This is a genomic window from Futiania mangrovi (assembly GCF_024158125.1).
Classification (GTDB): domain Bacteria; phylum Pseudomonadota; class Alphaproteobacteria; order Futianiales; family Futianiaceae; genus Futiania; species Futiania mangrovi.
In genome coordinates this window covers 218435-273187 of record NZ_JAMZFT010000003.1, presented here as the reverse complement: position 1 = coordinate 273187, position 54753 = coordinate 218435, and the positions used below count along the sequence as shown (strand labels likewise).

53 protein-coding genes and 1 riboswitch (2 of these 54 only partly in view) are annotated in these 54753 nt (G+C 70.1%); of the genes, 25 read left to right on the top strand and 28 right to left on the bottom strand.

Annotated elements, in window-relative coordinates; all coding sequences use genetic code 11:
• The 3 genes in view from NJQ99_RS14020 to acsA are tightly spaced (each overlapping or abutting the next) and all read right to left on the bottom strand, a layout consistent with a single transcriptional unit that may run on beyond the window.
• Positions 1-257, bottom strand: partial view of an alpha-ketoacid dehydrogenase subunit beta gene (locus NJQ99_RS14020; protein WP_269333496.1) — the 5' portion only. The gene continues 721 nt to the left of window position 1, outside the view; the window shows 257 of its 978 coding nt (coding positions 1-257); the start codon lies at positions 255-257; the stop codon falls past the left edge of the window.
• Positions 254-1246, bottom strand: coding sequence for a pyruvate dehydrogenase (acetyl-transferring) E1 component subunit alpha (gene pdhA, locus NJQ99_RS14015; protein WP_269333495.1), 993 nt, complete (start codon positions 1244-1246; stop codon positions 254-256). Before pdhA ends, NJQ99_RS14020 begins: the two co-directional genes overlap by 4 nt.
• On the bottom strand, positions 1243-3003 hold the full coding sequence (gene acsA / locus NJQ99_RS14010) for an acetate--CoA ligase (RefSeq protein WP_269333494.1): 1761 nt from the start codon (positions 3001-3003) through the stop codon (positions 1243-1245). The genes pdhA and acsA overlap by 4 nt, the downstream gene beginning before the upstream one ends.
• A gap of 210 nt (positions 3004-3213) precedes the next feature.
• On the opposite strand from acsA, the gene NJQ99_RS14005 reads away from it, so the two are divergent.
• Positions 3214-3783 (top strand): HPF/RaiA family ribosome-associated protein, encoded by a 570-nt coding sequence (locus tag NJQ99_RS14005; RefSeq protein WP_269333493.1) that lies wholly within the window; start codon positions 3214-3216, stop codon positions 3781-3783.
• Positions 3784-3936: 153 nt separating this feature from the next.
• On the top strand, positions 3937-4320 hold the full coding sequence (locus NJQ99_RS14000) for a c-type cytochrome (protein ID WP_269333492.1): 384 nt from the start codon (positions 3937-3939) through the stop codon (positions 4318-4320).
• Between the two features lie 47 nt (positions 4321-4367).
• Here the strand turns inward: NJQ99_RS14000 and thpD are convergent, their stop codons facing one another.
• Positions 4368-5294 carry an ectoine hydroxylase gene (gene thpD, locus NJQ99_RS13995; RefSeq protein WP_269333491.1) on the bottom strand — a complete coding sequence of 309 codons (927 nt, stop codon included), beginning with the start codon at positions 5292-5294 and terminating at the stop codon, positions 4368-4370.
• 307 nt (positions 5295-5601) lie between these two features.
• On the opposite strand from thpD, the gene NJQ99_RS13990 reads away from it, so the two are divergent.
• Positions 5602-6789 carry an iron-containing alcohol dehydrogenase gene (locus NJQ99_RS13990; RefSeq protein ID WP_269333490.1) on the top strand — a complete coding sequence of 396 codons (1188 nt, stop codon included), beginning with the start codon at positions 5602-5604 and terminating at the stop codon, positions 6787-6789.
• Here NJQ99_RS13990 and NJQ99_RS13985 read toward each other — a convergent pair.
• From NJQ99_RS13985 to NJQ99_RS13975, 3 genes are all read right to left on the bottom strand, one after another.
• Positions 6786-7553 (bottom strand): PEP-CTERM sorting domain-containing protein, encoded by a 768-nt coding sequence (locus tag NJQ99_RS13985; RefSeq protein WP_269333489.1) that lies wholly within the window; start codon positions 7551-7553, stop codon positions 6786-6788. The two genes, NJQ99_RS13990 and NJQ99_RS13985, sit on opposite strands and share 4 nt — an antisense overlap.
• A gap of 249 nt (positions 7554-7802) precedes the next feature.
• On the bottom strand, positions 7803-9611 hold the full coding sequence (locus NJQ99_RS13980) for a cation:proton antiporter (RefSeq protein ID WP_269333488.1): 1809 nt from the start codon (positions 9609-9611) through the stop codon (positions 7803-7805).
• Positions 9612-9616: 5 nt separating this feature from the next.
• Positions 9617-10489, bottom strand: coding sequence for an alpha/beta hydrolase (locus NJQ99_RS13975; RefSeq protein WP_269333487.1), 873 nt, complete (start codon positions 10487-10489; stop codon positions 9617-9619).
• Between the two features lie 119 nt (positions 10490-10608).
• Here NJQ99_RS13975 and NJQ99_RS13970 point away from each other — a divergent pair, with 119 nt between their 5' ends.
• Together NJQ99_RS13970 and hrpB are read left to right on the top strand one after the other, a co-directional pair.
• Positions 10609-12969, top strand: a complete 2361-nt coding sequence (locus NJQ99_RS13970) for an ATP-binding protein (protein ID WP_269333486.1) — start codon at positions 10609-10611, stop codon at positions 12967-12969.
• Positions 12970-13021: 52 nt separating this feature from the next.
• Positions 13022-15487: an ATP-dependent helicase HrpB gene (hrpB, locus tag NJQ99_RS13965; RefSeq protein WP_269333485.1), complete on the top strand. Its 2466-nt coding sequence runs from the start codon at positions 13022-13024 to the stop codon at positions 15485-15487.
• A 3-nt stretch (positions 15488-15490) separates the two neighbouring features.
• On the opposite strand, the gene NJQ99_RS13960 is transcribed toward hrpB, so the two are convergent.
• Positions 15491-17530 carry a S9 family peptidase gene (locus NJQ99_RS13960; RefSeq protein ID WP_269333484.1) on the bottom strand — a complete coding sequence of 680 codons (2040 nt, stop codon included), beginning with the start codon at positions 17528-17530 and terminating at the stop codon, positions 15491-15493.
• A 362-nt stretch (positions 17531-17892) separates the two neighbouring features.
• Between NJQ99_RS13960 and selD the strand changes: the two genes are divergently transcribed.
• Positions 17893-20136, top strand: coding sequence for a selenide, water dikinase SelD (selD, locus tag NJQ99_RS13955; RefSeq protein ID WP_269333483.1), 2244 nt, complete (start codon positions 17893-17895; stop codon positions 20134-20136).
• Positions 20137-20142: 6 nt separating this feature from the next.
• On the opposite strand, the gene mnmH is transcribed toward selD, so the two are convergent.
• The 3 genes from mnmH to NJQ99_RS13940 all read right to left on the bottom strand — a co-directional run bounded on the left by mnmH (position 20143) and on the right by NJQ99_RS13940 (position 22140).
• Positions 20143-21201, bottom strand: a complete 1059-nt coding sequence (gene mnmH, locus NJQ99_RS13950; RefSeq protein ID WP_269333482.1) for a tRNA 2-selenouridine(34) synthase MnmH — start codon at positions 21199-21201, stop codon at positions 20143-20145.
• Positions 21198-21611 (bottom strand): peptide-methionine (R)-S-oxide reductase MsrB, encoded by a 414-nt coding sequence (msrB, locus tag NJQ99_RS13945; protein ID WP_269333481.1) that lies wholly within the window; start codon positions 21609-21611, stop codon positions 21198-21200. Before msrB ends, mnmH begins: the two co-directional genes overlap by 4 nt.
• A 73-nt stretch (positions 21612-21684) precedes the next feature.
• Positions 21685-22140: a MaoC family dehydratase gene (locus tag NJQ99_RS13940; protein WP_269333480.1), complete on the bottom strand. Its 456-nt coding sequence runs from the start codon at positions 22138-22140 to the stop codon at positions 21685-21687.
• A gap of 216 nt (positions 22141-22356) precedes the next feature.
• On the opposite strand from NJQ99_RS13940, the gene NJQ99_RS13935 reads away from it, so the two are divergent.
• Entirely contained in the window at positions 22357-22761 is a 405-nt protein-coding gene (locus NJQ99_RS13935) for a response regulator (protein WP_269333479.1), read from the top strand.
• 99 nt (positions 22762-22860) lie between these two features.
• Here NJQ99_RS13935 and NJQ99_RS13930 read toward each other — a convergent pair whose 3' ends face one another.
• Positions 22861-23493, bottom strand: coding sequence for a flavin reductase family protein (locus tag NJQ99_RS13930; protein WP_269333478.1), 633 nt, complete (start codon positions 23491-23493; stop codon positions 22861-22863).
• 299 nt (positions 23494-23792) lie between these two features.
• Between NJQ99_RS13930 and NJQ99_RS13925 the strand changes: the two genes are divergently transcribed.
• Positions 23793-24335, top strand: coding sequence for a GNAT family N-acetyltransferase (locus NJQ99_RS13925; protein ID WP_269333477.1), 543 nt, complete (start codon positions 23793-23795; stop codon positions 24333-24335).
• A 394-nt stretch (positions 24336-24729) separates the two neighbouring features.
• Positions 24730-25392 carry a Crp/Fnr family transcriptional regulator gene (locus NJQ99_RS13920; RefSeq protein WP_269333476.1) on the top strand — a complete coding sequence of 221 codons (663 nt, stop codon included), beginning with the start codon at positions 24730-24732 and terminating at the stop codon, positions 25390-25392.
• On the opposite strand, the gene NJQ99_RS13915 is transcribed toward NJQ99_RS13920, so the two are convergent.
• The 4 genes from NJQ99_RS13915 to NJQ99_RS13900 are packed head-to-tail and all read right to left on the bottom strand — an operon-like array spanning position 25389 to position 32338.
• Complete coding sequence (locus tag NJQ99_RS13915; protein WP_269333475.1) at positions 25389-27464, bottom strand: hypothetical protein; 2076 nt, start codon at positions 27462-27464, stop codon at positions 25389-25391. The genes NJQ99_RS13920 and NJQ99_RS13915 overlap by 4 nt on opposite strands.
• Positions 27465-30359 (bottom strand): DUF4159 domain-containing protein, encoded by a 2895-nt coding sequence (locus NJQ99_RS13910; protein ID WP_269333474.1) that lies wholly within the window; start codon positions 30357-30359, stop codon positions 27465-27467.
• A gap of 7 nt (positions 30360-30366) precedes the next feature.
• Positions 30367-31305 carry a DUF58 domain-containing protein gene (locus tag NJQ99_RS13905; protein WP_269333473.1) on the bottom strand — a complete coding sequence of 313 codons (939 nt, stop codon included), beginning with the start codon at positions 31303-31305 and terminating at the stop codon, positions 30367-30369.
• Positions 31306-31327: 22 nt separating this feature from the next.
• Positions 31328-32338 carry an AAA family ATPase gene (locus NJQ99_RS13900; RefSeq protein ID WP_269333472.1) on the bottom strand — a complete coding sequence of 337 codons (1011 nt, stop codon included), beginning with the start codon at positions 32336-32338 and terminating at the stop codon, positions 31328-31330.
• Between the two features lie 145 nt (positions 32339-32483).
• Between NJQ99_RS13900 and NJQ99_RS13895 the strand changes: the two genes are divergently transcribed.
• From NJQ99_RS13895 to NJQ99_RS13880, 4 genes are read left to right on the top strand one after another with little or no spacing between them, the layout of a single operon-like run.
• Positions 32484-33086, top strand: a complete 603-nt coding sequence (locus NJQ99_RS13895; RefSeq protein ID WP_331283342.1) for a DUF1285 domain-containing protein — start codon at positions 32484-32486, stop codon at positions 33084-33086.
• Entirely contained in the window at positions 33083-33733 is a 651-nt protein-coding gene (locus tag NJQ99_RS13890) for a CoA pyrophosphatase (protein WP_269333471.1), read from the top strand. Before NJQ99_RS13895 ends, NJQ99_RS13890 begins: the two co-directional genes overlap by 4 nt.
• Positions 33730-34008, top strand: coding sequence for a DUF6111 family protein (locus tag NJQ99_RS13885; protein WP_269333470.1), 279 nt, complete (start codon positions 33730-33732; stop codon positions 34006-34008). The genes NJQ99_RS13890 and NJQ99_RS13885 overlap by 4 nt, the downstream gene beginning before the upstream one ends.
• Positions 34005-35258: a CCA tRNA nucleotidyltransferase gene (locus NJQ99_RS13880; protein ID WP_269333469.1), complete on the top strand. Its 1254-nt coding sequence runs from the start codon at positions 34005-34007 to the stop codon at positions 35256-35258. Before NJQ99_RS13885 ends, NJQ99_RS13880 begins: the two co-directional genes overlap by 4 nt.
• Here NJQ99_RS13880 and hemF read toward each other — a convergent pair.
• Positions 35224-36126 (bottom strand): oxygen-dependent coproporphyrinogen oxidase, encoded by a 903-nt coding sequence (gene hemF / locus NJQ99_RS13875; RefSeq protein WP_269333468.1) that lies wholly within the window; start codon positions 36124-36126, stop codon positions 35224-35226. The genes NJQ99_RS13880 and hemF overlap by 35 nt on opposite strands.
• A gap of 257 nt (positions 36127-36383) precedes the next feature.
• Here hemF and petA point away from each other — a divergent pair, with 257 nt between their 5' ends.
• The 9 genes from petA (at position 36384) to NJQ99_RS13830 (ending at position 43374) form a co-directional block, all read left to right on the top strand.
• The gene (gene petA, locus NJQ99_RS13870; RefSeq protein ID WP_269333467.1) at positions 36384-36953 is read left to right on the top strand and encodes a ubiquinol-cytochrome c reductase iron-sulfur subunit; all 570 of its coding nucleotides are present in this window, start codon (positions 36384-36386) and stop codon (positions 36951-36953) included.
• 11 nt (positions 36954-36964) lie between these two features.
• The gene (locus NJQ99_RS13865) at positions 36965-38236 is read left to right on the top strand and encodes a cytochrome b (protein WP_269333466.1); all 1272 of its coding nucleotides are present in this window, start codon (positions 36965-36967) and stop codon (positions 38234-38236) included.
• 25 nt (positions 38237-38261) lie between these two features.
• Positions 38262-39083 carry a cytochrome c1 gene (locus tag NJQ99_RS13860; RefSeq protein WP_269333465.1) on the top strand — a complete coding sequence of 274 codons (822 nt, stop codon included), beginning with the start codon at positions 38262-38264 and terminating at the stop codon, positions 39081-39083.
• Between the two features lie 147 nt (positions 39084-39230).
• Positions 39231-40103: an S-methyl-5'-thioadenosine phosphorylase gene (locus NJQ99_RS13855; RefSeq protein ID WP_269333464.1), complete on the top strand. Its 873-nt coding sequence runs from the start codon at positions 39231-39233 to the stop codon at positions 40101-40103.
• A gap of 5 nt (positions 40104-40108) precedes the next feature.
• The gene (locus tag NJQ99_RS13850; RefSeq protein ID WP_269333463.1) at positions 40109-40636 is read left to right on the top strand and encodes an adenine phosphoribosyltransferase; all 528 of its coding nucleotides are present in this window, start codon (positions 40109-40111) and stop codon (positions 40634-40636) included.
• A gap of 101 nt (positions 40637-40737) precedes the next feature.
• The gene (gene mtnA, locus NJQ99_RS13845; RefSeq protein WP_269333462.1) at positions 40738-41835 is read left to right on the top strand and encodes an S-methyl-5-thioribose-1-phosphate isomerase; all 1098 of its coding nucleotides are present in this window, start codon (positions 40738-40740) and stop codon (positions 41833-41835) included.
• Complete coding sequence (locus NJQ99_RS13840) at positions 41832-42494, top strand: class II aldolase/adducin family protein (protein ID WP_269333461.1); 663 nt, start codon at positions 41832-41834, stop codon at positions 42492-42494. Before mtnA ends, NJQ99_RS13840 begins: the two co-directional genes overlap by 4 nt.
• Before the next feature lie 78 nt (positions 42495-42572).
• On the top strand, positions 42573-42704 hold the full coding sequence (locus tag NJQ99_RS13835) for a hypothetical protein (protein WP_269333460.1): 132 nt from the start codon (positions 42573-42575) through the stop codon (positions 42702-42704).
• A gap of 22 nt (positions 42705-42726) precedes the next feature.
• Entirely contained in the window at positions 42727-43374 is a 648-nt protein-coding gene (locus tag NJQ99_RS13830; protein ID WP_269333459.1) for a glutathione S-transferase family protein, read from the top strand.
• A 15-nt stretch (positions 43375-43389) separates the two neighbouring features.
• On the opposite strand, the gene NJQ99_RS13825 is transcribed toward NJQ99_RS13830, so the two are convergent.
• From NJQ99_RS13825 to NJQ99_RS13810, 4 genes are read right to left on the bottom strand one after another with little or no spacing between them, the layout of a single operon-like run.
• Positions 43390-44949 (bottom strand): AMP-binding protein, encoded by a 1560-nt coding sequence (locus NJQ99_RS13825; protein ID WP_269333458.1) that lies wholly within the window; start codon positions 44947-44949, stop codon positions 43390-43392.
• Positions 44950-45003: 54 nt separating this feature from the next.
• The gene (locus tag NJQ99_RS13820) at positions 45004-45507 is read right to left on the bottom strand and encodes a PaaI family thioesterase (protein WP_269333457.1); all 504 of its coding nucleotides are present in this window, start codon (positions 45505-45507) and stop codon (positions 45004-45006) included.
• Positions 45504-45986 (bottom strand): MaoC/PaaZ C-terminal domain-containing protein, encoded by a 483-nt coding sequence (locus tag NJQ99_RS13815; RefSeq protein WP_269333456.1) that lies wholly within the window; start codon positions 45984-45986, stop codon positions 45504-45506. The genes NJQ99_RS13820 and NJQ99_RS13815 overlap by 4 nt, the downstream gene beginning before the upstream one ends.
• Entirely contained in the window at positions 45983-46459 is a 477-nt protein-coding gene (locus tag NJQ99_RS13810; RefSeq protein WP_269333455.1) for a MaoC family dehydratase, read from the bottom strand. Before NJQ99_RS13810 ends, NJQ99_RS13815 begins: the two co-directional genes overlap by 4 nt.
• Before the next feature lie 190 nt (positions 46460-46649).
• On the opposite strand from NJQ99_RS13810, the gene NJQ99_RS13805 reads away from it, so the two are divergent.
• Positions 46650-46850 carry a YgaP family membrane protein gene (locus tag NJQ99_RS13805; protein ID WP_269333454.1) on the top strand — a complete coding sequence of 67 codons (201 nt, stop codon included), beginning with the start codon at positions 46650-46652 and terminating at the stop codon, positions 46848-46850.
• A gap of 27 nt (positions 46851-46877) precedes the next feature.
• On the opposite strand, the gene ychF is transcribed toward NJQ99_RS13805, so the two are convergent.
• From ychF to NJQ99_RS13790, 3 genes are all read right to left on the bottom strand, one after another.
• On the bottom strand, positions 46878-47975 hold the full coding sequence (ychF, locus tag NJQ99_RS13800) for a redox-regulated ATPase YchF (protein ID WP_269333453.1): 1098 nt from the start codon (positions 47973-47975) through the stop codon (positions 46878-46880).
• Positions 47976-47981: 6 nt separating this feature from the next.
• Positions 47982-48680, bottom strand: a complete 699-nt coding sequence (pth, locus tag NJQ99_RS13795) for an aminoacyl-tRNA hydrolase (RefSeq protein WP_269333452.1) — start codon at positions 48678-48680, stop codon at positions 47982-47984.
• 86 nt (positions 48681-48766) lie between these two features.
• Entirely contained in the window at positions 48767-49384 is a 618-nt protein-coding gene (locus tag NJQ99_RS13790; protein WP_269333451.1) for a 50S ribosomal protein L25/general stress protein Ctc, read from the bottom strand.
• A 153-nt stretch (positions 49385-49537) separates the two neighbouring features.
• A riboswitch (TPP riboswitch) is annotated at positions 49538-49650 on the top strand.
• Between the two features lie 95 nt (positions 49651-49745).
• On the opposite strand from NJQ99_RS13790, the gene NJQ99_RS13785 reads away from it, so the two are divergent.
• The gene (locus NJQ99_RS13785) at positions 49746-50693 is read left to right on the top strand and encodes an ABC transporter substrate-binding protein (RefSeq protein ID WP_269333450.1); all 948 of its coding nucleotides are present in this window, start codon (positions 49746-49748) and stop codon (positions 50691-50693) included.
• Complete coding sequence (locus NJQ99_RS13780; protein ID WP_269333449.1) at positions 50668-51360, top strand: TenA family protein; 693 nt, start codon at positions 50668-50670, stop codon at positions 51358-51360. Before NJQ99_RS13785 ends, NJQ99_RS13780 begins: the two co-directional genes overlap by 26 nt.
• Before the next feature lie 21 nt (positions 51361-51381).
• Here the strand turns inward: NJQ99_RS13780 and NJQ99_RS13775 are convergent, their stop codons facing one another.
• The 4 genes from NJQ99_RS13775 to pgeF form a co-directional block, all read right to left on the bottom strand.
• A complete protein-coding gene (locus tag NJQ99_RS13775; protein ID WP_269333448.1) occupies positions 51382-52314 on the bottom strand; it encodes a ribose-phosphate pyrophosphokinase in 933 nt (310 codons plus the stop codon).
• 122 nt (positions 52315-52436) lie between these two features.
• Positions 52437-53435: a hypothetical protein gene (locus NJQ99_RS13770; RefSeq protein ID WP_269333447.1), complete on the bottom strand. Its 999-nt coding sequence runs from the start codon at positions 53433-53435 to the stop codon at positions 52437-52439.
• 80 nt (positions 53436-53515) lie between these two features.
• Positions 53516-54667: a M24 family metallopeptidase gene (locus NJQ99_RS13765; RefSeq protein WP_269333446.1), complete on the bottom strand. Its 1152-nt coding sequence runs from the start codon at positions 54665-54667 to the stop codon at positions 53516-53518.
• A gap of 52 nt (positions 54668-54719) precedes the next feature.
• On the bottom strand, positions 54720-54753 hold the end of the coding sequence (gene pgeF / locus NJQ99_RS13760) for a peptidoglycan editing factor PgeF (RefSeq protein WP_269333445.1). The gene runs 761 nt beyond the window's last position; 34 of the gene's 795 nt are visible here — the last part of the coding sequence; its start codon lies off the right edge, out of view; it ends in the stop codon at positions 54720-54722.

Below are 54753 nucleotides of genomic sequence, written 5' to 3'. Positions count from 1 at the left end.
AAGTTGACCGTCATCACCTCGACGATGGGCCGCATCCCCGCCATCGCGGCGGCGATGCCGGCACCGGTAAAGGCCGATTCCGACAGCGGCGTGTCGCGGATGCGCTCGGGCCCGAACTCCTCCAGCAGGCCCTTGCTGACGGCGTAGCAGCCGCCATAGTGGCCCACGTCCTCGCCCATGAGGAAGACGCGCTCGTCCTTCTGCATGGCCTCCCGGATGGCGGCGCGCACGGCCTCGCGGTAGGTGGTGACGCTCATGTGCGTGCCTCCGCGCCGACGTCGGTCATCAGGTCCTCGACGGGTTCCCACTCGGCGGCCTCGGCAAAAGCGACGGCGGCCTCCACCTCGTCCGCGGTCTCCGCCTCGATCCGGTCGAGGTCGCCCGCGTGCAGGTAGCGGACCTCCTCCAGCCAGGCGCGCAGGCGCGCGATGGGATCGCGTTCGGTCCAGGCCTCGACCTCCTCCTTCGTGCGGTAAAGCTGCGGGTCGAACATGGAGTGCGCGCGGAACCGGTAGGTGCGGCATTCGAGGAAGCGCGGGCCGCCGCCCTCGCGTATTTCCGTGCCGAGACGGCGCGCGGCCGCTTCCACCGCGACCACGTCCATGCCGTCGACGGCCTCCGCCGGCATGGCGTAGCCGCGCGCCTTGGCGGCGATGTCGGTCTCCGCCTCGCTGAGGTCGAGGCGCGTGCCCATGGCGTAGAGATTGTTCTCGCAGACGAAGAGGACCGGCAATTTCCAGAGCGCGGCGAGGTTCATGCTCTCGTGGAACTCGCCTTCCGCCGCCGCGCCCTCCCCGAAGAAGCAGCAGGTGAGCGCCGCGCGGTCCTGCATCCGGTCGGCGAGCGCGAGGCCCACGGCCATCGGCAGACCGCCGCCGACGATGGCGTTGCCGCCGTAGAAGTTCGTCTCCCGGTCGAACAGGTGCATGGAGCCGCCGCGCCCCCGGCTGCAGCCCGCGGCCTTGCCGTACATCTCCGCCATGACGGCGTTCATGGAGATGCCGCGCGCCAGCGCGTGCCCGTGCTCCCGATAGGTGGCGACGATGCGGTCCTCGGGCGTGAGCGTCTCCATCACGCCGGTCGCGACCGCTTCCTCACCGATGTAGAGGTGCAGGAAGCCGCGGATCTTCTCCTGCGTGTAAAGCTCCGCGCAGCGTTCCTCGAACCGGCGGATGCGCAGCATTTGTGCGAGGAGGGCGAGCCCGTGCTCGCGCGTGAGATGGACCTTCGTGCCTGCGCCGGTCATCGGCCGTTCTCCTCAAGCGTGGACGTGTCGCCCTCGGGCAGGCCCAGTTCGCGGGCCTTGAGAAGGCGGCGCATGATCTTGCCGCTGCGGGTCTTGGGCAGGCCGGGGCGCACCGCGATCTCGCGCGGGGCGACCGCGGGGCCGAGACGCTTGCGCGCATGTGCCAGCAGGTCGCGGCGCAGCGTTTCGGTGTCCTCGAACCCGGGCTTCAGCGCCACGAACGCCTTCACCGCCTCGCCCATGCGTTCGTCGGGCACGCCGATGACGCCTGCTTCCGCGACCGCCTCGTGCTCCATGAGGGCGCTTTCGACCTCGAACGGCCCGATCAGGTGGCCGGCGGACTTGATCATGTCGTCGGCGCGTCCGACGAACCAGAAATAGCCGTCCCCGTCGCGCTGGACGAGATCCTCGGTCAGGTACCAAATGCCCGCGAAGGCCTTCTCGTAGCGCGCCTGCTGGTTCAGATAGCCGCGGAACATGGAGGGCCAGCCGCGCTTCAGGGCCAGTTCGCCGACCGCCATCGGCGTGTCGAGCAGGGCAACCGTCCCGTCGTCGCGGCGCTCCACGACGGCGGCCTCGATGCCCGGAAGCGGACGGCCCATCGAGCCCGGCTTCACGGTCGCGGAGGCGTAGTTGGCGATCATGATGCCGCCCGTCTCCGTCTGCCACCAATTGTCGTGGAAGGGCCGGCCGAAGACACGATTGCTCCAGACCACGGCTTCCGGGTTCAAGGGTTCTCCCACGCTGGCAAGGAACCGCAGGCGGGAAAGGTCGAAGCGCGCAGGCAACTCGCCACCGATCTTCATCAGCATGCGGATCGCGGTCGGTGCGGTGTACCAGACGGTGACCTTCTGGTCCTGCAGCGTGGCGTACCAGCGTTCGGCATCGAACTCCGCCTGGTCGACGATCATGGTGCAGCCCACGGTCAGCGGCGAGACGATGCCGTAGGAGGTGCCGGTGACCCATCCGGGATCGGCGGTGCACCAGAAGATGTCGCCCTCGTGCAGGTCGAGCGCGAACCGCCCCGTCGCATGGTGCGCGACGACCGCCTCGTGCACGTGCATGGCGCCCTTGGGCTTGCCGGTCGTGCCGCTGGTGAAGTGCAGCAGTGCAAGATCTTCCGCCCCCGTCTCCGCGGTCTCGACGTCGGCAGGCGTGTCGGCGAGCAGGGCGTGCAGGTCGCGCGTGCCGGGCGGCGGGTCGCCCTCCGCGTCGGTCAGCAGGACGTGTTCCAGGCCCGGCAGCGCATCGCGCCAGGGGGCCACCTTGCGCTCGTAGAAGGTGCGGGTGGTGACGAGGACGCGCGCGCCCCCGATCTCCATGCGGGAGCGGACGGGCTCCGGCCCGAAGGCGGAGAAGAGGGGGGAGTAGACCGCGCCCATCTTCAGCGTGCCGAGCACCGCGAGATAAAGCTCCGGCACCCGGCCCAGCAGTGAAAAGACGACGTCGCCGCGGCGTACGCCCAGGTCCGTCAGGAGCCGCGCGAAGCGGGCGGATTCGCGGGCAAGATCGGCATAGGTGAAGTCGCGGACCTCGCCGGCGCGGCCGAGCCAGCGGAGCGCGAGACGGTCGCCCCGTCCCGCGTTCACATGCCGGTCGACGGCAGCATGTGCGATGTTGACCGGCCCGCCAGGGGCGAGACCCAGCGCGGCGCGCGCATCCTCCCACTCGAACGACGCGCGCACGCGGTCGTAGTCGTCCAGATTGGGCGCGACGGCATCGGCATCCGGCCGCTTGTCAATCGGCTCCCACGGCATCGGCGGCATCCCTCCCTCCGCTTCCGCACGCGGCTGTTGTCCGTTTCGTGTGCCGTTCGTGCGGGCAGGCACATCATGCTGGCGCGGCCGGCCAGCGCGGGCGTTGACGCATGTCAATCGCGCGATGCGTTCTTGATCTGCCGCAACGAAGGCGGCGGCGGCTTCGTGCTCTGGTGCGGCAAAACCGAGCAGGCAAAGGGAGCGAGAAGCATGGAAACGCCGCTTCAGATCACCTTCAAGAACACCGATCCCTCACCGGCGGTCGAGGCTCGCATCCGGGAGAAGGCCGCGCGGCTGGAGCGTTTCTACGACCGCATCACGAGTTGCCGCGTGACCGTGGAAGCGCCCGACAAGCATCACCGAAAGGGTGGCCTGTTCCGCGTCATGGTCGACCTGGGCGTGCCCGGCAACGAGATCGTCGTCGGGGGAACGGGGCCGCAGAACCACGCGCACGAGGACGTCTATGTCGCCCTCCGCGACAGTTTCGAGGCGGCCGAGCGCGCGTTGAAGGCCCACGCCCGCAAGATGCGCGGCGACGTGAAGGCGCACGACGTCCCCGATCATGGCCGCGTCGCAAGCCTGTTCGACGATCACGGATTCGTCGCGATGGCCGGCGGGCCGGAGGTCTATTTCCATCGCAACGCGGTCACGGACGGCAGCTTCGACAAGCTGTCGGTCGGCGACGAGGTGCGCATCGTCGTCGCCGAGAAGGAGGGCGTCGCCGGGCCCCAGGCGAGCGCGATCACGCCCGTCGGGAAGCATCACATCGTCGACCGCTAGGATGCCTCGGCCCCGGGGCGGGGTGGCAAGATGTCCCAGCCAGTGTTGATTGCTAGGCCTTGCGAACCGGGGCCTGGAGGAGTGTGTTACCCCAAGCGCGGCAAGCCGGCCTGGCCGGCGTCGGGCCGCGCACGTGAGGAAAGGAGTACACCCATGACCGTCAGCAGGACGATACTTGCCGCCGCGCTCGCCGCGCTCGTTGCCGGGCCGGCGCTTGCCGACGGCGATGCCGCCAAGGGCGAGAAGGTGTTCAACAAGTGCAAGGCCTGCCACATGGTCGGCGAAAATGCGAAGAACCGGGTGGGGCCGGAGCTTAACGGAATCGTCGGGGCCGAGATCGCGTCGGTCGACGGCTTCAAGTATTCGGATGCCTTCCAGTCGAAGAAGGCGGAAGGCCTCGTGTGGACGGAAGATAACCTCGACGCCTACCTCGCCGATCCGCGGGGGTTCATTCCGAAGAACAAGATGGGCTTTGCAGGCCTCAAGAAGGAAGACGACCGCGAGGACGTCATCGCCTATCTGAAGCAGTTCCAGTGAGATCGCCCGCGCCCCCGCCCGCAGGCGGCGGGGGCGTGGCGTGCGGGTCAGGCCTGCGCCAGCGGTCCCTCTGCGGGCACGAGCGGCGCGTCCGGACGTTCGCTGAGGAACGCGGGCCGCGGCTTGCGCGCCGAGAAGGGCTTGCCCACGGGCCGGTTGGACCAGGCATTGTAGACGAACATCAGGTTGCGCCGGTCCCAGGGCGACATGTTGTCGGGTGAGCCGTGCAACGTGTTGCATTCGTGAAAGACCACGGTGCCGGGCTTGCCGTAAGCGCCCGCGATGCCTCCCTTGCGAGCCATTTCCCTGAGCGTGTCGGCATGCGGCACGCCCAGCTTCTGGCGGCGCAGCGAGGTCTTGTAGTGGTCGTCCGGCGTCTCGCCCGGGCAGCCGACGAAGATCTTGTGACTGCCGGGAATGAGCATCAGCGGACCGTTCGACGGCGTGTTCTCCGTCAGCATGATCCAGCCGGTGACCGCGCGCATCCGGGGCAAGCCGTCCTCGGCGTGCCAGGTCTCGAAATCCGAATGCCAGGCGAAGCTGCGCCCGTCGAAGGCGGGCTTCACGTTCACCCGCGCGTGGTGGAGGTACAGATCGTCCGCCAGCATCTGCCGGATCGGGTCGGTGAGCCGCCGGTCCCGCGCCACGCGGTCGAAGAGTGGGCTGAACCGGTGCGGGGCGAAGAGCGAGCGCACGATCTCGCTGTCGGGCTCGAGCACCGCTTCCTCGCGGGCGCGTACGTCCCGGTCGGCGGCGAGGCGGTCAAGCTCGGCCTGCATCAGCGCCACCTCGTCTTGTGAAAAGACGTCCGGCACCACGAGGTAGCCGTCGCGCGCGAATTGCTTCAGCCGGTCCTCCGGCAGCCCACTGGGCAGGTCCGCTTCGGGTTCGCCCCAGATGACGGGGTCGCGGCGGTCGATGATGTGTTCCCGGCCGTCCTTGCGGGTCGGGTACAGATCCTCGACATGTTGCATGGGTCTTCCTCCCAGTCTCTCGCATGAATGGCTCTTCCTGGCCCGCGGGAAGCGGTCCGGGTGTCCGGAGCGATCCGAAACCGGCGAGGCAGGCACGCACGCAATGGATGAGAGGGCGCGGTCGGTGCCCGCCTTTGGCTGGGACGCGGCTTGCGCGGGCGCAAGAAGCTTGCCCACCCGACCTAGCCACGCGGCACGGGTTTGTCCACCCTGCAGCCCGGCAGAGCGGGGTGCGCTTGACAGGCCGGGACGGCCGCCGGACGCTTTCCCGCAAACGGACGCAAACCGGATGGGGAGGGTGCAGGCGATGGCGGGGAACGGCGAGGTGCGGGCCGGGCACTACACCTATTTGCCGCAGGACCGGGTGATCTTCGGCAGGCCCGCCGCCGAGGCCGTGGCGGAGGAGGCGGAGAGGCTGGGTGCGCGGCGCGTAATGATAGCCGCGTCCCGCTCGCTTGCGGAAAACGCCGCCGTGGTGCGGGAGACGGCGGCGGCGCTGGGCGCGCGCCACGCGGGCACCTTCACAGGCTGCCGGGAGCATACGCCGCGCGAGACGGTGATCGACGCCGCCAACGCGGTGCGGGAGGCGGGCGCGGACCTGATCGTCTCCATGGGCGGGGGCACGGTGATCGACACGGTGAAGGTGCTGCAATTGGTGCTCGCCGCCGACATCCGGGATGCAGGCGGCATGGATGCCGTGCGCCTCGCGGTCAAGGACGGGAAGGCGGTGCTGCCGGACCTCGCAAGTCCGGTGCGGCAGATCGCCGTGCCGACGACGCTGTCGGGGGCGGAGTTCTCCAACCTCGGCGCGGCGACGGACACGGCCCGCGGCGCGAAGGAGCCCTTCATGGGGCGCGACGTGAACCCGCGCACGGTGATCCTCGACCCGGAGGCGACGCTGGCGACGCCGGAGTGGCTGTGGCTCTCAACCGGCATCCGGGCGGTCGACCACGCGGTCGAGACGATCTGCGGCATCGACGCCAATGCCTATTGCGACGGGCTGTCCCTGCACGCGCTGCGGCTTCTGGCGGCGGGGCTGAGGCGGACGAAGGAGGCGCCGGAGGACATGGAGGCCCGGCTCGCCTGCCAGCAGGCGGCGTGGATGGCCGCGTCCTCGATCATGCGGGTGCAATACGGCGCGAGCCACGGCATCGGTCACGCGCTGGGCGGGGTCACGGGCATGGCGCATGGCATCACGAGCTGCGTGATGCTGCCCCATGTAATGCGGCACAATCTGCCGGTGACCGGGCCGCAGCAGGCGCTGATCGCCGAGGCGATGGGCGCGCCCGGAGGCGGCGGGGCGGCGGCGGACACGGTCGGCGCGCTGATCGCGGACCTCGGCCTGCCGACGACTCTGAGGGCCGCGGGCGTTGAGCGTGCACAGCTTCCGAAGGTCGCGGAGATCGCGCTCTCGAACCTCTGGGTGCGGACGAACCCGCGCCCCTTCGGGGACGCGGGCGAGATCCTGGCGCTGCTGGAGGCGGCCTACGGCTAGGCGCTGCGCCGCCGCATGGCGATCAGGCCCGCGCCGAGCAGGCCGAGGCCGAGGAGGGCGAGCGTCTGCGGCTCCGGCACGGTGCTGCGCACCCTGATCCGGACCTCGCCCACGAAGTCGGGCCTGCCGCTGTACTGGCCGAAGTAGTCGCCGGCATACTGCTCCCAGACCTGGTCGACCCGGGTGTCGATGGCCCAGGTGAAATGTTCCAGGGTGATCTCCAGACCGCCCGCGAGGACCATCAGCGTGCCGGCCTCCTGCGCGTTGGCGTTCCCGCCGAGACCCGAGGTGCCGAAGAGGTCGAGGCCGTTCCAGCTCGATGCCGCGCAGACCGTGGGGCAGGTCGGCCCGTAGAGGCCGGAGATGTCGGGCGCGCCCTGGTTGCCCTGGAAATAAAGGTTGAGAACGAAGTGCTGGCGCGGATCCACCGGCGCGGTAAATCCCTCGCCGAAGATCACGAAGGAATGGGTGCCGGGCGTCATGTCGATGGAGATGCCCGGGTCCGTTCCGCCGCCGTTTAGGAACACGGGGTTCAGCGGGTCGGACGAGCTGGAGTAGTACATGTTCCAGATGTTGCGGAAATCCGCCGGCGGGCTCTGCGTGTCCCAGATCATCCCGTTCCAGTTCTCGCCCGTCTCGTTGGACGAGAATACGGTGGAATCGGTGAGCATCACCGCCGCCTGCGCCGCGCCTGCCGCCAGAAGCACGGATGCGGCCGCAATCGCAATCGTGCCGCGCCGCAGGAAAGTGCCGAATGTCGTCATCGCCTGCCTGTCCCTCGCAAGGGCGCCGGTCTGGCCTTGCCGCACCTGACGCCCGTTCCCCCGGACCCTCTTGCCGCTCTGCCCGGCAAAAAACTTGACGATGACGTCAGTGTTCTTTTCAGGGTCCGCCCTTCGCCCGCGTGCGCCCATTCTCAGGATTTCCGGGCCGTGAGGCGGGAATCCCGGGCAGGCGCGCGCCGGCAGGCGTTAACCAATGCAAGCGCCGCGCCATAAGGGCGGATCAAGGGGTCAGCTTTCCGGCTGTTCCGCCGGCTTCGGGCCGAAGCTGAGGAGGATGTCGCCGGCCTCGGCCTGAGCGGTGGCGGCCTTCGCGCCGATCACCACCTTGCCCGAAACCTTCAGCAGCAGGAGGATCGCCGCATCCTCGCCGCGGGCGGCGAGGAAATCCTCGATGCCATATTCCCCGGTCAGCTTCGTGCGCGAGAAGTCCCAGCCCTCGCCCATGCGCAGGCGCAGGTCGCTGAAGCCTGCGCCACCCTCGAACAGGGGCTGGCCGCCGATGGTCGCAGGCAGGGCGTTGCGATCGTCCTCGCCGCGGCGGGCGCGGCCGATCTGGAAGACGTTGCCACGCCCGATCTCCGGTCCGAAGTCGGTGCAGACGAGGCTGTTGTAGGCGTCGTTGTCGGTCGCCGCGATCAGCGCGCCATAGCGGCCGAAGTCGATCTTGTGCTCGGCCGCCTCCGCAAGGATCTCGCCGTAATAGGTGGGGATGCCAGCCTCGCGCGCCTCGCGCAGACGGTTCCAGTTGGCGTCCGCGATCATCACGGGGATCTCCATCTCCTTGATGCGCCGGGCGAGCGCGGTCGCCCAGGCCGAATTGCCGACGATCATCACGCCGTCGGGCTCCTTCTTGGCGAGGCCGAGCAGGCGGGCAAGCGGCTGGATGGTGAAGCCGTGCAGGATCACGGTCGCAAAGACGACGAGGAAGGCGAGGGGGACGAGCCGCGCCGCGTCATCGACCCCCAGGTCCGTCATCGTCGCGGCGAACAGGCCGGAGACGGCGACGGCGACCACGCCGCGCGGCGCGATCCAGCCGCACAGAAGCCGTTCGCGGAAGGTCAGCGTCGTGCCGACCGTGCTGAGCAGCACCGCCAGCGGGCGCACGACGAACAGCAGCAGCGCGAGGAAGGCGAGGTCGGGCAGGCCGATCCGCGCCATGTCGTCGAGCGTCACGGTCGCGGTCAGGATCACGAAGATGCCCGAGACGAGCAGGACCGTCATGATCTCCTTGAAGCGGCGGATCTCGTTGAAGGAGGCGATGTTGCTGTTGCCGATCACCACGCCCATGACGGTGACGGTCAGCAGACCCGCTTCCTCCAGCACATGGTTCGTCGCCTCGAACGCCACGAGCACGGCGATCAAGAGGACGGCGGCCTTCAGATATTCCGGCACGTGGCCGCGGATGAACGCCCAGATCAGCAGGCGGCCGAGCCCGATGCCGACCGCGAACGCCACCGCCAGCGCCAGCGCGCCGCGGGCGAGCAGCGCCTCCGCGCTGCCATGCCCGGCGTTGAGCAGCAGCACGGTCTCGTAGGCGAAGACGGCGAACAGCGCGCCCACGGGATCGACGAGAATCGCCTCCCACCTTAGGAAGGACGCCGGGCGCGCAGGCAACTTCGCCTGCCGTAGAAGCGGCATGATGACGGTCGGGCCAGTCACCACCATGATGCCGGAGAAGACCGCCGCTGCCGGCGCGGACAGACCCGCGACGTAATGGGCGGCGAGGAACAGCAGGCCCCAGCTCAGCGGCGCACCGAGGATGACGATGCGGCGCACCGCCCGCGTGGTCTCGCGGATCTCGGCGAAATTGAGCGTGAGGCCGCCCTCGAACAGGATGATCGCGACCGCGAGACCGATCAGCGGACGCAGCAGATCGCCGAACACGGCCTCCGGGCTCACGAGGCCGGTGACCGGGCCAGCCACCAGGCCTGCCGCCATCAGCAGGACGATGGCGGGTATCTGCCAGCGCCAGGCGATCCACTGCGCCCCGATGCCCAGGATGCCGATAAGGCCGATCTGAAGCGCGATGGCGTCCATTCCGGTCAGCCGCCGAGGCCCATCAGCGCATGGGCCGTGCGGGCGAGCCTGCCCTCGGGCGTCGAAAGCTCCAGCACGATGGAGAAATGGTCGTGGCCGTCCAGCACTTCGCTGCGGATGTCTGGGCCGCGTCCCTGCCACGCCTTCGCAAGGTCGGCGGACTGGCGCAGCATCTCGGCCCCTTCCTCCGCGCCGACGGAGATGTGGAAGGGGCAGGCGACACAGGGCGCGAGACCGGGCGCGCTCAACGCCTCCGCATCGCCCGCCGTCAGGCGCAGGTCGTCGTTGACGAAGGCGTGGCGGATCGGCTCCAGGTCATAGACGCCGCTGATGCCCATGGCCGAGCGGACGAGGTCCGCCGGCAGGCCGCGCGCCGCCCAGTCGGTCGCGAGCAGCATGGAAACGAGGTGCGCGCCCGCCGAATGGCCGCTCAGATGGATGCGGCCGGGGTCGCCGCCGATCTCCCGCGCGTTCCGCCAGACCCACTCGAGCGCCCAGCGGCACTCCTCCGCCTGCTCGGCGATCGTTGCGTGGGGCACGAGCGTGTAGTCGACCACGACGGTCAGGACGCCCTTCGGCGCGAACGCGCCCGCGACAAAGGAGAAGTCCTTGGCGTCGAGCGATTTCCAGTAGCCGCCGTGGATGAACACGTGGATGGGCGCGGGGCCCGTTCCGTCAGGCGGAAAGACGTCGAGCGTGTTCGCCCCGCCCGGCCCGTAGGACAGATTGAGGCGGTGCGGACGGCCGGCGCGCACGAGGATGGAGCGGGTCGCGTAGTCCCCGAAGTATCCGGGCAGCCTGTCGCCAGCCTTCGCGCGCAGATTGTATTCCCTGTCCAGCACCTCCCGGTCGTAGCCGCGATAAACCGCCTGTCCCATGCCTCGCCCCTTCCGAAAATTCATCTTGTGGTTGTCGTGCGCGCATCAAAAGCGCAATCGAACCTTAACCTTGGCAACCTAGGGTCGTTACCCCGGACCCAGATTGAACGAGGGATGAGGTGGCGCGCAAGCTGTCCCAGTGGATCGAGACCAGGCTCTGCGGCAATGCGCTGGCGGATATTGCACCGGCAGGTTCGCCGGAGCGGGATGCGGTCGAGCACGCGCAGATTCGGGCATTCCGGGAGAATTCGCCCTATCTGACGCTCGCCGGAATCATCAACATGATCGCGGTGATCGGCGTCTTCTCGAGCGCGGCCCCCGCCTGGATGGTCTTCGTGCTGCCGGGCCTGATCGGGGGGTTGTCGTTCTCCCGCCTGGTGACGCTGTTCCAGCGGCGGCCGAAGCCTGCGCAACGTCCGACGCCGGAGGCGCGCGTGCGCAACGCGCGCTCCCGCCTGAAGGCGCAGGTCTACATGACGGTGACCGGCGTCCTCTGGGGCGTCTGGATGTTCATGCTGGCCGGCTACGGAAACGAGATCGAGCTGCTGTTCCTGTGCGTCGTGGCGTGCGGGATCGCTGCGGGCGGCATGTACGGTCTGTTCACCCTGCCGCTGGCTGCCCTCGGTTTCACGGTGCCGGCGGTCGCGCCGGTGCTGTTGCGGATGATGACGAGCGGTTCCCCGCTGCTCATGGTCACGAGCCTGATGGGCGCGATGTTCCTGATCGTGCTGGTCTTCGCGATGCGCGGGATCTTCTCCAACTTCGTGAGCGCGTCGGCGGGGCGCGAGATGGTCGCGCGCAAGAACCGCGAGATCGAGGATCTGCACGCCGACTACCTGGCGACCGCGTCCGACTGGATCTGGGCGAGCGACCCCCAGCACCGGCTGACCTACATGACGCACAAGATCACGGAGCTGACGGGGATCGAGCCCAGCTCGCTGATCGGACGTTCCCGCATCGACTTCCTGCTGAAGGACACGGACTGCCCGGAGTTCAAGGCGCATCTCGACGACCTGGACAACCGGCGGCCGTTCAAGAACTTCGTCTATTGCTACAAGCGCCCGGACGGGCAGCGGCTCTGGTTCTCGGTCTCGGGCAAGCCCGTGTACGACGAGGCAGGCACGTTCCAGGGCTACCGGGGCACGGGCACCGAGGTTTCCGCCCGCATGGAGGCGGAGGCAGCCCGCGACGCGGCGGAGGCCGAACTGCGCAAGGCCAACGAGGAGCTGGAGCAGCGCGTGGAAGAGCGCACCGCCGCCCTGGCCCAGCGCGAGGCGGAACTCGAGGCAGCCAATCTGGAGCTGACGGAGGCGCGCGACGCGGCGCTCGAGGCGGCGAAGGTCAAGGCGCAGTTCCTCGCCACCATGAGCCACGAGATCCGCACGCCGATGAACGGTGTCCTGGGCATGGCGGAGCTGCTGCGCGAATCCCGGCTGAACGCACGCCAGAAGCGGTTCGTGGACATCATCCTGCGGTCCGGGCGCGGCCTGCTGGAGATCATCAACGACATCCTCGACCTGTCGAAGATCGAGGCCGGCAAGATGGAGCTGGAGGCTACCGACTTCGACCTGCACGAGGCGGTGACCGACGTCATCGACCTGTTCGGGGAAACCGCACGCAGCAAGGGGCTGGAACTCACGCTCGACATGACCGACGAGGTGCCGCAGCACGTGAGCGGCGACACCGTCCGCCTGCGCCAGGTGCTGACGAACCTCATCTCCAACGCCCTCAAGTTCACGGGCGAGGGGGGCGTGCACGTGGCGGTTTCGCAGGATGCCGACGATCCGTTCGGGGTCGTCTTCAGCGTGCGTGACACCGGCATCGGCATGAGCGAGGACGCGCTGGGCCGTATCTTCGAGGCCTTCACCCAGGCCGAGCAATCCACGACGCGGAAGTTCGGGGGAACGGGCCTCGGGCTCACCATCTCGCGCCAGCTGGTCGAGATGATGGGGGGCGACATCGGGGTGGAAAGCCGCGAGGGTGAGGGGTCGCGCTTCTGGTTCACCGCGCGATTTGCCGAGGCAGGGGCGCTGGCCGCGGCACTGGAGACTGCAGACGGGCGCGACGGCACGTCGGCGGGAGCCGCCGCTGGCCTCGGCGGGATGCGCGTTCTGGTGGCCGAGGACAACCCCGTCAACCAGGTCGTGGCGCTGGAAAGCCTTGCCATCCTGGGCATCGACGCGGACATCGTCGAGAACGGCCGCGAGGCGGTTCAGGCGGTGGCGCGCGAGCGCTATGACGTGATCCTGATGGACATGGAGATGCCCGAAATGGACGGGCTGACGGCGGCCCGCGAGATCCGCGCCGCGCTGAACGGCGCGAAGGGTGCGAAGATCATCGCCATGACCGCGCACGACGGCGAGGAAGAGCGCCAGAAGTGCCGCGATGCCGGCATGGACGACTATATCTCCAAGCCCTTCAGCCTGGCGCGCCTGCGCGAGACGCTGGAGCGCTGGATCCCGCAGGACAAGGCCGCCTGACGCGGGGGTATGGCTTGCGCCCGGCGCGGCGCTTCGCCACATTCGGCGCCCCATGAGCCGCCATCTTCCCGTAGACGACGTCCTTCCCGAACTGCTGGCCGCGCTCGACGCGCGCACCGCGGCGGTGCTGGTCGCGCCTCCGGGGGCCGGCAAGACGACGCGGGTACCGCCGGCGCTGCTGGGCGCGAGGTGGGCGGGGGAGAGCCGCATCCTGATGCTCGAACCGCGGCGCGTGGCCGCGCGCGCCGCCGCCCGGCGCATGGCCGCCGAGCGGGGCGAGGAGGTGGGCCAGACCGTCGGCTACCGCGTGCGCATGGACGCGAAGGTCGGTCCGCGCACGCGCATCGAGGTGGTGACGGAGGGTGTCTATCTCCGGATGGTCCAGGACGACCCCGCGCTCGACGGCGTGGCGGCGGTGATCTTCGACGAGATCCATGAGCGCACGCTGGACGGCGACCTCGCGCTCGCGCTGACGCTCGACGCGCGCGCGGGACTCTGCCCGGAGGTGCGCGTGATCGCCATGTCGGCGACGGTCGACGGTGCAGCGGTGGCGGATCTGCTGGAGGACGCGGCCCTGATTGAGGCGGAGGGGCGGGCCTATCCGGTCGAGACGCGCTATCTGGGGCGCGATCCCGCAGCGCGTATCGAGATGCAGGTCGCGGACGCGGTGTGCAAGGCGCTCTCGACGGAACGGGGCAGCGTGCTCGCCTTCCTGCCCGGACAGGCGGAGATCGCGCGCACCGCGCGGGCGCTGGCGGAGCGGGGCCTGCCCGGGGACGTGGACCTTGCGACGCTCATGGGCACGCAGGATGCGCGCGCGCAGGACGCCGCGATCCGGCCCGCGCCAGAGGGCCGGCGCAAGGTGGTGCTGGCGACCGCGGTCGCCGAGACGAGCCTGACCATAGAGGGGGTGCGCGTGGTCGTGGACAGCGGGCTTTCGCGCGTGCCGCGCTACGAGCCCGCGACGGGCCTCACGCGCCTCGAAACCGTGCGGGTGAGCCGGGCGTCGGCGGATCAGCGCCGGGGGCGGGCGGGCCGGACGGAGCCGGGCGTGTGCTACCGCCTGTGGGACGCTGCGCAGACGCGCGCGTTGGTCGCGGAGACACGGCCGGAAATCCTCGAAGCGGATCTGGCTCCACTGATGCTCGACCTTGCGCGCTGGGGGGTGAGCGATCCGGAGGCCTTGCGCTGGCGGGACGCACCGCCCGAGGCCGCGGTTGCGGAAGCGCGGGCGCTGCTGGAACGCCTGGGCGCAGTCAACGCGGATGGGCGGCTGACGGCGGAGGGGCGCGCGCTCGCCAGCCTGCCGCTGCATCCGAGGCTTGCGCACATGGTCCATGCGGCGGCGGGCGAGGGGGAGGCGGGGCTTGCCGCGCTGATCGCCGCGATCCTGAGCGAGCCGGGCCTCGGCGGGCGCGACACCGACCTGCGGCACCGGATAGAAGCGGTGCTGCGGGACCGCGGAACCCACGCGCAAGGCGCAAGAACGCAAGCGGATCGTTGGGCGAAGGCAGCGGGCGGACGCTCCGAAGGGCGCATGGATGTGACCCGCGCGGGCTGGCACCTGGCGCGCGCCTATTCCGACCGGGTGGCGCTAGCGCGACCCGGGCGGGCGGGGGAATTCCTGCTCGCCAACGGGCGGGGCGCGCGGGTCGAGGAAACGGACGCGCTGGCGCGGGAGGGCGCGCTGGCGGTCGCGGACGTGACGGGGAGGGCGGAAGCGGCGCGGATCCGGCTCGCGGCCCCGCTTGGCGCCCAGGACATCGCGCGGCTCTTCCCCGACCGGATCGAGACGGTGGACGAGGTCGCGTGGGGCGCGCGCGAGGGGCGGCTGAGAACCGCGCGGGTCACGCGCTACGGTGCGCTGCGGCTGGGCGAGGCGCCGCTCGCCAAGCCAGCCCCGGAGGCGGTGGCGCATGCGCTGGCCGAGGCAATCAGGGACGCGGGCGCCGATGCGCTGCCCTGGACCGCGGAGACGCGAAGCTGGCGCGACCGGGTGATGTTCCTGCGCGCAGGCACGGCCGGGGACTGGCCGGATCTGTCGGACGACGGGCTGCTCGCCACGCTCGAGGACTGGCTGGGGGCGGAGCTTGCGCGGCTGCGGCGGCCGGGAGATCTGACGGCGGGCGCGTTTGCGCAGGCGCTGAAGGCCTGCCTCGACTGGACGCAGGGGCAGCGGCTGGAGGCGGAAGCGCCGGCGTTCCTGGAGACGCCCGCGGGCGGGCGGGCGCGCATCGACTACGCGGCGGAGGCGGGACCGACGGCGGAGGTGCGCGTGCAGGAGCTTTACGGCCTCGACCGCCATCCGGCGGTGGGGCGGGCGCGCATCCCGCTGGTGCTGGCGCTGACCTCGCCCGCCGGACGGCCGATCCAGGTCACGCGCGACCTGCCGGCGTTCTGGGCAGGCTCATGGGCGGATGTGCGCAAGGACATGCGCGGACGCTACCCCAAGCACGACTGGCCGGAAGACCCGGCGAACGCCGCCGCGCACCGGGGCGCGAAGCGGCGCAAGCCCTGAGCCTTACGCCTTGCCGGCAACCTTCAGGACGAAGGCGTATTTCAGCGCGACCTCGCGGAGATATTCGAAGCGGCCCGACTTGCCGGCGTGGCCCGCCTCCATGTTGGTCCTGAGCAGAAGGAGACGGTCGCCGGTCCTCCGCTCCCTCAGGCGGGCGACCCATTTCGCGGGCTCCCAATAGGTCACGCGCGGGTCGGTGAGACCGGCGGTCGCGAGGATGTGCGGATAGTCCTGCGCGGTCACGTTCTCATAGGGGCTGTAGGAGGCGATGTAGGCGCGCGCGGCCGCATCCTCGATGGGGTTGCCCCACTCCGGCCACTCCGGCGGGGTGAGCGGCAGGGACGGGTCCGACATGGTGTTGAGCACGTCGACGAAGGGCACGTCCGCCACGATGCCGAGGAAGAGGTCCGGCGCCATGTTGGCGACCGCGCCCATCAGCATCCCGCCCGCCGAGCCGCCGTGCGCCACGATGCGCCCGCGCGCGGTGATGCCCTGTTCGGCCAGCGCCTCGCCCGCCGCGATGAAGTCGGTGAAGGTGTTCTTCTTGTTGAGAAGTTTCCCCTCGCGGTACCAGCGGTAGCCCTTTTCCTTGCCGCCGCGGATGTGCGCGATGGCGTAGACGAAACCGCGGTCGACGAGGGAGAGGCGGTTGGCGTTGAACGCCGCCTCCATCGAATTGCCGTAGGAGCCGTAGCCATAGAGCAGGCAGGGCGCGGTGCCGTCGAGCGGCGTGTCCTTGCGGTAGAGAAGGGAGACGGGCACTTCCTCCCCGTCGGGTGCGCGGGCGTGGATGCGCCGCGTGACATAGGCCGCCGAGTCGTGGCCCGACGGGATCTCCTGCACCTTGCGTCGCACGCGGGTGCGCGCGTCCATGTCGTAGTCGAAGACCGACAGGGGCGTCGTCATGGAGGAATAGGCGAAGCGCAGCTCGTCCGTGCCGAACTCGAGCGAGGGGACGAGCATGAGGTCGTAGGCGTCCTCGTCGAACGCGATAACGTGCTCGCGCCCGTCGCGCAGGTCGCGCACCACGGCGCGCGGCAGGGCGTCCACCATCTCCAGCCGGACGAGGTGGTTCGCAAAGACCATGTGGCGCTGGATCAGGCGGCCTTCCTCGTGCGGGACGAGATCGCCCCAATGCGCCTGCTGCGGCCGGTCGACGGGCGCCTCGGCGATCTTGAAATCCTCAGCCCCGTCCGCGTTCGTGAGGATCAGCAGGCGGTCGCCGTGATGCTCGACCGCGTAGCGGTGGCCCGCGACGCGCGGCGCGACGAGGACGGGGCTCGCGTCCGGCCGGTCGGCGGGGATGAGGCGGACCTCGCTCGTCTCGTGGTCGTGGGCGTCGATCACGACGAAGCGGCCCGAATCCGTGCGGCCCACGCCCAGGAAGAAGCCGGGATCGGTCTCCTCGTAGACGAGGCGGTTCTCCTCCATGCCGAGCCGGTGCGCCCAGACGCGGCAAGGGCGATGGTTGTCGTCAAGCTCGGTCCAGAACAGCACCTCGCCCGCCGCGTCCCAGGCGAAGGAGCCCGACGCATGCTCGATCACGTCGGTCAGCAGCTTGCCGGTCGCCGTCTCGATCACGTGAAGCTCGTAGAACTCCCCGCCCGTGAAATCGACCGCATAGGCGAAGAGGCGATGGTCGGGCGAATGCTCCACGGCGATGACGCGGCAGAAGGCGCGCCCCTCGGCCAGCGCGTTCTCGTCGAGCAGGATCTCCTCCGGCCCGTCGAGCCCGCGTGTGCGGCAGTGGAGGGCGTAGTCGCGGCCCGCCTCGAACCGCCGGTAGTAGTAGAAGGCGCCGTCGCGGGCGGGGACGGAGCTGTCGTCTTCCTTTATCCGGGCCTTCAGTTCCTCGAAGAGCGCCTCCTGAAGGTCCGCAGTGTCGGCCAGGGCGGCGTCGACGCGGGCGTTCTCGGCGTCGAGAAAGGCGCGGATGTCGGCTTGCAGGACGGCGGGGTCGCGCATCACCGCCTGCCAGTTCGGGTCGCGCAGCCAGGCGTATGCGTCGGCGGCGGTCGCGTCGGGACGGGGGGCGGTGGACATGGGGGAAACCTCTGCTGCCGGGACGGCTCGTTGTGCGGGTCTCCAGATATGACCGGGCGGGGCGCGCGTCAAATCGCGGGGGGATGGCGATCCTTCCGATGTGTCGTCCCCGGGCTTGTGCCGGGGATCCATGCGCGGGGCGTTGGCGGGTCGAGAGAGACGGTTGCCTGCGGTGTCGCGTCAGATGCGGGCGTGGTTGTTCATGGATGCCCGGGACAAGCCCGGGGATGACGGGAGAAAGGGGGATGACGGGAGAGAGGCGCGGGACATGGGGGCTGGCAAATCGGCGCGCGGGGACTAGAGTGCGGGCCGCCGGGGGGCGTTCGTTGAAACCCGTTGCAGACCTGTTGGCCGGAGCCGCCATGCAAAGCCAAGCGCCGATCGTGAGGGACCTCGTGCTCGTGGGCGGGGGGCATGCGCATGTCGGTGTGCTGCGCCGCCTCGCCATGAAGCCGATGCCGGGCGTGCGCATCACGCTGATCAACCGCGACGCCATGACGCCCTATTCGGGGATGCTGCCGGGCTATGTCGCCGGGCACTACACCCACGACGAGTGCCACATCGACCTCGTTCCGCTGTCGGCCTTCGCGGGCGCGCGCTTCGTGGAGGCGGAGGCGACGGGCCTCGACCCCGAACGGCGGCTGGTGCACCTGAAGGACCGGCCCTCCATCGCCTACGACCTCGTGTCGCTGAACCTGGGCTCGGCACCCTCCTTCCAGGGCGTGCCGGGGGCGGCGGAACACACGACGCCGGTCAAACCCATCGCGGGCTTCGTGCAGCGCTGGCAACGCATCCTCAAGCGCGCGGGAACCACGGGGGAGCCGCTGAAGATCGGCGTCGTGGGCGGAGGCGCGGGCGGGGTCGAGCTGATCCTCGCCATGGCCTACCGGCTGCGGAGGGAGCGGGCAAAGCGCGGGCTCGACGCCGATGCGTTGAGCTTTCAGCTGATCCAGGGGGCCAAGACGCTGCTGCCGACACACCCGGACGGCGTGCGCGAGAGGCTGAAGGCGAAGCTGAAGGAACGCCGCATCGAGGTCTTTCGCGGCTGCCGCGTCGTGCGGGCCGAGGACGGCGCGCTGATCGCCGAGAACGGCGCGCAGTTCGACCTCGACGAGGTGCTGTGGACGACGCAGGCCGGCCCCGCGCCCTGGCTGGAGGATACGGGCCTCGACGTCGACAAGCGCGGCTTCGTGACCGTGCAGGCAACCTTGCAGTCCACAAACTATCCCAATGTGTTCGCGGCGGGCGACGTGGCGCACGTGCTGGAACATCCGCGCGAGAAGGCAGGCGTCTTCGCCGTGCGGCAGGGACCGCCGCTCGCCGACAACCTGGCACGCGTGCTGCGCGGAGAGACGCCGAAGCCCTTCAAGCCGCAGACGTCCTTCCTGACGCTGATCTCCACCGGCGACACATACGCGGTGGGCGCCAAGGGGCCGCTGGTCTTCGCAGGAAGCTGGGCGTGGACGCTCAAGGATTACATCGACCGGAAATTCATGCGCCGCTTCAACGAGTTGCCGGAGATGGAGGCGGAAGCGCCGGACCTGAAAGGCGCGGCTGCCGGCGTTGCGGAGGCGCTGGGCGAGGGGATGCGCTGCGGCGGCTGCGGGGCGAAGGTCGGCGCGCGGGTGCTGAGCCGGACGCTGGGGGCCTTGAGGCCCGTGCCGCGCACCGACGTGCTGGCCGGCATCGGGGACGACGCCGCGGTGCTGACCGTGCCCGAGGGCTGCGTCCAGGTGCAGACGGTCGACCATTTCCGCGCCTTCCTCGACGATCCCTATTTGTTGGGCGAGATCGGCGCGCTGCACGCCATGAGCGACGTTTGGGCGATGGGCGCCGCGCCGCAGGCAATCTTTCCCATGGTCACGCTGCCGCCGATGACGCCGGAGAAGCAGGAGACGACGCTGGCCGAGATCATGGCGGGAGTGGCGGCGGCGGCGAAGCGCGCGGGCGCGGCCATCGCGGGCGGGCACACGGCGGAAGGGGCCGAAATGGCCATCGGCTTCGCGGTCACGGGCCTTGCCCCGCGCGACCGGGTGATGGGCAAGGCAGGGGCACGGCCCGGCGACGCGCTGATCGTGACGAAGCCTATCGGGACGGGCGTGATCCTGGCCGCCAACATGGCCGGAAAGGCGAAGGGGCGCTGGCTGTCGGCCGCCATCGCGGCGATGCGGCAGAGCAATGCAGAGGCCGCGCGCGCGCTTCTGAAGAACGGGGTGCACGCGCTGACCGACGTGACGGGCTTCGGGTTGGCCGGGCATTTGAGCGAGATGCTGCACGCGGGCGGCGTGGCGGCCGACGTGGAGGTGGAGGCGGTGCCCCTGCTGCCCGGTGCCGAAACGCTGGCCGGGGCGGGCGTGCGCAGCACCCTGTTGCCGGAGAACAAGCGGATCGCGCGCGGCATCGGCGCGGACGAGGCGCTGCAGGCATCCGCACGCTACGACCTGCTGTTCGATCCGCAGACCGCGGGCGGCTTGCTGGCGGCGGTGCCCGAGGACCGGGCGGGCGAGGCGATGGCGGCGCTGGAGGCGGCGGGCGCCGCCGGTGCGGCGATCATCGGGCGGGTCGTGGCAGCGCGCGTCGGCAGCCCGCGCATCGTGCTGGGCTGAGGGCGGTCAGGCGGGCTCCCGCACGCTGTCCCTCAGCCGGGCGGCAAGCGCCGCAAGGGTCGCGGGAGAAAGGTCGGGAACGTCGATGCGGCCCGCGAAGGTCCGCCCCTCGCGCCGCAGCGAGCGGCGGTAGGCGGGGTCGTAGTGCTCGACCAGCAGCGCCTCGACCAGGGTGGGCCATTGCCGCGTGGCAATGAGCGCGCGCCAGCGGTCGAGCGTCTCGTGACCGTGCATCGCGGCGAGGGGCGCCAGCGTCTCCGCCACGCGCTCGGGCATCTCCAGGAAATAGGCATAGTCGTCGAGGATATGGGCGACGCGGGCGGGGAGGGGGGCGGCGATCTCCACTACCGGGGCGGCCTGCATAGCGGCCCAGACGGCAGGCGGCACGGTCAGGTTGCCGACCTTGCTCGATTCCGATTCCACCCAGATCGTGCGGCCGGGTTCGACCGCGTCGAGGGCGGCGAGGATGCCGCTCTCGAACATCTTCTGCGCGGGCTGCGGTGCGGTCGGGTGACGGCCGAGCAGCGAACCCTTGTGGTTGGCCAGGCCTTCGAGATCGAGCACGGGCTCTCCCGCCTCGGCAAGCGCGTGCAGCAGGCGCGTCTTGGCGGTGCCGGTCAGCCCGCCGATCACCCGGAAGCGCCAGCCGGGGCGGTCCTCGTAGAGCCGTTCGGTCACATGGCGGCGGTAGCGGCGGTAGCCGCCGTCGAGCACGCACACGCGCCAGCCGATGGCGGCGAGGATCGTGGCCATGGAACCCGACCGCTGCCCGCCGCGCCAGCAATAGACGAGGGGGCGGTAGCCGCCGTCCTTCTCCGCGAAATGGGCGTCGATATGCGCCGCGATGTTGCGGGAGATGAGGGCGGCACCCAGCTTGCGCGCGGCAAAGGGGCTTTCCTGCTTGTAGATCGTGCCGACGCGCGCCCGCTCCGCATCGTCGAGCACGGGCAGGGAAATCGCGCCGGGAATATGGTCCTCGGCGTATTCGGAGGGGCTGCGGACGTCGATCACCTCGTCATGGGGCGAGGTGTCGAGATCGTCCGTGAGCGTCGGCGTGCGTGTCACTCCCCCGCGGGCTCCAGCTTGAGCGCGTGCCCGTTGATGCAATAGCGCAGGCCCGTCGGCGCGGGTCCGTCGGGAAAGACATGGCCCAGGTGCGCGTCGCAGCGCGCGCACAGCACCTCCGTCCGGCGCATGAAGAGCTTGCGGTCTTCCTTTTCGGCGATCGCGCCGGGGGAAACCTTGTCATAGAAGCTCGGCCAGCCGGTGCCGGAGTCGAACTTCGTCTCGGACGAGAAGAGCGGCGCGCCGCAGCAGACGCAGGCGTAGGTGCCCTTCTCCTTGCTGTCCCAGTAGGGACCGGTAAAGGCGCGCTCGGTGCCCGCCTCGCGGGTGATGCGGTACTGATCGGGCGTCAGCAGCTGGCGCCACTCCGCATCCGTGCGGGAGACCTTGGCGTCGGTCGTGTCGGTCATGTGGTCATGCTCCTCGAAGCGCGTGCGTTCCGATACCAGGGGACATAGGGTGCCGGTCCCGTCCTGTCAGGGGTCAGGGATAGACGAGCGTCAGAACCTCCGCCACCAGCGCGGGGCGGTCGCCGCCCTCGATCTCGACCGTCACCTCCTGGGTAAGCTGGCGGGCGGGACCGCGCGCCTCGATCCCCTTCAGCGTGACGCGGGCGCGCACGCGGCTGTCGACCGGCACCATGGAGGTGAAGCGCACCTTGTTGGAGCCGTAGTTGATGCCCATGCGCGCATAGCCGTGCTTGACTACCTGACCCATCAGCAGCGGCAACAGCGAGAGCGTGAGATAGCCGTGCGCGATGGTCGCCCCGGTCGGCAACTCCTCGCGCGCACGCACCGGATCCACGTGGATCCACTGGTGGTCGCCCGTCGCGTCGGCGAAGGCGTTGATCCTGTCCTGGTCGATGGTCACCCAGTCGGACACGCCCAGTTCCCTGCCCACGAGGCTGTCCAGCTCCTCCATGCTCTCGATCACGCGCATCCCGTTCCGTCTCCCTTTGCTTGCCGGGCGCTTCGGCCCTTGTCCGGTGCCTTCGAGATAAGCCCGCCCGAGGTGCCCCGTCCAGCAATCTCGCGCGCGCCGGGGCCGTTTAACCCGGCGTTAAACGTCCAATTCTAATTTCATTGCCGAGGTTGGCGAAACGGGGCGCGCCAGCGGGCGGCCTGAACTGGCGGGGAACTCTTGGTGGCGATCGCAATGGAAAGTCAGCAAAACGGCGAACTCTCTGGCGTGCGTGTCCTTCTGGTAGAGGACAATCCGGTCAACCAGATCGTGGCGCAGGAAAATCTCCTGGCGCTCGGCTGCAACGTCGACCTGGCCGACGACGGCCTGATGGCACTCGACCGCTGGCAGTCGAACACCTACGACATCATCTACATGGATTGCGCGATGCCCAACATGGACGGGCTGCAGGCGACGCGCGAAATCCGCAGGCGCGAGCGCGAGCAGGGCCCGGAGCGGCACACGACGATCGTGGCGCTGACCGCCCATTTCCAGAAAGAGAACCGCGACGAGTGCTTCGAGGCGGGCATGGACGACTTCATGACCAAGCCGTTCACCCGCGACGAGCTGAAGCAGATGCTGACGCGCTGGACGAGCTGACCCGAGCCCGGGCTTCTCTGCCGGCGCGCACGGCCGGCAGACCGAAAGCGCCCGCCACGGATACGTTCCGCGGCGGGCGTTTCGTTTTCGCGGTGGGAATCAGGCGCCGTTGCCGCCGCCCTTCGGACGCTGGATCGAGAACACCTCGTCGATCACGGCATAGTCCATGTAGCCGAGGCGCGCGATCGGACGGATGCTGGGCACGTCGACGAGCCCGTCCTTGATGACCGCGTCGTCGATGTGGATGCCGATCACCTCGCCGATGACCATGAGGTTCTCATGCCCTTCCGAGGTACAGGGCAGTTCGACCGTCTTCCAGGTCCGGCATTCGAAATGCACGGGCGAGGCGGCGATGCGCGGCGGCTTCACCAGGCGGGATGGAGCGAGCGCAAGACCGGTTTCCGACGGCTCGCTCACGCCGTAGTCGTAGGGGGCGGAGGACTGGTTCATCTCCATCCGCAGATCCCAGGTGGCGATGTTGAAGACGAACTCTCCCGTCTCGACCGCGTTGCGCGCGGTGTCCTTGGACGGGCCGTGGACCTCCTTCTTGCTGTTGGAGGTGAACATCACCATCGGCGGCTGGTCGGCGACCGCGTTGAAGAAGCTGTAGGGCGCGAGGTTGACGCGGCCGGCGCCGTCGACCGTCGAAATCCAGCCGATCGGGCGCGGCACGACGCACGCCTTGAACGGATTGCGCGCCAGGCCGTGCGGTTGAGACGTCTCGTAGAACATGGAGCTTGCTTCCCCCGGTGTTGGTTTTTGTCCGACGAGTACCATGGCGCGAATGGACGCGCTGGCAAGAGCGTGATATGCAGCAAAGTCCAAGGGGCAGGGTTGCCCTGTCGAGGAAGTGTCATGTCCGTGTGCCCGGTGACATCGCGACGACGACCCACAGGCCGGAGCGCACGCTCCGCCGCCTGACGCCGTCACCTGCGCGCGTCCGCGCCCGTGCCGGTCCTTCGCGACGATCCCCTGATGCGGCCGCCTGTTGCGGCAGTGTGACCGCCGATGCCGACACGGACACGAACCCCATGTCTCACATGAGTCCCGAACTGCCGGAACACGCCGGCGCTGTCGAAGATCTGCTCGACCTGTGCTTCGGGCCGGGCCGCTATGCCAAGACCGCCTACCGCCTGCGCGAGGGGGTGGAGCCGGTCGAGGGGCTGTCCTGGCTATGGATCGACAATGGCGAGGTGCAGGGCACGATTCGCTACTGGCCGGTGCTGATCGGTGGCAAATGGCCGGCGCTGATGCTCGGCCCGCTCGCCGTGCTGCCGCGGCTTCAGGGCACGGGCATCGGGCGGGCGCTGATGCGTCACACGCTCGACCTCGCGCGCGAGATGGGGCATGAGCGGGTCATGCTGGTCGGCGACGAGCCCTATTATGCGCGCGTCGGCTTCAGCCGGGCGGCGGGAAAGGGGCTCGACATGCCGGGGCCCGTGGATCATTCGCGGCTGCTTGCGCTGGCACTGGCCGAGGGCGCGATGGACGGCGTCGCCGGCATGATCGGCAAGCCGCTTTCCACCTCGAAGCCCGCCGGTGCGTCCGCGAAGGGTGTGTCCGACGCGGCGTGAGACCGGGCTTGAGAAACGGGCTCCGGGGATGACGGTCTTGCAATTGTGCTGTCCCCGGCCTCCGTGCCGGGGACCCATGCCCGGGGCGGCGATGAGCAGATGAAAGGCCGTGCAACACCCCCTCACCCTCGCTCACTGACGTTCGCTCTTCCCTCTCCCCCTCCGCGAGGGGGAGAGGATGGCAAGGGCGCGAGCCCGGACCGGGTGAGGGGGAGGTGGCGAGGCGGTGGCGAGGTTCGAGATGTCTCGAAATCGTCGATGCTCATGGATCCCCGGGACAAGCCCGGGGATGACAGGCATGGGGTGCGCGCCGCGGTTGGCCGCTGGCGGCGGAGCGGATAGCATACAGTCGAACGTGCCCGCCCGGGTGCGTGAACGGGACGAGGCGCGCGGCATGACGGAGCAGATGCCCTGGCCCGAGTTCGTGGGCTATGTTGCGTCCGGTCTGGTGTTTCTGACCTTCTGCATGAAGACCATGATCCCGCTGCGCCTGATCGCCATCGGGAGCAATGTGGCGTTCATCGTCTATGGCTTCGCAGCCGGTCTCATGCCGATCCTGGTGCTGCATGGTGTGCTGCTGCCGCTCAACGCGATGCGGCTGGCGCAGATCTACCGCATGACGCGCGCGGTGAAGCGGGCGGCGACGGAGGAGATTTCCTTCGAGTGGCTGCTGCCCTTCGCCAAGGAGGAACGGCGCGCGGCGGGCGAGGTGCTGATGCGCAAGGGCGAGATCGCCGACCGGATGTACTTCATCCTGGACGGCGAGGCGGAGGTCGTGGAGGTCGGCCAGACCGTGGGGCCGGGCACGCTGATCGGCGAGGTCAGCCTGTTCGCGCAGGACAGGCGCCGCACGGCGACGATCCGGTGCCGGACGAACGTGCGCCTCGCTTATGTCACCGAGGCGCAGGTGCAAGCGCTCTATTACCAGAATCCGAAGTTCGCCTATTACCTGATCCGACTGGTGACGCAGCGGCTGGTCGAGCAGGTCCGCCACCTCGAAAACGGTGCGGCACGGGCCGAAACCGCGCCTGTCCGTTTGGAAGAGGCGGCCGACTAACGCCCTTCGACCCGCCAGCAGACCATGGCGAGCGCGATGGCCAGCGCCATGGCGAGCGACGGCGGCAGAAGCGGCGTCTCGCGCACGTCGGTGACGCGGTAGCGGCCGCGCTCCACGAGGCCGAACCAGCCCGCCGGACCGGCCGAGCCGGACGGCGCGCGTCCCTCGGCCACGCGGCGCAGCGCGGGCACGCCTTCGTTCGCGCGTTGCAGCCCGCCGCCGGTCGCCTGCGCGACGGGGGCGAGCGTTTCCAGCGTGGAGATGGGGGAGGCGAACTCCTTCGGGTTGAGCGTGGCCACGGCGAGCACGGTGCGCGCCTCGCCGCTGGCGAAGCGGTAGAGGCCGAACGCCTCGATGGGAAGGCTGCCGCGCCAGGTGCCGGGGGCGGTCGGGTCCTGCGTCAGCGGAACCTCCGCGACCTCGCCCGAGGGCAGCGTGACCTCGGCGGGCGGCGCGGTGTCGGCCATGGTGTGCCGCTCGATGGCGATGGTGTCGCCCGCGCGGGCGGCGGAGATACGCTCCTCCTCGAGGTCAGGCTCCTGCATCAGCCAGTGCGAGAGACGGCGCAGAAGCTCGGCCTGCGGGCCGCCGCCCTCGTAGCCGCGCGCCCAGAGCCACGCCTGGTCGGAGAGAAGCTGCGCGACGCGCCCCTCGCCCACGCGGTCGAGGATGAGGAGCGGCCGTTCGCCCGCACCCTCGGGCGCGGCCGACATGAGCACCTCGCCCGCGAGCGCGTCGGCCTCGATCAGGCGGAACCAGCGGCCCCATGCAGGCTCGGCCCCCACGGGCGGGCTCAGCGGCTGGGTCACGGGATGGCGGCGGCCGGTCTCCGTCACCTGCGGGCGGAAGCCGCCCTGCATCTCGCGCCCAGTCGGCGCGCTGGGCAGGATCGCGGCCACCGGCGTGCGGTGCAGGCTGCTCGGCCCCGCATAGGCGGGCCCCGTGGCGATCAGCAGCGCCCCGCCGCGCTCGACGTACCCGGCAATGTTGTCGAGGTAGAGCATGGGCAGCACGCCGCGCCGCCGGTAGCGGTCGAAGATGATCAGGTCGAACTCGTGCAGCTTGGTCGAGAACAGCTCGCGCGTCGGGAAGGCGATCAGCGACAGCTCCCGGATCGGCGTGCCGTCCTGCTTCTCCGGCGGGCGGAGAATGGTGAAATGCACGAGGTCGACCGAGGGGTCGGCCTTCAGGAGGTTGCGCCACACGCGCTCGCCCAGATAGGGCTCACCCGACACCAGCAGGACCCGCAGCCGGTCGCGCACGCCGTTCACGACGAGGGCGGCGCGGTTGTTGACGGCGGTGATCTCGCCCTCGATCTCCGGCACCGAAAGCTCGACCGCGGTCGGCCCCGCGTGGTCGATGGGGGCGAAGACGGTCGTCTCGGTGCCGATGCGGACCGGCTGCTCGGCGCGGATCTCGCCGTCGACGCGGATCGTCACGCGCGTGATCCCGCGCGAGGCGGTTCCGTGGTCCTCCACGCGGACGGTGAGGGCGAGCGGCTCCCCCACGATGCCGAAGCCGGGCGCGGTGACGAGGGTGAGGGCGCGGTCGCGCTCCCCCTCCTCGCCGGTGACGAGGGCGTGCACGGGGAAGCCGAGAGCGCCGGGTACGTCCGGCACGTCGTGGACCGCGCCGTCGGTCACGAGGATCGCGCCCGCGACGCGCGCGCGGTCGGTGTCGGCAAGGGCGGTATCGAGCGCGGAGAAGAGGTGCGTGCCGTCCTCGCGCGCGCCCGTCACCTCGACCGTGCGCACCTCCAGCGCGCCCAGCGCGGAGAGACGGTCGGCAAGGCCCGCCGCGGCGGCATCGGTCTGGGCCGTGCGGTCGCCCAGCCCCTGGCTCGCCGTGCGGTCGACGAGAAGGACCGCGATGTCGTCGAGGCTCTCGCGCGTTTCGCGCACCAGCAGCGGCCCGGACAGAAGCGCGATCAGCACCGCGAGCAGGCCCGCCCGCGCCCATCCGCCGCGCGCGCGCCGCGCGATCAGCCAGCCCGCCAGCAGCAGCGCCGCGGCGCACGCGGCCCACAGCACGGGCCACGGCAGGAGGGGATCGAAGGCAAGGCCCGTCGTCATCTATTGCCCCAGCCGTTCCAGAAGCGCCGGTACATGGACCTGGTCGGCCTTGTAGTTGCCGGTGAGCGCGTACATCACGAGGTTGACGCCGAAGCGGTAGGCAAGCTCCCGCTGGCGCTCGCCGCCCGGCACGACGCCCGCGAGCGGCCGCCCGCTGCGGTCGGTCGCCCAGGCCGCCGCCCAGTCGTGGCTGCCGATCACGATGGGCGAGACGCCGTCGTTGGTGGCGCCGGTGCTTCCCGCGTCCTCAAGTTCCGTTCGGTTCTCCTGCGCGGCGACCCAGACCTGGCTGCCGGTGTAGCGTCCCGGAAACTCCTGCAGCAGGTAGAAGGCCTTGGTCAGCACGTGGTCGTCGGGTACCGGCTCCAGCGGCGGCAGGTCGAGCCCGCCCAGAAGCTGGCGCAGCGCCTGCGTCGCCGGGGTCGCGCCCTGCCCGAGGCTGTAGATCGGTGCGATCTGCGCGTCGCGCGTGTCGAACAGAACCATGCCGCCCGTGCGCATGTAGTCGTCGAGGCGCTTCAGCGCCGCGTCGCTCAAGGGGCCCTGGGTCGGCAGCACGGGCCAGTAGATGAGCGGATAGAAGACGAGGGGGTCGCTTTCCGGGTCGACGGCGACGGGGTCTTCGCCCTCGACCGAGGTGCGGGCCGCCAGCACGCGGGTGAGCGCGGCGAGGCCGGCCTCGGTCAGTTCGTCGACCTCAGGATCGCCGGTGCGGACATAGGCGAGGCGCACGTCGAGGGCGGCGGCGAGCGCCGTGGCGTCGTCCGCCTGCTGTGCCGATGCGGGGGGTACGGGCGCGAATGTCACGCCCGCGCCAAGCGCCGCCGCGAGCGCGAGGACCGCCGCGCCACGCGGCACGGGGCGGCGCGCGCCGGGGTGCAGGCCGCGCAGGATCATGCCGAGGAGCGTGTCGACGAGCGCGAGCGCGAGCGCGGCGGCCAGCAGCCACGGCCCCAGCGCACGCTCGGCGCCCGTGGCATAGGGTATGCGCTGGTAGATCTCGATGACGGAGGGCAGGGGCGTGAGGGCCGCACCGGGCGCGAGCGCGTTCATGGCGCGGGTGGCGCCGCCGCCTTCCGCCGCGTAGAGGCCGGGCGGTGCGGCGAGGCTCGGCGGCTCTGCGAACGCGGTGACGGGGACCGAGGCGGGCGCGCCATCCACGGGCGAGAGCCCGCCGCGCTCGTCGAGCGCGGTGGCAAGGCGGAAGCGGCGCGCCTCCGCCGCCGCGGGCGTGGCGGTTCCCGACGCGGCGGGGGAGGTGGCGGGGCCTGACGCCGCGGCGGTCACGCCGGGCGCGATGTCGACGAGGCGCTTGAGCATGGCGGGATAAAGGCCCGAAAGCGGCAGCGCCGACCATTGCGTGTTGGCGGTGACATGGACGAGGACGAGATGGCCCTGGCCGCGCGCCTCTCCCGTCACCAGCGGCGTTCCGTCGGCGAGCCGTGCCCACGTCTTCTGCGGCAGGTCGGGCGCGGGCTCGGCCAGCACCTGGCGGGAGACGCTGACGTCGCCCGGAACCTCGAGCCCGGTGAAGGGGGAAGTGTCGTCGAAGGGCTGAAGCTCCTGCGCGCGCTCCCACGTCAGCGCGCCGCCCAGCGCGCGGCCGCCGCCGCGCAGGCGCACGGGCAGCAGCGCGTCGTTGCCGGCGGCGATCTGGCCGGCTTCCGCCGCAGCGAGGCGGGGACCGGCGAAACGCACCAGCACGCCGCCTCGGGCGATCCAGTCTTCCAGCGCCTCGACCTCCGACGGCACGAGGCGGCCCACGTCGGCGAGCACGATCATGTCGGGGGCGGACGTCGCGGCCAGCAGGGCGTCGAGGTCGCCGCGCATCACCCGGGCGACGGGCTCCAGCGCCTTTTCGAGATAATAGAGGTCGGAGAGGAGCGGCTGGGCCGCCTCGATCGCCCGGCCCGACACGATGCCGACGGTGCGGCGCTGCCAGCGGTCGTCGATCAGAAGCCGCGCGCCCGTGGTGGCAAGGCCCGCGATCTCGAACCGCACGATCTCGTTGCGCAAGGCCAGCGGCAGGTCGAAGGCGGCCACGGCCTCGCTCTCGCCGTCGGCGAAGGCGGCAGGCGCGCTCGCCGCGATGCGGGGGGTGGCGTCGGGGCCGGACTGGGCGACGGCATGGACGGTCAGCGTCTCCGCCCCGCCGCCCGCGCGCACCGCGCGGACCTGTGTCGCCGCCGCGCTCGCCTCCTCGGGCGCGCCGGGGGCGAGGGCGCGGGGGGTCTCGCCCGGTTCGGGCGCGACCAGTGTCACCCGGCCCAGTTGCGACAGCGCGCTTGCCGCCGCGCGGGCCTGGCCGTGGTCGAGGCCGTCGGAGAGCCAGACGATGTCGGCGCGCGGTCCGCCCTCCAGAACCTCCGTGAGGCGGGCGGCAGCGGCGGCACGGTCGGGCAGGAGCGGTTGCGGCTCCAGCGCGGCGAGACGGGCGCGCGCTTCCGCCACGGTTTGCGGACCGGCGGGCAGCGGCGTCTCGCGCGGGGCGGTGCCGAGGAGGTGGACGGTGCGGCCCGTTTCCGCGGCCTCGGCGATGCGGGCCTCTGCCATGGCGCGGCGGGCTTCCCAATCCTGCGCGGCGGTCCAGCCGTCGTCGATCAGCACCACGAGCGGCCCCTCGCCGCCCAGCCGGGCGACGGGGTTCAGGACCGGCGCGGCGAGCCCCAGGATGACCAGCGCGGCGATGACGAGGCGCAGGAGCAGCAGCCACCAGGGGGTGCGCGCGCTCGACCGCTCCTCCTCCTTAAGCCCGAGGTAGAGACGCAGGGCCGGGAACCACGCCTCGCGCGGGGCGGGCGGCGTGATGCGCACGAGCCACCAGATCACCGGCAGGGCGGCAAGGCCCAGCAGCACCCAGGGCGAGAGGAAGGCGAGGGGGCCGAGGCTCAGCATCGCGCCCTCACGCCCGGGCCGAGAGCCGCGCGCCCGACAGCGCGGCATAGAGCGAGAGCAGCGGGACCTCCGGCGCGGTGTCGGTGCGATGCACGGCGAAGGTCCAGCCTGCGTTGCGGGCGAGCGTGGCGAGTGCATCGCGGTGCGCGGCGCGGCGGGCCTCGTACTTCTCCGCTAGGCTTTCGGGGCGTTCGAGAATGAGGTCGAGTGCGCCCTCCACGTCGCGGAAGCGGGTGCGGCCGCGGAAGTCGGGCGCTTCCTCCACCGGATCGGCGATCATCAGCAGGTGGCCCGCGACGCCGCGCGCGGCATGGGCGCGGACCACGCCGGCGACGGCGTCGGGATCGGTCAGGAAGTCGCCGGTGAAGACCGCGCGGCTGAACCGGGGGAGCGGAAGGGCGGGCGGCACGCTCTGCCCCCGGCTCGGCCCCATCAGCGTCTCCAGCACGCGGTCGAGGGCGGCACGGCCGGTGAGCGGGCGCGCCTCGCCCCCGGCATGGCTGATGAGGCCCACGCGCTCCCCCCCGCGCAGGAGCAGCGAGGTCAACGCAAGCGTGAGGAGCCCGGCGCGGTGGCCCTTCTCCGGCAGCTTCTCCGAGGAGCGCCAGGCCATGGAGGCAGACCGGTCGCACCAGAGCCAGACGGTTTCCGCCGCCTCCCACTCGTTCTCGCGGACATAGAGGCGATCGGACTTGGCGGACTGGCGCCAGTCGATGGCGGTCGCGGGATCGCCCGCGCGGGCGTGGCGGTACTGCCAGAACGTCTCCCCCATGCCGACGCGGCGCCGCCCGTGCACGCCTTGCGCGACGGTTGCGGCCACGCGCTCGGCCTCCACCAGCAGGGGCGGCAGGCGGGCGCCCAGCGCCTCGGCCTCGGCGCGCAGGGGGCGCGCGTCCTCCGGCCCGAGGGGGCGTCCGGCGGGTGCGTCGGGAGAGGGGAGTGCCATCGCGCCTTCGTCCGCCCAGGCGTCAGCGCAAGGGCGCGAGAAGACGGCCGATCAGGGCGTCGAGCGTCTCCCCCTCGGCGCGGGCGGCGTAGTTCAGCGCCATGCGGTGGCGCAGGATCGGCGGGGCAAGCGCGATCACGTCGTCGATGGAGGGCGCAAGCCGCCCGTCGAGCAGCGCACGCGCGCGCACCGCGAGCATCAGCGCCTGTCCGGCGCGCGGCCCCGGACCCCAGGCGAGGTGGGCGCGCACGGGCTCGGCCGCGGTCTCGTCCTCCGGCCGGGCGGAGCGGACGAGGGAGACGATGGCGTCCACCACGCTCTCGCCGATCGGCAGGCGGCGTACGAGGCGCTGCGCAGCCATCAGTGTTTCCGGATCGAGCGCGGCCTCGGCCACGGGCTCGTGGTCGCCGGTGGTCTGGAGCAGCATCGCCCGCTCCGCCGCGAGGCTGGGGTAGGTCACGTCGATCTGCAGCAGGAAGCGGTCCAACTGCGCCTCGGGCAGGGGGTAGGTGCCCTCCTGCTCCAGCGGATTCTGGGTCGCGAGCACGTGGAACGGGCGCGGCAGGTCGTAGCGCTGGCCGGCGACGGTCACGTGCGCTTCCTGCATCGCCTGGAGGAGCGCGGACTGGGTGCGCGGGCTCGCCCGGTTGATCTCGTCCGCCATCAGCAACTGGCAGAAAACGGGACCCTTGATGAAGCGGAACACCCGCTCGCCGGTCTGGGTTTCCTCCAGCACCTCCGCGCCCGTGATGTCGGCGGGCATGAGGTCGGGCGTGAACTGGATGCGGCCCGCGTCGAGACCGAGCACCGTGCCGAGCGTGGTCACGAGCTTGGTCTTGGCAAGCCCCGGAACGCCGACGAGCAAAGCGTGGCCGCCCGCGAGAAGGGTGATGAACGTCTGCTCGATGACGTCGCGCTGGCCGACGATGACGCGGTCGACCGCATCGCGGGCACGGGCGAGCCGCGCGGCGATGGCATCGACCTCGGCAACCTCTGCGGCGGCGCGGGCATCCTGGCTTGCGTGGTCGGACATGCTGGGCTTCCCTGTAAACCGGTCACCGAACACCATATATTGCCCCATGAAGCGCCGGAAAGGCGAAGCCGCAACCGAAGCGGCGAGGGACCGCCGGCGCGGGGGCGAAGCGGACCTCATCAGGCAAGGGGATTAAGGCGACAGCGTGTCTGGAACTGACCAAAAGACGGACGCACCCGCAGGGCTCGACGGGCTGGCGCGGGCGGCAAGCGCCAATGCGGAAAAGGGCCTGCCGCCGGTGCACCTGTGGAACCCGGAGTATTGCGGCGAAATCGACATGCGCATCGCGCGCGACGGCCTCTGGTTCTACCAGGGCACGCCGATCGGGCGGGAGCGGCTGGTGCGCCTGTTCTCGACCATCCTGCGCAAGGAGGACGACGGCTCCTATGTGCTGGTGACGCCGGTGGAGCGCGTCGGCATCGAGGTGGAGGACGTGCCCTTCGTCGCGGTCGATGTGGAGGCGAAGGGCGAGGGGCGCGCGCAGACGCTGACCTTCCGCACCAATGTCGGCGATTTCGTCACGGCGGACGCGGACCACCCGATTCGCATCGAGAAGGACCCGGAGACGGGTGAGCCCACACCTTACGTGCTGGTGCGGGCGCGGCTGGAGGCGCGGGTGAACCGGGCGATGTTCTACTACCTCGTCGACTACGGCACGGTGGAGGAGAAGGACGGTGCGCGCCTCTTCGGCGTGTGGAGCGGGGGCGTGTTCTTCCCCTTCGCGCCGGCCCGGGAGCTCGGCCTTTGAGGGGCGCGCGCGCGGGCGCGTGGCGGGGGCGGATCGAGCGTGCGCTCAAGGCGCGGCCGCCGGCTGCGACGAGCGATTACGACCTCAATCCGTCGGCTGCGCGCTTCGCGCCCGACAGCCTGCGCGACGCAGCGGTGCTGGTGCCCGTCGTGGAGCGGGCGCACGGGGCGACCGTGATCCTGACGCGGCGGACGGACCATCTGCCCTCGCATGCAGGCCAGATCGCGTTCCCCGGCGGCAAGGTCGACCCGGAGGACACCGACGCGGTAGCCGCGGCCCTGCGCGAGGCGGAGGAGGAGGTGGGTCTTTCCCGCGCCCATGTCGAGGTGGCGGGGCTGCTCGACTTCTACGTGACGGGTACCGGCTTCCGCGTGACGCCGGTGCTGGGCTTCGTCGACCCGGGCGTGCGGCTGGTTCCCAATCCGCACGAGGTGGCGGAGGTGTTCGAGGCGCCGCTCGACTTCCTGATGAACCCGGCCAATCACGAACGCCACGCCCGCGACTGGCAGGGCGAGCGGCGGGAATATTACGCGATGCCCTGGCAGGGCTATTATATCTGGGGCGCGACCGCGGGCATGCTGCGGGGTCTGGCGCTGCGAATGGCGGAAACGGAGCCGGCGGGCGCGGGGGAGGCGCAAGGGACATGATTCGGGTTGCGTTCAACATCGTCCTCTTCCTCCTGCCGTTCGTGGTCTACTGGCTTTGGCTGAAGTACGCGCGCGCCCGCGGGAAGGGCCCCGACGAGGTGACGAACCGGCACATTGCGGCGCTGGCGGCAGCGGGGCTGGTGCTGGGCGGGCTGGGGTTCTGGCTGATCGGGCACGGGGATTCCTCGGCGCCCAAGAGCGTCTACGTCCCGGCGCGGATCGAGGACGGAAAGCTCGTCCCCGGACGCTTCGAACCGGTTCAGGAGAGGCAATGAGGATTGCCGGCGACTGGCTGGAGGCGACCGCGACGCGCGAGGTGATGGCGGCACTGGCGGCGGACGGCGGCAAGGCGCGCTTTGTCGGCGGATGCGTGCGCAACGCGCTGCTGGGCGCGGAGGTGGACGACATCGACATCGCCACGCCGCTGACCCCGGACGCGGTGATGGCCCGGGCGGAAGCCGCGGGCATCAAGTCCGTTCCGACCGGCATCGACCATGGCACGGTGACGCTGGTGAGCCACGGCCGGCCGTTCGAGGTCACGACGCTGCGCCGCGACGTGGAGACGCACGGCCGCCACGCCACGGTCGCCTATACCGACGACTGGGCGGAGGACGCGGCCCGGCGCGACTTCACGATGAACGCGCTCTATGCAGAGGCCGACGGCACGCTCGTCGATCCGCTGGGGGGGCTGGAGGACGCGCTGGCGGGGCGCGTGCGCTTCGTCGGCGACCCGCACGCCCGCATCGGGGAGGACTTCCTGCGCATCCTGCGGTTCTTCCGGTTCCATGCCTGGTACGGGAAGGGCGCGCTCGACGCGGAAGGGCTCGGCGCCTGCGCGGCGCATGTCGAGGGGCTTGGCCGCATCTCGGCGGAACGGATCGGCAAGGAAACGATGAAGCTGATGGCCGCGCGCGACCCGCGCACCGCGGTCGAAGGCATGGCGGAGACAGGCGTGCTGGCGCAGATCCTGCCCGACGCGCGGGAGGTGGAGGCGATGGCGCGCGTCGTCACGGTCGAGATCGCGCTGGACTACAACCCCGGCCCCATGCGCCGCCTCGTCGCGCTGACGGCAGGACGGACGGGCAGGCTGAAGGACAGCTTGCGGCTCTCCAACCGGCAGGCAGGGCACCTGGACGACATTCGCACGCTGGTGCCGCGGATCGACCCGCACATGGGCGAGGCGGAGGCGCGGGCAGAGATCTACCGTGCCGGCCGCGTGGTCTGGCGCGACGCTGTGGTGGCGGGCTGGGCGCTTTCCGGCGCGGACGCGGGCGATGGACGCTGGCAGGCGCTGGCGGGGCTGACGGCCTGGGAGCCGCCGGCCTTCCCGCTCAACGGCCGCGACCTGGCCGACCTCGGCGCGGCGCAGGGGCCAGCGCTGGGGAAATTGCTGAAGCGGCTGGAGGCCGACTGGATCGCGGGCGGCTTCGCGGAGGACCGCGCAGGGCTCCTGGCACACGCCCGCCGCCTGATCGAGGCGGAGGGCGGCCTCAGGGCCAGCGGACCTCGGGCGGCAGGCTCATGAGAATCGCCTCGATGTTGCCGCCGGTCTTGAGCCCGAACAGCGTGCCGCGGTCGTAGAGCAGGTTGAACTCGACATAGCGGCCGCGCCGGACGAGTTGGTGGGCGCGCTCCTCCTCGGTCCAGTCGCGCTCCATGTGGCGGCGCACGATCTCCGGGTAGACCTCGGCGAAAGCATTGCCCACCTCGCGGGTAAAGGCGAAATTGCGGTCCCAGGCCTGCCGGTCGGGCGTGTCCAGATAATCGTAGAAGATGCCGCCGACGCCGCGCGGCTCGTTCCTGTGTTTCAGGAAGAAGTATTCGTCACACCACTTTGAAAAGCGGGCATAATAATCGGGATCGTGCGCATCGCACGCGGCCTTGAGCGCCGTGTGGAAGCGGGCGGTGTCGTCCTCGTCCGGCACCATGGGCGTGAGATCCGCGCCGCCGCCGAACCAGCCCTTCGAGGTCACGATCATGCGCGTGTTCATGTGCACCGCCGGCACCTTTGGCGAGCGCATGTGCGCAACGAGGCTGATGCCCGACGCCCAGAACGGGGTCTCCGCGCTCGCGCCGGGGATCTGCCTTGCGAAATCGGGCGAGAAGTGCCCGTGCACGGTGGAGATGTTGACCCCCACCTTCTCGAACACCCGCCCGTGCATGAGCGACATCTCGCCGCCGCCCGCGTCCGACCCGTCGTCGGAGGGGCGCTGCCAGCGCCGCCGCGCGAAGCGGCCGGGCGCGAGGCCGCCATGGCGCGTGCCTTCGAGCGCGTCCTCTATCCCCTCGAACGCCGAGCAGATCCGGTCGCGCAGGGTGCGGAACCATGCGGCCGCGGCATCCTTCTCTGTCTCGCCGGGAATCCAGGCGGGGGCGGGGGGCTGGTCGGTCATCGCAAGACGGCTCCTTCAGACGGCATCCGGGTGCCGTTCATGTCGCACAGCGCGCGCGTCCATGCCATACTCCGCCGCGCGCGGCGGCAGGCGGTCCTGCGGGGCAGGCATGCCGCATTACGTCACATCGCCGCGTCGGGGGGATTGGACAATATGTGGTCATGGTGTAATACGCGACCGCCGGGGCGTGCCATTTTGCACGAGGCGGGCAAGACAGGTACGCCAGACAGGGCTTGGCAAGACAAGGGTTGGGACCAGTGACGGACACCACAGCTCACCAAACGCATGACCCGTCGTCCGAAGGGGACGGCGGAACGCGTCGTGATTTCATCTATGTCGCGACCGCCGCCTTCGGCGCGGTCGGCGCGGCCGGGGCCGTGTGGCCGCTCATCAACCAGATGAACCCGGACAAGTCGGTCCTGGCGCTGGCGTCCACGGACGTGGACCTGTCGCCGATCGAGGAAGGCCAGCGGGTCACCGTGACCTGGCGGGGCAAGCCGGTGTTCATCGACCACCGCACGCCGGAGCGGATCGAGCAGGCGCGCTCGGTGGCCGTCGCCGACCTGCCCGATCCGCAGACCGATGCGGAGCGGGTGAAGGAAGGCCACGAGGCGTGGCTCGTGATGATCGGCATCTGCACCCACCTCGGCTGCGTGCCGAACGGGCAGGGCAGCGGCGAAGCAAAGGGCGAGTACGGCGGCTGGTTCTGCCCGTGCCACGGTTCGCACTACGACACGTCCGGGCGGATTCGCCGCGGGCCGGCGCCTCGGAACCTCGACGTGCCGCCCTACGAATTCCTCGACGACACGACGATCCGAATCGGGTGAGGTCTGAAACCATGAGCGGACACGGCTCGAACTACGTTCCCAAGAACAAGGTTGCCGCCTGGGTCGACAGCAGGTTGCCGATCTTCAGCCTGATGAACGATCAGCTGAACGCATTCCCGACCCCGAAGAACCTGAACTACTGGTACACCTTCGGCGGCATCCTGACGTTCATGCTGGTGGTACAGATCATCACGGGCGTCGTGCTGGTGATGCATTACACGCCGCACACCGATTACGCCTTCGCGTCGATCGAGCACATCATGCGCGACGTGAACAGCGGCTGGCTGCTGCGCTACATCCACATGAACGGCGCGTCGATGTTCTTCATCGCCGTCTACATCCATATCTTCCGCGGCCTCTACTACGGCTCCTACAAGGAACCGCGCGAGGTGCTGTGGATCCTGGGCGTCGTCATCCTGCTGCTGATGATGGCCACCGCGTTCATGGGCTACGTGCTTCCCTGGGGGCAGATGAGCTTCTGGGGCGCGACCGTGATCACCAACCTGTTCTCGGCGATCCCGCTGGTGGGCGAGTCGGTGGTGACGTGGCTGTGGGGCGGCTTCAACGTCGACAACCCGACGCTCAACCGCTTCTTCTCGCTGCACTATCTGCTGCCGTTCGCGATCGCGGGCGTGGTGGTCCTGCACATCTGGGCGCTGCACGTGCCGGGCAACAACAACCCGCTCGGCATCGACGTGAAGGATCCCAAGCAGGACGCGGTGCCGTTCCATCCGTACTACACGGTGAAGGATGCCTTCGCGCTCGTGGTCTTCGTGATCGTGTTCGCCTTCTTCGTGTTCTACATGCCGAACTACATGGGCCACCCCGACAACTACGTCGAGGCGAACCCGCTGGTCACGCCGGCGCACATCGTGCCCGAATGGTATTTCCTGCCGTTCTACGCGATCCTGCGCGCGGTGCCGGACAAGCTGGGCGGCGTGCTGCTGATGTTCGGCGCCATCGCGGTGCTGTTCATCGTGCCGTGGCTCGACACGTCGAAGGTGCGCTCGGCGACCTTCCGGCCGATCTACAAGCAGTTCTTCTGGCTGCTGGTGATCGACTGCATCGTGCTGGGCTATGTCGGCTCCCGCCCGGCGGAAGGCGTGTGGATCATCATCGGCCGTATCGCGACCGCCTATTACTTCCTGCACTTCCTGGTGATCATGCCGCTCGTGGGGCTCATGGAGACCCCGCGGCCGCGGCCGAAGTCGATCGCCGAGGCCGTGCTGGCGAAAGCGAAGTCCAAGGGCGAGGGCGGCGCGGCTGCCCAGCCCGCCGAGTGACGCCTGGATGATGGGATCGAGAGCAATGAAGAAAACGACAGTCATCCTTGGCCTCGCCCTCGGCATGGCGGTCATGGGCGGTCCGGCCGCCCTCGCCGCCGGCAAGGTCGAGCCCGCGATCAACATCGACTTCAGCTTCGAGGGGCCGTTCGGCAAGTTCGACCGGGCCCAGCTGCAGCGCGGCTTCCAGGTGTACAAGGAGGTCTGCGCGGCCTGCCACTCCATGAACTATGTGCACTACCGGGCGCTGGGGGAGGAGAACGGGCCGGGCTTCACCGAGGAAGAGGTCCGCGCCATCGCGGCCCAGTACGAGGTGCAGGACGGTCCCGACAGCTCGGGCGAGATGTTCATGCGTCCGGCGCTGCCCTCCGACAGGTTCGTGGCTCCCTTCCCGAACAAGGAAGCGGCGACCGCGGCGAACGGCGCCTATCCGGTTGACCTGTCGCTGATCACCAAGGCGCGGGCGGGCTTCCACGGCACCATCAAGCAGTTCTTCGAGGGCATCGGCGGGCCGGAGTACGTCTACTCCGTGCTGACCGGCTACCAGGAGCCGCCGGCGGACGCGGGCGAGGGGCCGGCGGGAAGCAACTACAACCCCTATTTTGCGAACGGCCCGTGGATCGCCATGGCGCCGCCGCTGATGGAGGGGCTGGTGGAGTATGCCGACGGCACGCCCGCGACCGAGGACCAGATGGCGCGCGACGTGGCGGCCTTCCTTGCCTGGGCGGCCGAGCCGACCATGGTCGAGCGCAAGGAGACCGGCCTGCGCGTCATGCTGTTCCTGTTCATCCTCGCGGGCCTGCTCTACGCGAGCTACAAGAAGATGTGGAAGGGGATCGCGCACTGAGCGGCGGGATCCCTGCCCCCTTCCTCGCGGAGGGGTGAGAGACGGCAAGGCCGCGCGAGCACCCCTCGCGCGGCCTTTCATCTGTCGGGCGGCGTGCCAGAACGCCCGGAAACAGGCAGACAAGGGCAGAGAGGGGTGTCTCACGACATGACGCGGCGCATCGGAATCATCGGCGGTTCGGGCCTCTACGAGATCGACGGGCTCGAGGACAAGGAATGGCGGCAGGTGGGGACGCCCTGGGGCGCGCCGTCGGACGCGCTGCTGTTCGGACGGCTGGGCGAGGCCGAGCTCGTGTTCCTTCCCCGCCACGGCCGCGGGCACAGGCTGAGCCCGAGCGGCATCAACTACCGCGCCAACATCGACGCGCTGAAGCGGTCGGGCGTTACGGACATCATCTCGGTCTCGGCGTGCGGCTCGTTCCGGGAGGAGCTGGCGCCGGGCGACTTCGTGGTCGTCGACCAATTCATCGACCGCACGTTCGCGCGCGAGAAGAGCTTCTTCGGCAACGGCATGGTGGCGCACGTCTCCATGGCGCACCCGGTGTGCGGGCGGCTTGGCGACATGCTGGAGACGGCGGCGCGGGCCGAGGGCATCACCGTCCACCGCGGCGGCACCTACCTGGTGATGGAGGGGCCGCAGTTCTCCAGCCTCGCGGAGTCAAACCTCTACCGGCAGTGGGGCTGCGACGTGATCGGCATGACGAACATGCCGGAGGCCAAGCTCGCCCGCGAGGCGGAGATCTGCTACGCGACCGTCGCCATGGTCACGGATTACGACTGCTGGCACCCGGACCATGAGCACGTGGAGGTCGAAAGCGTGATCCGCGTTCTGGTCGGCAACGCGGTGAAGGCCCGCGGCCTCGTCGCGCGCGCCGCGCCGGAGCTTGCGCGGCACGACGGCGCCTGCCCGCGCGGCTGCAACCACGTGCTCGACACCGCGCTGATCACCGCGCCCGACGCGCGCGACCCGGAGATGCTGAAGAAACTCGACGCGGTCGCGGGCCGCGTACTGGGAGGCTGAACGCGATGGACATCAAGGGCCTGATCCGCACCATCCCGGACTATCCCAAGCCCGGCATCATGTTCCGCGACGTGACCAGCCTGTGGGGCGACGCGCGCGGGTTCCGGCGCGTGGTGGACGAGTTGGTCCAGCCCTATGCCGGGACGCGCATCGACAAGGTCGCAGGCATCGAGAGCCGCGGCTTCGTGATCGGCGGCGCGGTCGCGCACCAGCTGTCCATCGGCTTCGTGCCGGTACGCAAGAAGGGCAAGCTGCCCTGGAAGACGCTGGCCGAGGACTATGCGCTGGAATACGGCCACGACACGCTGGAGATGCACGTCGACAGCGTGAAGCCCGGCGAGCAGGTGCTGATCGTCGACGACCTGATCGCCACGGGCGGAACGGTCGAGGCGGCGATCAAGCTCGTGCGCCGGATGGAGGGCGTGGTGGTCGGCTGCGCCTTCATCGTGGACCTGCCGGACCTCGGCGGGCGCAAGCGGATCGAGGCGCTGGACGTGCCGGTGTTCGCGCTCGCGAGCTATGAGGGGCATTGAGAGGGCATTGACGGGGCGGGCCCGCATCGCGACATGGAAGGCCCTAAGAGGGACGGCACGCGAGAGATGCACGCGGCAGACCCCGAGCAGGTGAGGCGCCCATGAAGATCGACGGCACGCACTATCGCACCATCTGGCGCGGCGAGGGGGAGGCGAGCGTCGTGGTCATCGACCAGACGCAATTGCCCTTCCGCTTCGCCACGCGCACGCTCAACCGCTGGCAGGACGCGGAGGAAGCGATCCGCACCATGGTCGTGCGCGGCGCGCCCTGCATCGGTGCGACGGCGGCCCATGGCATGTGCCTGGCGCTGGCGGAGGATGCCTCCGACGAGATGCTGGAGACGGCGGCGAAGGGCCTGAAGGCCGCGCGCCCGACCGCGATCAACCTGATGTGGGCGGTGGACGAGATGCTGGCCGCCGTGCGCAACCGGCCGCGGGGCGAGCGGCTGGAGGCGGCGTGGGCCCGGGCCGCCGAGATCTGCGACGCCGACGTGGAGATCTGCCGCAGGATCGGCGCGCACGGGCTGAAGCTGATCGAGCAGGCGGCGGCGAGGAAGAAGGCCGGCGAGCGAGTCAACATCCTGACGCACTGCAATGCGGGCTGGCTTGCCTGCGTCGATTGGGGGACCGCGCTCGCGCCGATCTACATGGCGCACGACAAGGGCCTCGACGTGCATGTGTGGGTGGACGAGACGCGCCCGCGCAACCAGGGCGCGGCGCTGACGGCGTTCGAGCTTGGCGGGCACGGCGTGCCGCACACCATCGTCGCGGACAATGCCGGCGGGCACCTGATGCAGGCCGGGCTGGTCGACCTGTGCATCGTCGGCACGGACCGCACGGCGGCGAACGGCGACGTGGCGAACAAGATCGGCACCTACCTCAAGGCGCTGGCGGCGCACGACAACGACGTGCCGTTCTATGTGGCGCTGCCTTACACGACGATCGACTGGACGCTGCCGAAGGGCGTGGGCGCGATCCCCATCGAGGACCGGTCCGGCGAGGAGGTGACGCACCTGACGGGCCGCACCGCCGACGGGCGCATCGAGACGGTGCAGGTGAGCGCGCCGGGAAGCGCGGCGGGCAACCCCGCCTTCGACGTGACACCGGCCCGCCTCGTCACCGCGCTGGTGACGGAGCGCGGCGTGTGCCCGGCGAGCGCGGAGGGCCTGCTGGACCTTTATCCGGAGCGGCGGGGATGAGCGCGGAGGGCGCGGCGCGCGCCAGTGTCCTGGCCGCGACGCTGGCCATGAGCCGGTCGGGCCTGACGCCCGGGAAATCGGGAAATGTGTCGGCGCGCGTGCCGGGCGGCATGGTCATCACGCCGACGGGCGTGCCCTACGAGGGCCTGACGGAAGCGCAACTGAGCTTCGTGGGCGAGGACGGGGCGACGCGGGAGGGCGAGCCGCTGCCCTCCTCGGAATGGCACTTCCACATGGCGGTCTATGCCGCGAAGCCGGACGTGGGCGCGGTCGTGCACACCCATTCGCGCTTTGCCACCGCGCTCGCCTGCACCGAGACGGGGCAGCGGGACGGTATCCCGCCCTTCCACTACATGGTGGCGGTCGCGGGCGGGACTGACATCGCGTGCGCGCCCTATGCAACCTTCGGGACGGAGGAACTGGCGGGACACGTCGTCGCGGCGCTGAAGGGGCGCAATGCCTGCCTCCTCGCCCATCACGGGGTGATCGCGTGCGGGGCGACGCCGGAGAAGGCGCTGGCGCTGGCGCACGAGGTCGAAACGCTCGCGGCGCAATATGTGACGGCGCTGGGGGTCGGGGGCGTGCGCCTGCTCGACCGGGACGAGATGGCGCGCGTGATCGGGAAATTCCGCACCTACGGCCAGCAACCCAAGGCCTGACTCCCGCGTTGACGAGGTGAGACAGGGTGGCGCGGGGATGTGCCCGCGCGCTGCCCCATGGGCAGAAAGGAGGCCGTCATGGTCACCGAGAACGGCGAACGCGCCCGGCAGGGCGAAACCTCGCGAAACGCCAACGTCCGCAAGATCCTTGTTTTCTCCATGCTGGGGGCTGCTATCGTCATGATCCTGGCCTATGGGTTCGTGGTCTGACGAAGGGGCAAAAGGGGGACGCATGACGGGACGGCTGACGCTCTACATCGGCACGAAGGCGTGGTCGTCCTGGTCGATGCGGCCGTGGCTGGCGCTGAAACTCGCGAACGCGGAGTTCGAGGAGGTGCTGATCCCGCTGCGCGAGCACGGCACGACCCCGGCGCTGAAAAAGCTGCACGGCGCGGCGAAGGTGCCGGTGCTGCATCACGAGGTGAACGGGCAGAACCTCACGGTCTGGGATTCGCTGGCGATCTGCGAATACGCCAACGAGCTTTTCCCCGACGCAGGCCTGTGGCCCGAGGACCGGGAGGCGCGGGCGCACGCGCGCGCCGCCGCCGCGGAGATGCATTCGGGCTTCGCGCCCCTGCGCAAGAACTGCCCGATGGACATGGCACGCGAGCATCCGGGGCGCGGCCTCGACGCCGAGGGCGTGGCCGCCGACATTGCGCGGATCGAGGCCCTGTGGGCGGAGGCGCGGTCGGCATACGGTGCGGGCGGGCGCTTCCTCTACGGCCGCCCGACCATTGCGGACTGCATGTATGCGCCGGTCGTCAGCCGCTTCCGCACCTACCAGCCGGAGCTTTCGGAGACGAGCCTCGACTATGTCGCGGCGGTCAGCGACTGGATCCTCTACCGGACTTGGGAAGAGGCGGCGGTGAAGGGGGTCTAGGCGGCCCCCGGTACGCTAGCCCGCGTTCGCCGCATCCTTCGCCTCCGCCGCGAGCAGGTCGCGGAGTTCGCGCTTGAGGATCTTGCCGTAGTTCGACTTGGGCAGGTCCGCGATGAAGCGGTAACGCTTCGGGCGCTTGAAGCGCGCGATCTCGGCGGTGACGAAGGCGTCGAGGTCGGCCTCGTCCAGCGTCACACCCGGCTGGGCGACGACGAAGGCCACCACTTCCTCGCCCCAGTCGGCGTGCGGCGCGCCCACGACGGAACATTCCAGCACGCCCGGATGGCGCAGCAGCACCTCCTCCACCTCGCGCGGGTAGATGTTGGTGCCGCCGGAGATGATGACGTCCTTGGAGCGGTCCTTGAGGGTGAGGAACCCGTCCTCGTCGAACACGCCCACGTCGCCCGTGTGCAGCCAGCCGCCGCGCAGGGTTTCCGCCGTCGCCTCCGGGTTCTTCCAATAGCCCTTCATCACGGGATTGCCGCGGGCGACGATCTCCCCCTCCTGGCCTGGGGGCAGGGGGGTATCGTTCTCGTCCACCACGCGCACCTCGACCACCGACTGCGGGAAACCCGCCGAGGCGATCCGGTCGCGGAAGCGGGGATGGGTGCGGTCGACGTAATAGGCGCGCGACAGGCCGGTGATGCACATCGGGCTCTCGCCCTGGCCGTAAAGCTGTGCGAGGCGGGGGCCGAGGACGTCCAGCGCGCGCTCCACGTCCGCGACGTGCATCGGCGCGCCGCCATAGACGATGACGCGCAGGTTGGAGAAGTCGGGGGCGGCCGCCTCGCGCGCCTTGGCCACCAGCCGGTTGATCATGGTGGGGGCGGCGAACATCGAGACCTCGGGCCAGTGGGCGATGAGGTCCATGATCTCCAGGGCGTCGAAGCCGCCCGACTCCGGGATCACCTGCGCCGCGCCCATGGCGACGTTCGGGAACATGTAGAGGCCGGAGCCGTGCGACATCGGCGCCGCGTGGACGATCGCGCCGCCGGGCGGCACCTGGTCGATGTCGAGGAAATAGCTGGTGGTCGTCGCCAGCAGATTGTCGTGCGTGATCATCGCGCCCTTCGGCCGGCCCGTCGTGCCGGAGGTGTAGAAGAGCCAGGCGAGATCGTCGCGCGCCATCTCCGCGTGGCTGGCGAGCGGGGTCCCGGCCAGCAGCGCGTCGTGATCGGGGCCGTCGAGCGTTATCGCGGTCTCCACGCCCGGCGCATGGGTGCGCGCCTCGGCCACGGCGTCGGCCTTGTCGGGCGAGGCGAAGACGACGCGCGCGCCCGAATGGTCGAGGATGTAGGCGATCTCCTTGGGGTGCAGCTTGGCGTTCACCGGGACGGCGGCGAGGCCCGCGGCCCAGATGCCCCAGACGGTCTCCACATAGGCCGGCGTGTTGGCCGCGACGATGGCGACGCGGTCGCCGCGCGCAAGGCCGTGAGAAGAGAGAAGGCCCGCCGCGATTGCGCGGGCGCGCGCGTCGAGCGCGGCGAAATCGTGCAGCACGGTCTTGCCCAGCGCCACGGCGGGGCGGTCGCGGTGCACGGTGCTGGCGCGGGCGAGCAGGTGATAGATGTTCATCGGGCGGCGGTCCTCGTCTGATGCTGCCGTCTTGTGTGCGGCGGTTTGGGCGGGTCACTCCACGGGGAAGATGACGCAGGTCGTGGTGCCGTGGGCGTAGAGCTTTCCGTCCTTCTCGCCGACCAGGCGTCCCTCCGCCGTGCCGACGCGGCGGCCGCCGTGGATCACGGTGCCGATGGCGAGCAGCGGGCCGGTCGAGGGCAGGATCGCGCGGGTCAGGTTCACCGAAAGCTCCGCCGTGGTGTAGGCGGTGCCGCGCGGCAAGGTCGTCTGCACCGCGCAGGCCATGCAGGAATCGAGCAGCGTCGCCGCCCAGCCGCCGTGCATCACGCCGATCGGGTTCATGGCGAAGTCGGCAGGTTCCCCCCGGAAGACGACGCGGCCCGGGCCCACCTCGTGAAAGGCGAAATTGAGGGTGGCGGCGATCGACGGCGGCGCGCGCTCGCCCGCGAGGATTTGCTGGAGCATCTCGAGGCCGGTGATGTCGGCAAGCTCGGCCGGATCGAAGCGGTTCTCGCGGTAGGTGTAGGTGCGGGTCTTCAGCGGCGGCAGCGTCATGGGTCCTGCCTCTTGCGGACGAGGCCGAGGCCCTCGAAGCTGCAGGCCGTCTCGCCGCGCTGGTTGACGATCTCGGACAGCACGGTGGTGAGCGCCCAGCCGGGCTTCTTCCAGTCCTCGACCGCGGTGCGGGTCGCGTAGAAGGTGAGCGTGTCGCCCATGAGCGCGGGCTTCATCCAGCGGATGTTGCGCTGGCCGGGGGAGGGGCCGAGGCGGGCGCGCACCCCCTCCGGGTCCGGGTAGGACTGGATGATCCCCTCCCGCCAGCGGACGTAATGGCCCATCCAGAGCGCGCAAAGCTGCCAGCCGGACGCGGCGAGGCCCTTGAAGAGGCTCTGCCGGCCCGCCTCCTCGTCGAGGTGGAAGGGCTGCGGGTCGAACTTCGCGGCAAAGCCCACGATCAGGTCGCGGGTGAGGTGCGTCTCGCCGAGGCGGATGCGCACGCCCGTCTCGATGTCCTCAGGCAGCAGGCCGGTCATGCGCGCTCCCCTCCCGTGGCGAGCGCGGTGCGCCGGCGCAGCATCTGGGTCGAGTGCATCTCCATCACCACCTCGCCCGCGGCGTTCAGAAGCTGGTGCTTCATGGTGTTGAGGCCGAGGTCGGGGCGGGAGTTGGAGGCCCGGCGCGCGAGGATCTCGCTGCGGCCCGTGAGCACGTCGCCGGGGCGCACGGGCTTGAACCAGCGGATATCGTCCACGCCGGGGGAGCCGAGGCTGGCGGCACGGTTCGCATAGCCGTCGCTGAACAGCCGCATCCAGATGCCCGCGCTGTGCCAGCCGCTGGCGCAGATGCCGCCCAGGATGGTCGTGCGGGCATAGGCGTCGTCGAGATGGAAGCGCTGGGGATCGTACTCCTCCGCGAAGGCGACGATTTCCTCTTCCGTGACCGTGTAGGAGCCGTAGTCGAACACCTGCCCGACCTCGAAATCCTCCCAATGCAGCAAGTCGGCCATGCGCATCCCGTTGTCGTTGGAAATCCGGAAGCGACTGTACCGGCGGGGGACGGGGAAGGCCAAGCCCCGCGCGTGTGCAAGGCTGAGATGCGCACATGATCCGGATCAAGGACGCACGAGCGGCAGGACGGCATCCTCCCGCCCGACGCGAGGGTACTTTGCGTACCCGTTAGCCAGGGAGGCTTCGGCCATGTTCAAGCAGAATGTCGGCTCGATCGACCGCGTGTTGCGGATCGTCGTGGGCCTGTTCCTCGTCTCGCTCGTGTTCTGGGGGCCGCAGACGTTGTGGGGGCTGATCGGCCTCGTGCCCATCGTCACGGCGCTGGCGGGCACGTGCCCGGCCTACACGATCCTGGGCCTGAGCACGTGTCCGGCGAAAAGCCGCGCGTGAACCGCGCGGCCCGGGCGGCCCGGCAGCTCAGACGTTGAACTTGAAGAGCAGGACGTCGCCGTCCTGCACGACGTATTCCTTGCCCTCGTCGCGGGCCTTGCCGGCGTCCTTCGCGCCGACCTCGCCGTTGTATTTGACATAGTCGTCATAGGCGATGGTCTGGGCGCGGATGAAGCCGCGCTCGAAATCCGTGTGGATGACGCCGGCGGCCTGCGGGGCCTTGGTGCCGCGCGTGATGGTCCAGGCGCGTGCCTCCTTCGGCCCGACGGTGAAATAGGTGACGAGGCCCAGAAGCTCGTAACCCGCACGGATCAGCCGGTCGAGGCCGGGCTCCGCGAGGCCGAGGCTTTCGAGGAACTCGTCGCGCTCCTCGTCGGCAAGCTGGGCGATCTCCGCCTCGATGGCCGCGGAAATGACGACGCAGGCCGCGCCCTCGGCGGCGGCCTTCTCCGCCACCTTCTCCGACAGCGCATTGCCAGTGGCGGCCGACGCCTCGTCCACGTTGCAGACGTAGAGCACGGGCTTGGCGGTCAGAAGCTGGAGGCCGCGGAAGGCCTTGTCCTGTTCGGGCGTGATCTCGAGCAGACGGGCGGGCTTGCCGTCGCGCAAGAGGTCGAGCGCCCCCTGCATTAGCGAAACCTCGGCCTTCGCCTCCTTGTCGCCGGAGTTCGCCTTCTTCTGCAAGGGCGCAATGCGGCGTTCGAGACTGTCCATGTCTGCGAGCATCAGCTCGGTCTCGACCGTCTCGGCGTCGGCGAGCGGGTCGACACGCCCCTCGACATGGGTGATGTCGCCGTCCTCGAAACAGCGCAGGACGTGGACGATGGCGTCCACCTCGCGGATGTTGGCGAGGAACTGGTTGCCGAGGCCCTCGCCCTTCGACGCGCCGCGCACGAGGCCGGCGATATCGACGAAGCTGAGCCGCGTCGGGATCACCTGGCGCGAACCGCCGATCTTCGCCAGCGTGAAGAGGCGCGGATCGGGGACCGCGACCTCGCCCGTGTTCGGCTCGATCGTGGCGAAGGGGTAGTTGGCGGCGTGCGCCGCGGCGGTGCGCGTCAGCGCATTGAACAGGGTCGACTTGCCGACGTTGGGCAGGCCGACGATGCCGCATTCGAAACCCATGGGCTCTCAGTCCTCGCGACGGATCAGGCGGGTGAGGGCGGCGAAGGGGCCGCCCGGCGTGTCGGTTTTCGCAGCCTCTGGGGCGGAGGCGGCAGGTTTCGCGTCGGTCTTGCCCGAAGCGGGCTTTTCCTGTGGGGGCGGGGCGGCGTTGCGCGCCACCTCCGACTGGAAGCGGCTGTCCTCGCCCTGTGCGAGATAGGGCGCCGCACCGGCCACCGCGTCGAGCAGGGGGTTGAGCCAATCTGCGTCGGCCCTGGCGAAGTCGCCGAGGACCCAGTGGGTCACAAGCTCCTTCCGGCCGGGGTGGCCGATGCCCATGCGCACGCGGCGGTAGGCGTTGCCGGCGTGGGCGTCGATGGAGCGCAGGCCGTTGTGGCCCGCATGCCCGCCGCCCGTCTTCATGCGGACCTTGCCCGGCGCGAGGTCGAGCTCGTCATGGATCACGACGATCTTGTGGATCGGGATCTTGAAGAACTGCACCGCCTTGCCGACGGCGCGCCCGCTCTCGTTCATGTAGGTCTGCGGCTTCATGGCGAGAACCTTCTCGCCGCCCATCCGGCCCTCCGCGATCTCGGCGTCGAACTTCGACCGCCACGGGCCGAATTCATGGCGGCGGACGATCTCGTCCACCGCCATGAACCCGATGTTGTGCCGGTTGTGCGCGTATTTCGCGCCCGGATTGCCGAGGCCCACGAGGAGCAGCATGGCGTCTCCCGCCCGTGTCTGGCGCAAGAGGGGGCGTCAGGCCCGCGCACCGGTCCCGGAGGAGCGGCAGGCGCAGGCCGGGAGGATCACTCCTCTTCGCCTTCCGCCTCAGCGGCCTCTTCCTGGGCCGCCTCGGACCCGCCGGCGCCCGCAATGGTCGCGACCGTGAAGTCGCGGTCGCGGATCGTGGGCGTGCAGTCCTTCGGCAGCGTGAAGGCCGAGATGTGCAGCGAGTCGCCGATGTCGAGGCCCTTCAGGCTGACGGTCAGCTTCTCCGGAATGGCGCTCGACGGCACTTCCATCTCGACCTCGTGGCGCACGATGTTGAGCGCGCCGCCGCGGCGCAGGCCGGGGCACTCGTCCTCGTCGGTGAATTCCACCGGCACCATGACGGTCAGCTTGGAGCCCTTGCCCACGCGCAGGAAGTCGACGTGGAGAGGCAGGTCCTTCACCGGGTCGAGCTGAAGGTCGCGGGCGATCGCCTGCGTCTTCTCGCCGTTCACGTCGATCTCGAAGATCGTTTTCATGAAGCCGCCGCGGTGGATCGTCTTCAGAAGCTCGTTGTAGTTCACCTTGATGGCGACGGGGGGCTTCTTGTCGCCGTAGATGACCGCGGGAACCTTGCCTTCGCGCCGCGTGGCCCGGGCAGCCCCCTTGCCAACCCGTTCGCGCGGCTCCGCAACGATGATCGGTGCGTTGCTCATCTCGTTTCTCCATAAGGTACGGGCGCCGCCTCCAGGGGTGCGGCGCTGTTGCAATGGTGCGTGCGTTTAGCCCAGGACGCACGCGGGCGCAAGCCTGCGCGGCGCGGCCCATGCCTTGACGGGGCGGGCGCGGGTGCCGCAGTGTGCGGGCACGCGAGTTCCCAGGGGAGTCCCGACCGCGGGGCTGAGAGTGGGCGGCGACGGCGCCCCGACCCTTCGAACCTGATCCGGATCATGCCGGCGCAGGGAGGGACAGGACGCCACCGGAGCCGCCGCGACAGGCATTTTCCGGACGCCTCCGACCTCTCTCCCCATCCCGGCCAAACCGCCCCGCCCGAGGGGGGAAAAGGAGAGACGCCCGATGCCGAGACGTGTCCTGACCGCCGCCGTCGCCGCCATCCTCGCGCTGGGAGCCGCGCAGGGCGCCCGCGCCGCCGAGCCGATGACCGTGCTGCTCGACTGGTTCGTGAACCCCGACCATGCGCCGCTGATCGTGGCCGAGCAGCGCGGCTATTTCGCGGAAGAAGGCCTCGACGTGACGCTGATCGAGCCCGCGGACCCGAACGACCCGCCGAAGCTGCTGGCCGCGGGGCAGGGGGACGTCGCGGTCTCCTACCAGCCGCAGCTTCATATCTTCGCCGACCGCGGCCTGCCGGTGGTGCGCATCGGCACGCTGGTGGCGACGCCGCTGACCTCGCTCGTCGCGCTGAAGGACGGGCCGGTGCAGGCGGTCGCGGATCTGAAGGGCAAGAAGGTCGGCTTCTCCGTCGGCGGGTTCGAGGACGCGGTGCTGGGCGCGATGCTGGAGACGCATGGGCTGACGCTCGGCGACGTGGAGCTTGTGAACGTCAATTTCTCGCTGTCGCCCGCGCTGCTCGCCCGGCAGGTGGACGCGGTGATCGGCGCCTACCGGAACTTCGAGCTGAATCAGCTTGAGATCGAGGGGGCGGAGGGGATCGCCTTCTTCCCGGAGGAGCACGGGGTTCCCCCTTACGACGAGCTGATCTATCTGGCCCGGAAGGGAGGCGAGGACGATCCGCGGCTGAAGGCCTTCCTGCGCGCGGTGCAGAAGGGCGTGATCTACACGATCAACCACCCGGACGCGGCGTTCGCGGATTTCGTGGCCTGGCGCGCGGACCTGAACGACGAACTGAACCGGAGGGCGTGGGTGGACACGCTGCCGCGCTTCGCGCTCAGGCCCGCCGCGCTGGACCGGGGGCGCTACGACGCCTTTCATGCGTTCCTGAAGGCGCGCGGAATCGTAACGAAGGAGGTGCCGGTCGATGAGTATGCCATCGAGCTACGCTGAGGCGCGGGCCGCAGAGCCGGGCGCGCGGCCCACGGACATCCTGGTTCGGCTCTCCCAGCCGCACTGGGATGCCGCCTGCGGCCACCGCTTCACGCGGGAACTGGGGGCCGACACGCTGAGCGCGGAGGTGTTCGGCCGCTATGCCGTGCAGGACCACCTGTTCGTGACGGATCTTGCGAGCGTGCTGGGTCATTTGATCGCGCGCGCGCCCGGCATGACGGCCAAGCACCGGTTTGCAGCCTTTGCGGCCATGCTGACCTCGGAGGAAAACGACTTCTTCCTGCGCACCTTCGACCAGCTGGGCATCGAGCCGCAGGAGGCGGCGCGCATGCCGGTGCACGAGGTCACGCGCGCCTTTGCCGGGCTGATGCTGTCGGCAGCGGAACGGTCCTATGCGCAGGGGCTCGCCTGTCTTCTGTGCGCGGAATGGTGCTACCTGACCTGGGGGGTGCGGGAGGCGGCGGAGGTGCGTCCGCGCCGGGCCTGGGCGCAGGAATGGATCGACCTGCACGCGGTCCCGGCGTTCCGGAGCTTCGTCGAAGGCTTGCGCGAGGAAATGGACCGCACGCTCGACGCCGCAACGCCCGAGGAACAGGAGGCGGCCGCCCGCGCCTTCCGCCGCATGACGGAACTGGAAGTGGAGTTCTTCGACGCGGCCTACAGCTGAGGCCGCGCCAAGGCGGAAGGGTCAGTCGAAGAGGACCGACACCGACTCGTCGCCGGATATGCGGCGCACGGCCTCCCCGATCAGCGGGGCGACGGTGATGGTGCGGATGTTGTGCGCCACGCGCACGGCCTCCGTCGGCTGGATGGAGTCGGTGATCACCAGCTCCTTCAGTGCGGACGCCGTGATGCGCGCGACCGCGCCGCCCGAGAGGACGCCGTGCGTGATGTAGGCCGACACCTCCGTCGCGCCCTGGTCGATCAGCGCCTGCGCCGCGTTGCAGAGCGTGCCGCCCGAATCGACGATGTCGTCGACGAGGATGCAGCGCCGGCCCGCCACCTCGCCGATGATGTTCATCACCTCCGACTCGCCCGGACGGTCGCGGCGCTTGTCGACGATGGCGAGCGGGCAGCCGAGACGCTTTGCGATGGCGCGGGCGCGCACCACGCCGCCCACGTCCGGCGAGACGACCATGAGATCGTCGCCCGACATCCGCTCCTTGATGTCGTTGACCATCACCGGCTGGGCGAACAGGTTGTCGGTCGGAATGTCGAAGAAGCCCTGGATCTGGCCCGCGTGCAGGTCCATCGTCAGGACCCGCGTGGCCCCGGCCCGGGTGATGAGGTCGGCCACCAGCTTGGCCGAGATCGGCGTGCGCGGTCCGGGCTTCCGGTCCTGGCGGGCATAGCCGAAATAGGGGATGACGGCGGTGATCCGCTTGGCCGAGGCGCGCTTGAGCGCGTCAATGCAGATCAGCAACTCCATCAAATGGTCGTTGGCAGGGTAGGAGGTCGACTGCACGACGAACACGTCCTCGCCGCGCACGTTCTCCTGGATCTCGACGAAGACCTCCATGTCGGCAAAGCGCCGGACGATGGCCCTGGTCATCGGAATGTTGAGGTAGGCGGCGATCGCCTCCGCCAGCGGACGGTTGCTGTTCCCTGCGAGAAGCTTCATCCGCGCGACCCTTCGTCTGTTGCAGCCTGCCGCCCGGCGGCGACGGGGGCGGTTTAGCAATCCGCCCCGGCACTGTAAAGCGACAGCGCCGGGGGGCACCCTCGCGTGCGGCGCGGGCGAGGCTAGTACGTCTCGCCCACCTGCTCCAGCAGCGAGACGATGCCGTCGGCGGCGGCATCGGCCGCGAAGCCTGCCACGTCGCCCCACGCGGGCACGATGGAGGAGCGGGGGAGCGTATTCTCCTGCCGCACGACGCCGACCTCGAGCCCCAGCGGGTCCTCGACCTTCCAGACGATCTCGATGGCCTGGGAACCGCCGCCGGCGTCGCGGGCGGCGACGCGCGCGGAGACGGCGTACCAGCGCTTCACCTCGCCGCTGACGAGGGGGATGCCGCGCTTCTTCAGCGTGTCCTGCATCGCCTCGCGCAGGCTGATGTTGCCGTCGCCCGGCGCGCCCGTCACCGGGCCGAGCAGGATGGGGGCGGGACCCGTCTGTTCCTTGAGCGCGGAAAGCTCCACAGCCGGGCCCTGGCCGCGCACGGGATTGGGGCGGGGCACGGGCGCGTTCGCGGCAAGGCGCGTACCGACGGCGAGGCCGTCCAGCACCTCCGCGACGTTCTGGGCGATCACGTCGAGCACGCGGCCGGTCACGCCGTCCCACGCGACATTGGCCCCGCCCTCGGCATCGGCGCCGTGCGCGTCGGGCAGGGAAAGCTCGGTCGTGAAGCTGTCGACCGGCGCGCCGTCGTTGCGGAAGAGCCCCCAGAGCACGAGGACCGTCGCCTCCTCCGTCCCGCGGGCGGCGGCGGCCGTGCCTTCGAGCGTGAAGCCGTCGGCGCCGGATGCGGGAGGACCGTCAGCCACCCGCAGCCCGATGCGCGCAACCTCGGCCCGCAGGCGGGCGGCCAGCGCCTCCCCCTGCTCAGCCGGCATGCCGGAAATCGGGGGGACGGAGAGCGGGGCGGATGCGACGAACGGTACCGGCGCGACCGGTGTCCGCTCAGCTGCGGACACGGGTGCGTCCGCCGCCTGCTGGGCAAGCGCAGGGAGCGCGGGCGCGGCGAGAAGCAATCCCGCCACGCACACCAGGCGCGCCGCGGCGCGGTGGCATTTCCCCCACATATTGCGTCGCCCCTCCGCAACCGGACGCTTGTCTCCCGCGCGAAGTCTGCCTTGCATCGTCCTGTCGGGAAAGCGTTTTCTCACCGCACCACCAGGTCCAGCGGACGCCGGCTGAGGCAGGTGTTGCCCGCTTGCGTCACCCGGTAGGAGCGGCCGAGCGTCATGGCGGTGCCTGTCTCGCTGTCCATGCAGATCATGTGCAGGAAGAAGGTCATGTCGGGCGCGAGGATCACCGGGTTGTCCCTGTAGAACATGGGATAATCCATCCACGAGGGCGCATAGCGCGCGCCCATCGCATAGCCGCAGGCGTTGAGCCGGTGCTGCGACAGGCCGGCGCGGTCGAAGGTTTCCGCGTGCGCTGCGAACACGTCGCCCATGGTGTTGCCGGGCGCGAGCGCGCTCTCGCACGCCATGAGCGCGTCGCGCGAGACCTCGAACAGGCGCTTGTGGCGGTCGCTCGCCTGGCCCACGGGCACAGTCCACATCATGGCGGCGTGATACTGGCGATGCACGCCCGCCCATTCGAGCGTGATCTGGTCTTGCGGCGCCAGCACGCGCCGGCCGGACTTGTAGCGGCACAGGAGCGCGTCGCGGCCCGAGCCGATGATGAACGGGTTGCCGGGATAGTCGCCGCCGCCCGCGAACACCGCGCCCTGCATGGCGGCGAGCACATGGCCCTCGTCCGCGCCGGGAGCGATCACGTCGAGCGCGGCGTCGAAGGCGTCGTCGGCGAGTTCTGCGGCGCGGGTCACGCAGGCGATCTCCGCCGCGCTCTTGACGAGGCGCAGGGGCGGGACGAGGAGCGAGGCGTCGAGCATGTCGAAGCGGCCCTCGAGGGCGGCCTCCAGCCGCTTGCCGTTGCGGTGGGTGAGGCCGTGGGTGTCGATCTCCACGCCCACGCGCTTGCCGAGAAGGCCGAGGGAGACCAGAAGGTCGGCCAGATCCTCCGCCGGGTTGGCGCCGTCGCGGTCCTCCCAGATCCGGATGTCGGAGATGAGCGAGGTCTGCTGCGCCTGCCGCAAATCGGCTGAGCGGGTCAGCAGCGTCATCTGCCCGTCCGCGCGCACCACGAGGCACTGGAAAAAGCAATAGCCGAAGGTGTCGAAGCCGGTGAGCCAATAATGCGTCTCCGGCGCGAAGGCGAGCAGGGCGTCGAGACCCTTGTCCTCCATGACCGCGAGCGTGCGGTCGAGGCGGGTGGCGAACTCCTCCCGGCTGAAGTGCAGTGCCATGGCGCGTCTCTCTCCCTGTTGGCACCCTTGGCGGGGGCCCGTTGATGGCCGCTCAGGCGAGCGCGATGGCGGAAACCTGGCGGCCG

Bases quoted from the DNA above. Each gene is read 5' to 3' on its own strand.
- pdhA (WP_269333495.1), bottom strand. From the start codon at position 1,246: ATGACCGGCGCAGGCACGAAGGTCCATCTCACGCGCGAGCACGGGCTC.
- acsA (WP_269333494.1), bottom strand. From the start codon at position 3,003: ATGCCGTGGGAGCCGATTGACAAGCGGCCGGATGCCGATGCCGTCGCG.
- NJQ99_RS14005 (WP_269333493.1), top strand. From the start codon at position 3,214: ATGGAAACGCCGCTTCAGATCACCTTCAAGAACACCGATCCCTCACCG.
- NJQ99_RS14000 (WP_269333492.1), top strand. From the start codon at position 3,937: ATGACCGTCAGCAGGACGATACTTGCCGCCGCGCTCGCCGCGCTCGTT.
- thpD (WP_269333491.1), bottom strand. From the start codon at position 5,294: ATGCAACATGTCGAGGATCTGTACCCGACCCGCAAGGACGGCCGGGAA.
- NJQ99_RS13990 (WP_269333490.1), top strand. From the start codon at position 5,602: ATGGCGGGGAACGGCGAGGTGCGGGCCGGGCACTACACCTATTTGCCG.
- NJQ99_RS13985 (WP_269333489.1), bottom strand. From the start codon at position 7,553: ATGACGACATTCGGCACTTTCCTGCGGCGCGGCACGATTGCGATTGCG.
- NJQ99_RS13980 (WP_269333488.1), bottom strand. From the start codon at position 9,611: ATGGACGCCATCGCGCTTCAGATCGGCCTTATCGGCATCCTGGGCATC.
- NJQ99_RS13975 (WP_269333487.1), bottom strand. From the start codon at position 10,489: ATGGGACAGGCGGTTTATCGCGGCTACGACCGGGAGGTGCTGGACAGG.
- hrpB (WP_269333485.1), top strand. From the start codon at position 13,022: ATGAGCCGCCATCTTCCCGTAGACGACGTCCTTCCCGAACTGCTGGCC.
- NJQ99_RS13960 (WP_269333484.1), bottom strand. From the start codon at position 17,530: ATGTCCACCGCCCCCCGTCCCGACGCGACCGCCGCCGACGCATACGCC.
- selD (WP_269333483.1), top strand. From the start codon at position 17,893: ATGCAAAGCCAAGCGCCGATCGTGAGGGACCTCGTGCTCGTGGGCGGG.
- msrB (WP_269333481.1), bottom strand. From the start codon at position 21,611: ATGACCGACACGACCGACGCCAAGGTCTCCCGCACGGATGCGGAGTGG.
- NJQ99_RS13940 (WP_269333480.1), bottom strand. From the start codon at position 22,140: ATGCGCGTGATCGAGAGCATGGAGGAGCTGGACAGCCTCGTGGGCAGG.
- NJQ99_RS13935 (WP_269333479.1), top strand. From the start codon at position 22,357: ATGGAAAGTCAGCAAAACGGCGAACTCTCTGGCGTGCGTGTCCTTCTG.
- NJQ99_RS13930 (WP_269333478.1), bottom strand. From the start codon at position 23,493: ATGTTCTACGAGACGTCTCAACCGCACGGCCTGGCGCGCAATCCGTTC.
- NJQ99_RS13925 (WP_269333477.1), top strand. From the start codon at position 23,793: ATGTCTCACATGAGTCCCGAACTGCCGGAACACGCCGGCGCTGTCGAA.
- NJQ99_RS13920 (WP_269333476.1), top strand. From the start codon at position 24,730: ATGACGGAGCAGATGCCCTGGCCCGAGTTCGTGGGCTATGTTGCGTCC.
- NJQ99_RS13915 (WP_269333475.1), bottom strand. From the start codon at position 27,464: ATGACGACGGGCCTTGCCTTCGATCCCCTCCTGCCGTGGCCCGTGCTG.
- NJQ99_RS13910 (WP_269333474.1), bottom strand. From the start codon at position 30,359: ATGCTGAGCCTCGGCCCCCTCGCCTTCCTCTCGCCCTGGGTGCTGCTG.
- NJQ99_RS13905 (WP_269333473.1), bottom strand. From the start codon at position 31,305: ATGGCACTCCCCTCTCCCGACGCACCCGCCGGACGCCCCCTCGGGCCG.
- NJQ99_RS13900 (WP_269333472.1), bottom strand. From the start codon at position 32,338: ATGTCCGACCACGCAAGCCAGGATGCCCGCGCCGCCGCAGAGGTTGCC.
- NJQ99_RS13885 (WP_269333470.1), top strand. From the start codon at position 33,730: ATGATTCGGGTTGCGTTCAACATCGTCCTCTTCCTCCTGCCGTTCGTG.
- NJQ99_RS13880 (WP_269333469.1), top strand. From the start codon at position 34,005: ATGAGGATTGCCGGCGACTGGCTGGAGGCGACCGCGACGCGCGAGGTG.
- hemF (WP_269333468.1), bottom strand. From the start codon at position 36,126: ATGACCGACCAGCCCCCCGCCCCCGCCTGGATTCCCGGCGAGACAGAG.
- NJQ99_RS13865 (WP_269333466.1), top strand. From the start codon at position 36,965: ATGAGCGGACACGGCTCGAACTACGTTCCCAAGAACAAGGTTGCCGCC.
- NJQ99_RS13860 (WP_269333465.1), top strand. From the start codon at position 38,262: ATGAAGAAAACGACAGTCATCCTTGGCCTCGCCCTCGGCATGGCGGTC.
- NJQ99_RS13855 (WP_269333464.1), top strand. From the start codon at position 39,231: ATGACGCGGCGCATCGGAATCATCGGCGGTTCGGGCCTCTACGAGATC.
- NJQ99_RS13850 (WP_269333463.1), top strand. From the start codon at position 40,109: ATGGACATCAAGGGCCTGATCCGCACCATCCCGGACTATCCCAAGCCC.
- mtnA (WP_269333462.1), top strand. From the start codon at position 40,738: ATGAAGATCGACGGCACGCACTATCGCACCATCTGGCGCGGCGAGGGG.
- NJQ99_RS13840 (WP_269333461.1), top strand. From the start codon at position 41,832: ATGAGCGCGGAGGGCGCGGCGCGCGCCAGTGTCCTGGCCGCGACGCTG.
- NJQ99_RS13835 (WP_269333460.1), top strand. From the start codon at position 42,573: ATGGTCACCGAGAACGGCGAACGCGCCCGGCAGGGCGAAACCTCGCGA.
- NJQ99_RS13830 (WP_269333459.1), top strand. From the start codon at position 42,727: ATGACGGGACGGCTGACGCTCTACATCGGCACGAAGGCGTGGTCGTCC.
- NJQ99_RS13825 (WP_269333458.1), bottom strand. From the start codon at position 44,949: ATGAACATCTATCACCTGCTCGCCCGCGCCAGCACCGTGCACCGCGAC.
- NJQ99_RS13820 (WP_269333457.1), bottom strand. From the start codon at position 45,507: ATGACGCTGCCGCCGCTGAAGACCCGCACCTACACCTACCGCGAGAAC.
- NJQ99_RS13815 (WP_269333456.1), bottom strand. From the start codon at position 45,986: ATGACCGGCCTGCTGCCTGAGGACATCGAGACGGGCGTGCGCATCCGC.
- NJQ99_RS13810 (WP_269333455.1), bottom strand. From the start codon at position 46,459: ATGGCCGACTTGCTGCATTGGGAGGATTTCGAGGTCGGGCAGGTGTTC.
- NJQ99_RS13805 (WP_269333454.1), top strand. From the start codon at position 46,650: ATGTTCAAGCAGAATGTCGGCTCGATCGACCGCGTGTTGCGGATCGTC.
- ychF (WP_269333453.1), bottom strand. From the start codon at position 47,975: ATGGGTTTCGAATGCGGCATCGTCGGCCTGCCCAACGTCGGCAAGTCG.
- pth (WP_269333452.1), bottom strand. From the start codon at position 48,680: ATGCTGCTCCTCGTGGGCCTCGGCAATCCGGGCGCGAAATACGCGCAC.
- NJQ99_RS13790 (WP_269333451.1), bottom strand. From the start codon at position 49,384: ATGAGCAACGCACCGATCATCGTTGCGGAGCCGCGCGAACGGGTTGGC.
- NJQ99_RS13785 (WP_269333450.1), top strand. From the start codon at position 49,746: ATGCCGAGACGTGTCCTGACCGCCGCCGTCGCCGCCATCCTCGCGCTG.
- NJQ99_RS13780 (WP_269333449.1), top strand. From the start codon at position 50,668: ATGAGTATGCCATCGAGCTACGCTGAGGCGCGGGCCGCAGAGCCGGGC.
- NJQ99_RS13775 (WP_269333448.1), bottom strand. From the start codon at position 52,314: ATGAAGCTTCTCGCAGGGAACAGCAACCGTCCGCTGGCGGAGGCGATC.
- NJQ99_RS13770 (WP_269333447.1), bottom strand. From the start codon at position 53,435: ATGTGGGGGAAATGCCACCGCGCCGCGGCGCGCCTGGTGTGCGTGGCG.
- NJQ99_RS13765 (WP_269333446.1), bottom strand. From the start codon at position 54,667: ATGGCACTGCACTTCAGCCGGGAGGAGTTCGCCACCCGCCTCGACCGC.